General features: G+C 46.5%; 60 protein-coding genes (1 of these 60 running past the window's edge). 8 read left to right on the plus strand and 52 right to left on the minus strand.

The genetic code is table 11. The features are described 5' to 3' along the window. Positions 1-180 precede the first annotated feature (180 nt). The 9 genes from hemE to ACRJJO_RS13890 form a co-directional block, all read right to left on the minus strand. Positions 181-1,248: a uroporphyrinogen decarboxylase gene (hemE, locus tag ACRJJO_RS13850; RefSeq protein WP_431066281.1), complete on the minus strand. Its 1,068-nt coding sequence runs from the start codon at positions 1,246-1,248 to the stop codon at positions 181-183. Positions 1,249-2,201: 953 nt separating this feature from the next. Beyond that, positions 2,202-3,680, minus strand: coding sequence for an SPOR domain-containing protein (locus ACRJJO_RS13855; protein WP_431066282.1), 1,479 nt, complete (start codon positions 3,678-3,680; stop codon positions 2,202-2,204). After that, on the minus strand, positions 3,664-4,749 hold the full coding sequence (gene aroB / locus ACRJJO_RS13860) for a 3-dehydroquinate synthase (protein WP_431066283.1): 1,086 nt from the start codon (positions 4,747-4,749) through the stop codon (positions 3,664-3,666). Before aroB ends, ACRJJO_RS13855 begins: the two co-directional genes overlap by 17 nt. A gap of 241 nt (positions 4,750-4,990) precedes the next feature. Beyond that, on the minus strand, positions 4,991-5,509 hold the full coding sequence (gene aroK, locus ACRJJO_RS13865; protein WP_431066284.1) for a shikimate kinase AroK: 519 nt from the start codon (positions 5,507-5,509) through the stop codon (positions 4,991-4,993). A 78-nt stretch (positions 5,510-5,587) separates the two neighbouring features. Further along, entirely contained in the window at positions 5,588-7,885 is a 2,298-nt protein-coding gene (gene pilQ, locus ACRJJO_RS13870; protein ID WP_431066285.1) for a type IV pilus secretin PilQ, read from the minus strand. A 16-nt stretch (positions 7,886-7,901) separates the two neighbouring features. Next, positions 7,902-8,498: a pilus assembly protein PilP gene (locus ACRJJO_RS13875; protein WP_431066286.1), complete on the minus strand. Its 597-nt coding sequence runs from the start codon at positions 8,496-8,498 to the stop codon at positions 7,902-7,904. Continuing rightward, the gene (locus tag ACRJJO_RS13880) at positions 8,495-9,130 is read right to left on the minus strand and encodes a type 4a pilus biogenesis protein PilO (RefSeq protein ID WP_404357368.1); all 636 of its coding nucleotides are present in this window, start codon (positions 9,128-9,130) and stop codon (positions 8,495-8,497) included. Before ACRJJO_RS13880 ends, ACRJJO_RS13875 begins: the two co-directional genes overlap by 4 nt. Next, complete coding sequence (locus tag ACRJJO_RS13885) at positions 9,130-9,693, minus strand: PilN domain-containing protein (protein WP_431066287.1); 564 nt, start codon at positions 9,691-9,693, stop codon at positions 9,130-9,132. Before ACRJJO_RS13885 ends, ACRJJO_RS13880 begins: the two co-directional genes overlap by 1 nt. Then, entirely contained in the window at positions 9,693-10,754 is a 1,062-nt protein-coding gene (locus tag ACRJJO_RS13890) for a pilus assembly protein PilM (protein WP_431066288.1), read from the minus strand. Before ACRJJO_RS13890 ends, ACRJJO_RS13885 begins: the two co-directional genes overlap by 1 nt. Before the next feature lie 974 nt (positions 10,755-11,728). On the opposite strand from ACRJJO_RS13890, the gene ACRJJO_RS13895 reads away from it, so the two are divergent. The 4 genes from ACRJJO_RS13895 (at position 11,729) to ACRJJO_RS13910 (ending at position 16,406) form a co-directional block, all read left to right on the plus strand. Further along, a complete protein-coding gene (locus ACRJJO_RS13895; protein ID WP_431066289.1) occupies positions 11,729-14,095 on the plus strand; it encodes a penicillin-binding protein 1A in 2,367 nt (788 codons plus the stop codon). A gap of 450 nt (positions 14,096-14,545) precedes the next feature. Next, positions 14,546-15,613: a glycosyltransferase gene (locus tag ACRJJO_RS13900; protein ID WP_431066290.1), complete on the plus strand. Its 1,068-nt coding sequence runs from the start codon at positions 14,546-14,548 to the stop codon at positions 15,611-15,613. Beyond that, a complete protein-coding gene (locus ACRJJO_RS13905) occupies positions 15,610-15,837 on the plus strand; it encodes a hypothetical protein (protein ID WP_431066291.1) in 228 nt (75 codons plus the stop codon). Before ACRJJO_RS13900 ends, ACRJJO_RS13905 begins: the two co-directional genes overlap by 4 nt. Positions 15,838-16,151: 314 nt before the next feature. After that, positions 16,152-16,406 (plus strand): hypothetical protein, encoded by a 255-nt coding sequence (locus tag ACRJJO_RS13910; protein ID WP_431066292.1) that lies wholly within the window; start codon positions 16,152-16,154, stop codon positions 16,404-16,406. 172 nt (positions 16,407-16,578) lie between these two features. Here ACRJJO_RS13910 and ACRJJO_RS13915 read toward each other — a convergent pair whose 3' ends face one another. The 37 genes from ACRJJO_RS13915 to nhaD form a co-directional block, all read right to left on the minus strand. Further along, a complete protein-coding gene (locus ACRJJO_RS13915) occupies positions 16,579-17,334 on the minus strand; it encodes a DUF4351 domain-containing protein (RefSeq protein ID WP_431066293.1) in 756 nt (251 codons plus the stop codon). A 68-nt stretch (positions 17,335-17,402) separates the two neighbouring features. Continuing rightward, the gene (locus ACRJJO_RS13920) at positions 17,403-17,612 is read right to left on the minus strand and encodes a hypothetical protein (protein WP_431066294.1); all 210 of its coding nucleotides are present in this window, start codon (positions 17,610-17,612) and stop codon (positions 17,403-17,405) included. A 77-nt stretch (positions 17,613-17,689) separates the two neighbouring features. Then, on the minus strand, positions 17,690-18,961 hold the full coding sequence (locus ACRJJO_RS13925; RefSeq protein WP_431066295.1) for a CDP-glycerol glycerophosphotransferase family protein: 1,272 nt from the start codon (positions 18,959-18,961) through the stop codon (positions 17,690-17,692). Positions 18,962-18,984: 23 nt separating this feature from the next. Next, positions 18,985-19,380 carry an adenylyltransferase/cytidyltransferase family protein gene (locus ACRJJO_RS13930; RefSeq protein ID WP_431066296.1) on the minus strand — a complete coding sequence of 132 codons (396 nt, stop codon included), beginning with the start codon at positions 19,378-19,380 and terminating at the stop codon, positions 18,985-18,987. Between the two features lie 56 nt (positions 19,381-19,436). After that, entirely contained in the window at positions 19,437-19,916 is a 480-nt protein-coding gene (locus tag ACRJJO_RS13935) for a hypothetical protein (protein WP_431066297.1), read from the minus strand. Next, positions 19,898-20,188: a nucleotidyltransferase domain-containing protein gene (locus ACRJJO_RS13940; RefSeq protein WP_431066298.1), complete on the minus strand. Its 291-nt coding sequence runs from the start codon at positions 20,186-20,188 to the stop codon at positions 19,898-19,900. The genes ACRJJO_RS13935 and ACRJJO_RS13940 overlap by 19 nt, the downstream gene beginning before the upstream one ends. A gap of 197 nt (positions 20,189-20,385) precedes the next feature. Beyond that, positions 20,386-21,432, minus strand: a complete 1,047-nt coding sequence (locus ACRJJO_RS13945; RefSeq protein ID WP_431066299.1) for a glycosyltransferase family 2 protein — start codon at positions 21,430-21,432, stop codon at positions 20,386-20,388. A gap of 3 nt (positions 21,433-21,435) precedes the next feature. After that, positions 21,436-22,359 (minus strand): glycosyltransferase family 2 protein, encoded by a 924-nt coding sequence (locus tag ACRJJO_RS13950; RefSeq protein ID WP_431066300.1) that lies wholly within the window; start codon positions 22,357-22,359, stop codon positions 21,436-21,438. A gap of 67 nt (positions 22,360-22,426) precedes the next feature. Further along, complete coding sequence (locus tag ACRJJO_RS13955) at positions 22,427-23,134, minus strand: class I SAM-dependent methyltransferase (RefSeq protein ID WP_431066301.1); 708 nt, start codon at positions 23,132-23,134, stop codon at positions 22,427-22,429. 280 nt (positions 23,135-23,414) lie between these two features. Then, positions 23,415-23,819, minus strand: coding sequence for an IS630 family transposase (locus ACRJJO_RS13960; protein ID WP_431066302.1), 405 nt, complete (start codon positions 23,817-23,819; stop codon positions 23,415-23,417). 6 nt (positions 23,820-23,825) lie between these two features. Then, complete coding sequence (locus ACRJJO_RS13965; RefSeq protein ID WP_431066303.1) at positions 23,826-24,293, minus strand: helix-turn-helix domain-containing protein; 468 nt, start codon at positions 24,291-24,293, stop codon at positions 23,826-23,828. 72 nt (positions 24,294-24,365) lie between these two features. Continuing rightward, a complete protein-coding gene (locus ACRJJO_RS13970; RefSeq protein ID WP_431066304.1) occupies positions 24,366-24,821 on the minus strand; it encodes a GNAT family N-acetyltransferase in 456 nt (151 codons plus the stop codon). After that, positions 24,818-25,525: a WbqC family protein gene (locus tag ACRJJO_RS13975; RefSeq protein WP_431066305.1), complete on the minus strand. Its 708-nt coding sequence runs from the start codon at positions 25,523-25,525 to the stop codon at positions 24,818-24,820. Before ACRJJO_RS13975 ends, ACRJJO_RS13970 begins: the two co-directional genes overlap by 4 nt. Then, a complete protein-coding gene (locus ACRJJO_RS13980) occupies positions 25,522-26,835 on the minus strand; it encodes a polysaccharide pyruvyl transferase family protein (protein WP_431066306.1) in 1,314 nt (437 codons plus the stop codon). The genes ACRJJO_RS13975 and ACRJJO_RS13980 overlap by 4 nt, the downstream gene beginning before the upstream one ends. A gap of 39 nt (positions 26,836-26,874) precedes the next feature. Continuing rightward, entirely contained in the window at positions 26,875-28,080 is a 1,206-nt protein-coding gene (locus tag ACRJJO_RS13985; protein WP_431066307.1) for a DegT/DnrJ/EryC1/StrS family aminotransferase, read from the minus strand. Next, positions 28,055-29,218: an ABC transporter ATP-binding protein gene (locus ACRJJO_RS13990; RefSeq protein ID WP_431066308.1), complete on the minus strand. Its 1,164-nt coding sequence runs from the start codon at positions 29,216-29,218 to the stop codon at positions 28,055-28,057. Before ACRJJO_RS13990 ends, ACRJJO_RS13985 begins: the two co-directional genes overlap by 26 nt. 114 nt (positions 29,219-29,332) lie before the next feature. Then, on the minus strand, positions 29,333-29,842 hold the full coding sequence (locus ACRJJO_RS13995) for a DUF3368 domain-containing protein (RefSeq protein WP_431066309.1): 510 nt from the start codon (positions 29,840-29,842) through the stop codon (positions 29,333-29,335). After that, positions 29,835-30,083 (minus strand): UPF0175 family protein, encoded by a 249-nt coding sequence (locus tag ACRJJO_RS14000; RefSeq protein ID WP_341327596.1) that lies wholly within the window; start codon positions 30,081-30,083, stop codon positions 29,835-29,837. Before ACRJJO_RS14000 ends, ACRJJO_RS13995 begins: the two co-directional genes overlap by 8 nt. A gap of 45 nt (positions 30,084-30,128) precedes the next feature. Further along, the gene (locus ACRJJO_RS14005) at positions 30,129-30,290 is read right to left on the minus strand and encodes an ATP-binding cassette domain-containing protein (protein WP_431066336.1); all 162 of its coding nucleotides are present in this window, start codon (positions 30,288-30,290) and stop codon (positions 30,129-30,131) included. Between the two features lie 334 nt (positions 30,291-30,624). Beyond that, a complete protein-coding gene (locus ACRJJO_RS14010) occupies positions 30,625-30,909 on the minus strand; it encodes a DUF2442 domain-containing protein (protein ID WP_017840667.1) in 285 nt (94 codons plus the stop codon). A gap of 21 nt (positions 30,910-30,930) precedes the next feature. Then, entirely contained in the window at positions 30,931-31,242 is a 312-nt protein-coding gene (locus ACRJJO_RS14015) for a DUF4160 domain-containing protein (RefSeq protein WP_431066310.1), read from the minus strand. A gap of 175 nt (positions 31,243-31,417) precedes the next feature. Further along, a complete protein-coding gene (locus ACRJJO_RS14020; RefSeq protein WP_431066311.1) occupies positions 31,418-31,675 on the minus strand; it encodes a type II toxin-antitoxin system RelE family toxin in 258 nt (85 codons plus the stop codon). Next, positions 31,659-31,847 (minus strand): hypothetical protein, encoded by a 189-nt coding sequence (locus tag ACRJJO_RS14025; RefSeq protein ID WP_431066312.1) that lies wholly within the window; start codon positions 31,845-31,847, stop codon positions 31,659-31,661. Before ACRJJO_RS14025 ends, ACRJJO_RS14020 begins: the two co-directional genes overlap by 17 nt. 435 nt (positions 31,848-32,282) lie before the next feature. Continuing rightward, positions 32,283-32,636 (minus strand): PIN domain-containing protein, encoded by a 354-nt coding sequence (locus tag ACRJJO_RS14030; protein ID WP_431066313.1) that lies wholly within the window; start codon positions 32,634-32,636, stop codon positions 32,283-32,285. Continuing rightward, complete coding sequence (locus tag ACRJJO_RS14035) at positions 32,633-32,845, minus strand: hypothetical protein (protein WP_431066314.1); 213 nt, start codon at positions 32,843-32,845, stop codon at positions 32,633-32,635. The genes ACRJJO_RS14030 and ACRJJO_RS14035 overlap by 4 nt, the downstream gene beginning before the upstream one ends. Positions 32,846-33,152: 307 nt before the next feature. Continuing rightward, positions 33,153-34,001 (minus strand): ABC transporter permease, encoded by an 849-nt coding sequence (locus ACRJJO_RS14040; protein ID WP_431066315.1) that lies wholly within the window; start codon positions 33,999-34,001, stop codon positions 33,153-33,155. Positions 34,002-34,517: 516 nt separating this feature from the next. Beyond that, positions 34,518-35,222: a class I SAM-dependent methyltransferase gene (locus ACRJJO_RS14045; protein ID WP_431066316.1), complete on the minus strand. Its 705-nt coding sequence runs from the start codon at positions 35,220-35,222 to the stop codon at positions 34,518-34,520. Then, positions 35,219-36,319 carry a glycosyltransferase family 4 protein gene (locus ACRJJO_RS14050; protein WP_431066317.1) on the minus strand — a complete coding sequence of 367 codons (1,101 nt, stop codon included), beginning with the start codon at positions 36,317-36,319 and terminating at the stop codon, positions 35,219-35,221. The genes ACRJJO_RS14045 and ACRJJO_RS14050 overlap by 4 nt, the downstream gene beginning before the upstream one ends. Positions 36,320-36,485: 166 nt before the next feature. Then, positions 36,486-37,391 (minus strand): glycosyltransferase family 2 protein, encoded by a 906-nt coding sequence (locus tag ACRJJO_RS14055; protein WP_431066318.1) that lies wholly within the window; start codon positions 37,389-37,391, stop codon positions 36,486-36,488. Continuing rightward, complete coding sequence (locus ACRJJO_RS14060; protein WP_431066319.1) at positions 37,384-37,638, minus strand: hypothetical protein; 255 nt, start codon at positions 37,636-37,638, stop codon at positions 37,384-37,386. The genes ACRJJO_RS14055 and ACRJJO_RS14060 overlap by 8 nt, the downstream gene beginning before the upstream one ends. Before the next feature lie 594 nt (positions 37,639-38,232). Continuing rightward, positions 38,233-38,718: a hypothetical protein gene (locus ACRJJO_RS14065; RefSeq protein WP_431066320.1), complete on the minus strand. Its 486-nt coding sequence runs from the start codon at positions 38,716-38,718 to the stop codon at positions 38,233-38,235. Further along, entirely contained in the window at positions 38,715-39,017 is a 303-nt protein-coding gene (locus tag ACRJJO_RS14070) for a nucleotidyltransferase domain-containing protein (protein ID WP_404357451.1), read from the minus strand. The genes ACRJJO_RS14065 and ACRJJO_RS14070 overlap by 4 nt, the downstream gene beginning before the upstream one ends. Positions 39,018-39,246: 229 nt before the next feature. Then, positions 39,247-41,187, minus strand: coding sequence for a hypothetical protein (locus ACRJJO_RS14075; RefSeq protein ID WP_431066321.1), 1,941 nt, complete (start codon positions 41,185-41,187; stop codon positions 39,247-39,249). A 55-nt stretch (positions 41,188-41,242) separates the two neighbouring features. After that, on the minus strand, positions 41,243-41,686 hold the full coding sequence (locus ACRJJO_RS14080; RefSeq protein WP_431066322.1) for a pilin: 444 nt from the start codon (positions 41,684-41,686) through the stop codon (positions 41,243-41,245). Between the two features lie 1,151 nt (positions 41,687-42,837). Continuing rightward, positions 42,838-43,038: a 50S ribosomal protein L31 gene (gene rpmE / locus ACRJJO_RS14085; protein WP_084685514.1), complete on the minus strand. Its 201-nt coding sequence runs from the start codon at positions 43,036-43,038 to the stop codon at positions 42,838-42,840. Positions 43,039-43,433: 395 nt separating this feature from the next. Continuing rightward, a complete protein-coding gene (locus ACRJJO_RS14090; RefSeq protein WP_431066323.1) occupies positions 43,434-44,768 on the minus strand; it encodes an AmpG family muropeptide MFS transporter in 1,335 nt (444 codons plus the stop codon). 55 nt (positions 44,769-44,823) lie between these two features. Next, on the minus strand, positions 44,824-46,131 hold the full coding sequence (gene nhaD / locus ACRJJO_RS14095) for a sodium:proton antiporter NhaD (RefSeq protein WP_431066324.1): 1,308 nt from the start codon (positions 46,129-46,131) through the stop codon (positions 44,824-44,826). A 366-nt stretch (positions 46,132-46,497) separates the two neighbouring features. Between nhaD and ACRJJO_RS14100 the strand changes: the two genes are divergently transcribed. Both ACRJJO_RS14100 and ACRJJO_RS14105 read left to right on the plus strand, forming a co-directional pair. After that, positions 46,498-48,150, plus strand: coding sequence for a nitrite/sulfite reductase (locus ACRJJO_RS14100; RefSeq protein WP_431066325.1), 1,653 nt, complete (start codon positions 46,498-46,500; stop codon positions 48,148-48,150). After that, positions 48,137-48,592: a DUF934 domain-containing protein gene (locus ACRJJO_RS14105; RefSeq protein WP_431066326.1), complete on the plus strand. Its 456-nt coding sequence runs from the start codon at positions 48,137-48,139 to the stop codon at positions 48,590-48,592. Before ACRJJO_RS14100 ends, ACRJJO_RS14105 begins: the two co-directional genes overlap by 14 nt. Positions 48,593-48,812: 220 nt before the next feature. Here ACRJJO_RS14105 and sucD read toward each other — a convergent pair whose 3' ends face one another. Continuing rightward, entirely contained in the window at positions 48,813-49,682 is an 870-nt protein-coding gene (gene sucD / locus ACRJJO_RS14110) for a succinate--CoA ligase subunit alpha (protein ID WP_404357465.1), read from the minus strand. Further along, complete coding sequence (gene sucC / locus ACRJJO_RS14115) at positions 49,679-50,845, minus strand: ADP-forming succinate--CoA ligase subunit beta (RefSeq protein WP_431066327.1); 1,167 nt, start codon at positions 50,843-50,845, stop codon at positions 49,679-49,681. Before sucC ends, sucD begins: the two co-directional genes overlap by 4 nt. 336 nt (positions 50,846-51,181) lie before the next feature. Between sucC and ACRJJO_RS14120 the strand changes: the two genes are divergently transcribed. Next, positions 51,182-52,813 (plus strand): sensor histidine kinase, encoded by a 1,632-nt coding sequence (locus tag ACRJJO_RS14120; protein ID WP_431066328.1) that lies wholly within the window; start codon positions 51,182-51,184, stop codon positions 52,811-52,813. Next, positions 52,810-54,147 carry a sigma-54-dependent transcriptional regulator gene (locus ACRJJO_RS14125; RefSeq protein ID WP_431066329.1) on the plus strand — a complete coding sequence of 446 codons (1,338 nt, stop codon included), beginning with the start codon at positions 52,810-52,812 and terminating at the stop codon, positions 54,145-54,147. The genes ACRJJO_RS14120 and ACRJJO_RS14125 overlap by 4 nt, the downstream gene beginning before the upstream one ends. Before the next feature lie 250 nt (positions 54,148-54,397). Here the strand turns inward: ACRJJO_RS14125 and ACRJJO_RS14130 are convergent, their stop codons facing one another. From ACRJJO_RS14130 to pepP, 4 genes are all read right to left on the minus strand, one after another. Beyond that, complete coding sequence (locus ACRJJO_RS14130) at positions 54,398-54,847, minus strand: hypothetical protein (protein WP_431066330.1); 450 nt, start codon at positions 54,845-54,847, stop codon at positions 54,398-54,400. 328 nt (positions 54,848-55,175) lie between these two features. Further along, the gene (locus tag ACRJJO_RS14135) at positions 55,176-56,396 is read right to left on the minus strand and encodes a UbiH/UbiF/VisC/COQ6 family ubiquinone biosynthesis hydroxylase (RefSeq protein ID WP_431066331.1); all 1,221 of its coding nucleotides are present in this window, start codon (positions 56,394-56,396) and stop codon (positions 55,176-55,178) included. 5 nt (positions 56,397-56,401) lie between these two features. Further along, on the minus strand, positions 56,402-57,613 hold the full coding sequence (gene ubiH, locus ACRJJO_RS14140) for a 2-octaprenyl-6-methoxyphenyl hydroxylase (RefSeq protein ID WP_431066332.1): 1,212 nt from the start codon (positions 57,611-57,613) through the stop codon (positions 56,402-56,404). Next, positions 57,613-57,671, minus strand: partial view of a Xaa-Pro aminopeptidase gene (gene pepP / locus ACRJJO_RS14145; RefSeq protein ID WP_431066333.1) — the end only. 1,252 nt of this gene lie beyond the right edge of the window; only the last 59 of its 1,311 coding nucleotides appear in the window; the start codon falls outside the window, past its right edge — the gene reads right to left on this strand; the stop codon is at positions 57,613-57,615. The genes ubiH and pepP overlap by 1 nt, the downstream gene beginning before the upstream one ends.

Below are 57,671 nucleotides of genomic sequence, written 5' to 3' on the forward strand. Positions count from 1 at the left end.
TTTGCTCCTGCAAAATCTGCATTCATGCCATCCTTGGCAATCAGTCGCCGCCGTCGAGCCTACATGGACGTATTCACGGCGTCCTGTCGGGCGAGTGACCGTACCCAGCCATCCCTCGCACTTTCATTTGCCGGGGCGATGACAGCTTCTTCATGATCGTTACTTGATTATAACTTCGGCTCAAAGAGCATGATAAGCCGGGCTGAACTCATGCACCGCGTCGACCATCGCTTTGACATGCTCCGGATTAATATCCGGTAAAATACCGTGACCGAGATTAAAGACATGTCCGGAACCGCGACCGTAACGCTCCAGTACGTTTTGGACCTTCGCGCGAATGACATCCGGATTGGCATACAGGCTTACGGGATCCATATTACCCTGCAAGGCCACCTTGTCGCCGACGCGCGTCCTGGCTAACCCAATATCGGTTTGCCAATCCAAGCCCAAGGCATCGTAACCGCTATCGACCATTGCTTCGAGCCAAAGCCCGCCGCCTTTCGTAAATAATATCGTCGGAACCCTGCGGCCGTCCGCTTCGGTTTGCAATTGCTCTCGCACCAACTTGGCATAGTGTAACGAGAATTCCAGATAATCCTCGGAAGTCAACATCCCACCCCAAGTATCGAACAGCATCACCGCCTGAGCGCCGGCCGCGATTTGCGCGTTCAAATACAAGGCCACCGATTTTGCCAATTTCTCCAGCATACGATGAACAACACTGGGCTGTTCATACATCATCGACTTGATCTTTTGAAAGCTTTTACTGCTTCCGCCCTCGACCATGTAAGTCGCCAAGGTCCAAGGGCTGCCGGAAAAACCGATCAACGGCACGCGGCCTTGCAGCGAAGCTCTAATTAAACGAACTGCATCGATCACATAACGCAATTCCTGCTCGGGATCGGGTATCGGTAATTTATCGACATCGGCAGCCGAGCGAATCGGATTGCTGAATCTAGGGCCTTCGCCTTCGGCAAAACTTAAGCCTAAACCCATTGCATCGGGTATCGTCAGAATATCGGAAAACAAAATAGCCGCGTCGAAAGCATATCGATCCAACGGCTGTAGCGTGACTTCGCAAGCCAGCTCCGGGTTCGTGCATAAATTCATGAAACTGCCGGCTTGCTCGCGGATTTTACGATACTCCGGCAAATAGCGCCCTGCCTGACGCATCATCCAGACCGGCGTTCTTTCGACCGGTTGTTTTAATATGGCTCTGAGGAAAGTATCGTTTTGTAATATCGTCATTATGTTTAATTATCTTGTTTGTAAGTATTCAGTCCCCCTCTTTGAAAAAGAGGGGCTAGGGGAGATTTTTTAAATAAATCCCCCTCAATCCCCCTTTTTCAAAGGGGGAGGCCAACAATTACGCCTGAATTGCGGTAATTTGCCAACGGGGTCTAAATACTTACTCTTGTTTAAGGAATAAGCACGAATCGACTTGAAATTTACTTTCGGCCCTATCCTGAGTTTTTCTGGCCCTCATGCCCCTGCATTACTGCCATTTAACGGAAAGAGTCACTTTAACTCCTTCCCGAGACCTACTCGACCGATTCAACTTGGCTCAACTATAATCGCTGTAAGCGAAGGAACATTAGCTTCTTTGGTATCGCGAAGCTAGAGCTTCACATATCGGTTTCCCAAGCAGGAGCTTGGGAAACAGCAGAATACTTATTTTTTCTGGTTCCCACGGTCCTCCGTGGGAACCCGTACCTTGGCTACCGATGCAAGACCGGTATGCATTCCCTCGCTGGAGCGGAAACGAAGCGGGTCGCTGTTGATCAGTAATTATTCACACCCCCCTACGTTCCCACGCTCCAGCGTGGGAATGCAGCCCGAGACGCTCTAGCGTCTCGTACCGCTGGAGCTGTACTCAGGCATTCCCACGCAGAGCACTCATCGTTATACATAAGTCAATAATTACCCTTTTGTAATCTTAACCAATGAGCCCTCGATACCATTATATTGTCACTTAACACTCTCGGATCGTCCTCATCTAACCCTAGGTGATCCGCGTAGGGTACACTGTGCGTACCATGGTAACCCCGCGATGTTCATGTGCCAACCGAACCGCCAGGGCACGGCTTTGGTACGCGCAGCGTACCCTACAATTTATGTATAACGATGAGCGCAGAGCATGGGAACCAGAATGACTGAGGGACTGAATACTCACGTTGATCAAGTTATTTCATGCGCGTTACTTAGTTTGCGTTTTTGATATCGCTCTGTAAAACCGCGAAACGCCTAACCCAAGCCCCTTTGAATTCCGCCGGCAATTTTCTGGTAGCCCTTTCGGCTTCGGCATGACTGCTAAACGAGCCGTACAGCAAAATAAATTTCTCTTTACCGCCGATGCGAGTTTCAAGATACTTCAAGTCTTGCTGAAGGTGCCGATATTTGTTCAGCACATTGACAATCGACTGTCGGCTCGATAATACCATTAATTGCATAGTGAAATGATCCGAGGATTGCTTGAATAACCAAGACCGATCATCTTCCGAGCGATTGGAATCTATCGTCTCCTGCGGCTTTGTCTCAATCTTTTCATCTGCGACTGCCGGTACTAAAGGCTCGGCTTTAATTATACTCGGACCGGCGATCGGATTCTCAAGCTTGTCGTTTTCGGCAGAGTCAGAAACCACCTCGAGATCATTAATCTCCTTATTTTTCACAGTGGTCTCGATTTTCCGGTCTGGTACCGCCGCTACCGGGGCCGTAACGACGTTTGTCATCTTAGGCTTAGGCTTTTGCTCCGCGACATCGGTAACGATGCTGTCATTTACCGCCTGCTTACCGGCAAACTTTTCAACCGGCAACGGAACCGACAAGGCCTGTTGCTGCGGCCTCGGCAAAGACTCCGTTAAATGATGATCGGATTTAGGAACCAAGGCCTCCCAGCCGACGAAGGCGATACCTGCGATCGCAAAAAGCGCAAACAGCCCAATCGAAAACCGGACGGGAGCACCCAACCGCTCGAAATCGGACAAACGCGGTAATTGAGCAACAATTTTACCCGGAATGCCATGCGTTTCGCGGTAGACATACTCCACCATGTTATCGCTGACCGCATTGAACGAAATCGGCGCGTCCGGCTTCCCGGAAAGATTTTGCAAAAAATCTCGGCATTGTTTTTCCGACAGCGGCAATAGCTCGATAAAATGACAATCCTCGACAGACCGGTCCGAACGACTTTTGATATACAGTTCGTCCTGAGTTAGCGAAAAAATAACTCTTAATGTCGGGTTAGCCAAAGCATATTCCGATAGAGCATCGATCAAACCGGGTATCAATTCGCCGGCATTATCGATCATCAAGATTAACTTGAGTTTTTTCTGCTCAAGCAATGCGATCGCATCATCCAGGGAAAAGCCTTTGCAAGCCGGTTGTTCCGTCTCCAAAAAACTGCGCAAACGCTCTTGAATCGACGAAAAACTTAACTGATGATCGCCGGTCATGAAACAATAATGCCCTTCGACCGGACGTTGCTCGCGCAAGACCGTCAACAATGTCGACTTACCGATACCGGTTGGGCCGTTAACGATCAACGGACGATTAAAATTGATTATCAGATGAATCAATAACTCGAACTTTTGAGCGCGCTCGGCAGTAATTAACGATTTAATCGCCGGTTTTGCCAAGCCATACGGCCTATTCGCAACCTGATTAGCCTTTTCGACCATATCCGTTTAGCGTCGCTACCAATAATGCTTTTTCCACGCCGACCGGCAAGGTTGCCTCGCCGATACTCTTCAATAAAATCAAACGAATATTGCCGTCGACATTTTTTTTATCCACGGCCATCAATTCGATAAAACGGTTAGCATCGAGCGTTGCCGGAGGCTCGACAGGCAACCTGGCCCACTTAAACAATCTAATAATACGTTCGACGTCGGCATCGGTCAGCCAGCCTTTGCGCCTTGACAAATCGGCCGCCTGGCAAGTGCCGATCGCAACCGCCTCGCCGTGCAAATAGCTTCCGTAGCCCATACCGGTTTCAATCGCATGACCGAAGGTGTGGCCCAAATTCAAGGTCGCCCTAACATCGGATTCTTTCTCATCGGCGGCAACGACTTCGGCTTTATTGCGGCACGAGCGCTCGACCGCATACGAGAGCGCTTCGGCATCCCTATCGAGCAAAGACTCGATATTGTTCTCGAGCCATGCAAAAAAATCGGGATCGCGTATCAATCCATATTTTATCACTTCAGCGATACCGGCCGACAATTGCCTGTCTTCCAATGTCGACAAGACCGACATATCGGCAATCACGCATTGCGGTTGATAAAACGCGCCGATCATGTTTTTGCCGAGCGGATGATTAACGCCGGTCTTGCCGCCGACCGAAGAATCGACTTGCGCCAACAACGTGGTCGGGATTTGTATAAATGGAATTCCGCGTTGGTAACAAGCGGCGGCAAAACCGCCCATGTCGCCGATGACGCCGCCGCCCAAGGCAATCAAACTGGCATTTCGACTGAATTTGTGAGCCAACAAAGTATCGAAAATCCGATTCAAATAGTCGAGCGTTTTATATTGTTCGCCATCCGGCAAAATAACGGTTTCGACGACAAAATCCGACAGGTTATCGAGCACTTGCTGCAAATATAAAGGCGCCACCGTTTCGTTTGTCACGACCAAAACTTGTTTGGAACGAATATGCCGATTCAATAAATCGGCTTGTTCCAGCAAACGAGAGCCTATGTATATCGGATAACTACGCTGCCCTAAATCGACTTGTAATGTTTTCATTTATTTTTGTTATACATCTAATGTTCTTCTGCGGGACGGGTTATTCAACCCGTCCCCAGCGTTTCGATATGCTTCGGCCACGGTTGAAACGTTTCGGACGGGGTTACAAACCCCGTCCTGCCAAGTGCATTCCCACGCTGGAGCGGTGGGAACGAGGAAAGCCAACCATTGCCATCCCTGGCGGAATGACGCGTTATGTCCCTAAGCCGCCGCCTTCACCTTTCACCTTTCCTCTTTAACCTCATAAATCCCTATAACGCTGCAATATATTTTTAACCGCGGCCTTACTCTGTAATGTACCGCTATTGACGATATAGTCCGCACATGACAAATATAACGGCTCGCGCTCGATTAGCAACTGTTCCAACTTCGCTCTCGGATTGTCGGTTTGCAATAACGGGCGCTGCGTATCGCGCTTGGTTCTTTCCAAAATTCTATCCACCGAACATTGCAAATAAACCACAAAACCGTTTTCCTTGAGACATTCCCGATTTTCTTCGCGGATAACCGCACCGCCGCCGGTCGCCAACACGACATGAGTCAATTTTGTCAAACCTGCTAACGCTTTTTGTTCACGATCCCGGAATCCTGACTCACCTTCGAATTCGAATATCGTCGGTATATCGACGCCAGTCAAGTCTTCGATAATCTTGTCGCTATCATAAAACGGCATTTTTAACGATTTGGCCAATAGCCTACCGATTGTCGTTTTGCCGGCCCCCATTAGACCGATGAGATAAATGTTCTCCGATTTAGCCATGCGGTTTCTAGTAATGTTTTCGCGCGCATAAAAAAGGGGGCATTATGCCCCCTTTTTGGCTGAAGTAGAAGCAGGGAATTAATTGGCTCCCGACAAATTCTCGTGAACGATTTTTGGAGTAACGAAAATTAATAGCTCTGTTTTATTATCGAGAACCTCGGTGCGCGTAAATAAAAAACCTATGCCCGGCAAATCACCGAAAAATGGAATCTTACCGATGTCTTCTCTCTGATCCCCTTCAAATACGCCGCCTAAAACGACTGTTTCGCCGTCCATAACCTGCACATTTGTTTGAATCTCACGCGTATCAATCCCAATTTGATCGCCGACTGCCCTACCTGGTGCATCTTTGGTAACTCTTAAATCCATAATGACACTACCACTTGGTGTGATTTGCGGCAATACATTCAGCTCTAATACCGCATCAATCAATTGTGTTACCGGTCCAGTATTCGCACTACTTGTTTGATAAGGAATTTGCTCACCCAATTTAATTGAGGCCTGACAACGATCAGTTGTCATGACTCTTGGATTAGAGAGCAATTCTGCCTTCCCTTCATCTTGTAACGCCGATATTTCGAGATTTAAAACATAGTCAGCCGTTCTAGCTAGTGTCATAGCCAATGCCCCATAAGGATTTGTTGCACTGAGGTCAACTAATAAGTCGTTAACTGCCGTCACTCCATTAATGTTACTTTCCGTTCCAGCTCCACCAACAGCAAAAGTCTTATTACTACCAACTTGGGCTGCTTTAGCTACACCAAATCGAACACCCAAGTCTCTTGCAAAATTATTCGATGCAATCACAACTCTCGATTCAATCATTACCTGTCTCACAGGGATATCGAGCTTCGCGATTAATTTTCTGATTTCCTCCAACCGACTGGCAGTCTCTCTGACAATTAGTGTATTAGTACGCCCATCAACCACCACAGTACCCCTCGGGGACATCATCGTAAACCTATCTTCGTCACTCCCTCCTGTACGACCTTGCACACCACCGGCACCTTGCATTCCTCCCATACCTTGCATACCTTGCATACCGCCGGCACCTTGCATACCGCCCATTAGGCCACCCTGAATACCCCCGCTTCCTTGACCGACACCCATACCGCATTGCCCGAAGGATCCTGCATCCATGCCGTACAACAAATTCCGAAAATTTTCCGCCCGAGCATAATTAATTTTGATGTACTCTGTTCGTAGCGGCTCCAATTGCTCGACCACTTTTTCGGTTTCTCGCTGCTTCTCTTTGTATTCCTTGATCTTGCCGACCGGCGCGATCAATGTGACATTGCCGGTTTGGTACTTTTCCAAGCCTTTGGTCATCATGATGAAATCCAGCGCTTCGTCCCAAGGCACGTCGTCGAGTTTCAAGGTTATCCGCCCGGTTACTTCGTCGCCGGCGACAACGTTCTGTCCGGTAAACTCGGACAATAGCGTGATTACGCTACGAATTTCGATATCTTGAAAATTAAGCGACAAGCGATCGCCGGTATAACGATCCTTCTGGCTGTCTTTCAAGTCTTTTTCCGCTTGCGTCAATGGCCGAAATTCGACAGTCAACGTGCCTTCCGACTGGAACTGAGAATATTCGTAAAGCGGGCTCTGTAAATCGACGGTAATTTTGGTTTCTTGACGGCTACTGACCGCATCGAACGAACTGACCGGCGTCGCAAACTCGGATACGTCGTAACGTTTTGAAAGCCGCTCCGGTAGACGGGTATTAACAAAATAAATCTCAACCTTACCGCCGATTTCACGGGTATTCACCATTGTATTCGGTTCGCTCAACGAGACCAGGATACGCCCTTCGCCACGCGGCCCGCGCCTGAAATCCAAACCCTTAATACCTTGCTCGGGTAAAAACTGCGCCATCACATCGCTTCTCGCTTGTTGTGCAGCCGTAGCCACGATCGATGTTTCCGAGCGAACGACCGGTGCCTCAGCCTGCGCCGCCCCAGCTAACGTAACGAATACTTTATTACCCTCTGTGCTTGTTTCATAAGGAACCGAAGAAATCAAATTAATGACGACTCGTAACCTGCCGCCGGATTCGGCGACATACACGCTATCGGCGGAATCTAAATTGATCGGGAATTTTTTCTTGGATAAACCGCTTTTAACACCGCTAAAGTCCAACGCAATTCTGGCGGGGTTGTCGGTATGAAAAACCCGAGGCGCCGGAGCCGGCCCGTTTAGTTCCAATTGCAACTGCAAGCGCCCCCCCGACAATCGAGTAAAATCTAGATTTTGAATTTGTACTTCACTCGCTTGAACGGCAAACTGAAAAACGCACAGGAATATCCCCGCGAAGATTGTTTTCCAAAGAGGCTCGGTCACTCTGCTCATGTTATTGCTGCCTTGAATACTCATTGTTTAATCCCCAACATCATTCGGACAATGCCAATGAAGTTTGCTGTTCTCGCCATGTTCCCGGCTTATCGGGAACGATTTCCATCAATTCGATTTTATCCTCGTTGATACGAATAATCTTACCGTGATTCTTGCCCATGTAGTTACCTTCTCTTACCCGGTGGATAGTCCCGTCACCGGCCTTGATCAATCCCCATAGCACCGTATCTTTAGTGATGGTTCCAGCCATTCTCAAGCTGTCCAGAGAATAGGTCTCCAATTGCTCCTTGCGTCGGGTAGGGTCGGGCCTAATCCCTCTTCCTGGTCCGATATCGACAAGCTCGGCTTCCGCAGCTTTTTCTATGGGCCGGAACGGATCACGTAAACCGCTCGGCTTAAAGATGAACGGTTCAATCACTTTGATTTCAGGCAACGGCTCGATCTGCGTTTTCGGCCGGGCCTTGACTTGGTTGATATATTGCACCAAATCGGACTTATCATCGCTCGAGCAAGCATTCAGTAAGAAAAGGCTCAACAAACTTAAGGCCGCAAATGCACCATGTTTAAAAAACGCGCTGCAAAATCGACTTTGCCGCGACCTTGAGTCGGTTAGCGATAAAATACTCGACTTCATCTTCTACCTCTTCTGTGCTGAGGCTTTGCCGGCGCGGGACCTTGCTCCCCCTCGTTATAGGTCTTGATCGTTGCGTCCATGACCATTTTATCGGACGTCTCGCCTTTAGCTTGTTGAGAAACAGGGCTTATCTTAACGTTATGCACTGTAACGATCCTCGGCAATGAAGCTAAACCGCTAACAAATAAAGCCAATTCTTCGTAACGCCCAATAACTTGTATATTGATCGGAAGCTCCCAATAAAAGTCGCGGCGCACCGGGTCTGTCGGCTTAAACAGTCTGAATTCCAAACCGCTCGCCAAGCCGGTCTGTGAAATATCGACCAATAAATTCGCCACTTCGGAGCGGGTCGGCATTTGTTTGATAATTTCAATCAGCGAATCTTCGATCTGCTCTAACTGCGCCTTGTAGTCGGGCAGATTGATCGCTTTTTTTTGTTTCGCCTCGAAGCTGCTCTTCAAATCCCGCTCTGTCTGTTCCAATCGCTCCAACGCTTCCAATTGGTCAGCGGTATCGTAATAATAACCGCCGACCGCAACGAGCATGCAAACCATCACGATGATCACGGCTTTTACCGGTGTCGGCCAAGTCCCGGCCTCATTAAAATCCCAATTAATTTCAGACAGATTCATCAGTTTTTCTCATCTTCGGAAGCCGTACCCAGTTGCGCGATAAGAATAAAATCGCTGAGCTGATCGACCTTGGTTTTTTGTTGAGACTGAATGATGTTCAACTTAGGACTGTGCAACCACTCGGAAGCCTCTATCGCTCGCATAAACGCAGATACACGGGCATTCGATTCGGTCTTGCCCTTAAACGTCAATTCCATATTAGACTGCGCAAAGCTTGATAGAAACACGCCGTCAGGCGTTCTTCTAGCGACCTCATCGAAAAGACGAACAATCAAAGGTCTACTTTCCTGTAACTTTTGAATAACATCGATCTTAGTCAGTAATTCGTTTTTCTTTTCTTCAATGTTTTTTATTTCGGCAATCTTCTTGTCGACCGCAGCGATTTCATTCCTTAGCATTTGGTTCCGGCTTTCCTGATACGACATTACACCGTCGTAATGCATATGAACCGCAAAAATCAACACCAGGGTCAAGACAATCGACAACAGTGCAACAGTTAAAAACTGCTGTTGCTGTTGTTTTTTAAGCTCGGCTCGCCAAGGGAGCAGGTTAATTCGGGCCATTAATCGAAACTCCTTAGCGCAAGTCCGCAGGCGATCATCATCGCCGGCGCATCGCTACTTAAACTTTGCGGTTTCACTCGATTCGATAAAGCCATATTGATAAACGGATTGGCAATAAAACAGGGAATACTCAAGTTCTGTTCGACCAGCTTATCTACACCGGGTATCGACGAGCAGCCGCCCGCCAAAATAATAGAATCGATCGTTCTGTTGGCGCTCGATGAAACAAAAAATTGGAGCGATCGCGCAATTTGCTGAACCATCGCCTTCTTAAACGGCTCCAATACGTCATTGATATAATTATCGGGTAAACCGCCGTGCCGCTTGGCAAGACCGGCTTCTTCGTAGGACAAACCGTAGCGGCGTTGAATTTCATCGGTCAACTGCCTTCCGCCGAAACCTTGTTCACGCGTATAAATAGTTCTACCGTCCGCAATGACGTTCAATGTCGCCATCGTCGAACCGATATCCGAGATAGCAATAGTCTGGCCTTCGCTAGAACCGGGTAATTGATCGGCGATAAGCGCAAAGGCGTTTTCCATCGCAAACGCTTCGACATCAATGATTTTGGCTTTTAAACCCGCTTTATCCAAGGCTTCGATGCGGTCCTCGACATTTTCACGACGGGAGGCGACCAAGAGCACATCAACCATTTCGGAGTTTTTAGCGTTTTTTCCCTGAATTTCAAAATCCAGGTTGACCTCATCCAGTGCATAAGGCACATATTGATCTGCCTCGACCATGATTTGTTCGTAAACTTCTTCGTCCGAAAAATTAGCGGGCATCGTTATGATTTTGGTCATAACCGCCGAACCAGCAACCGCGACGCAGGCATGCTTAACTTTCGTTCCGGATTGTTTGATGGCTTGTTTGATAGCGTCAGAGATCACATCGACATTCGCGAAATTTTTATCGATAACGGCATCCTGCGGTAATGGCGCGACAGCATAACTTTCGACTCGATAACGAGGACCGTTTTTCGATAATTCCAATAATTTAACGGCTGCCGTGCTAATGTCGATACCGACTACAGGCACATTTTTGCGACTAAACCAGTTCATCGTAGAACCCTTGTAAAACATTGAATTGTTGTTGCATCGGATACACTGTTGCCTATCTAGTTATCGATGATGCATCATTATTAAGAAGCACATAAGTCATTAAAACGATAGCACATCCCTGTGCCAGGTTAGATCACCAATCACGCAGGCACTAATATCAATACGCCCGACCAAACTGCACAGAGATCAGTATAGTAGTGTTTTTAAATTACATAAAAAAATATTCATTCTGCTTTGATTTCGATCGCTTTTTCAAACCGAATCACATTTATCGCATAACCTACGACAAAGAATTTTCAGTATCGAAAATCAAAGATTTAGTCTCCGCCCATGGATATATCTATTGTTTTTCAAACTCAAATGCTATCCGTTATATCCATCGATATGGATGGCCACCATATCCATGGCAGGACGGGGTTTTTAACCCCGCTCTAAACGCTTCCTGATTAGCAAGATGCTTCAGTTTGCCGAAGCCAAGTGTCCGAGCAGGGGCTAGTCGTAGTCGCAAAAACTAAAATATGCTGTTACCCAAGCTCCAGCTTGGGTAACCTGCTCAGGAAGCTGGAGCTTCCGGGGTGTCTTTCCCAAGCTGGAGCTTGGGAAAGAGCGTTATGTGGGTTGGCCGTTTTTAGCTTGATGCGTATGGTTGCACAACCCGCCCCGCACACACCCACTAGCTCAACAAAGCGACAGCTTTTCTGCGGCAGCAACAAAATAACATGATTTTCGAGCATTCATTAAAGTTTGTGTTGCTCAAAAGTCAAATCAAGTATATTTTTAGCAACAGTCAACGTCAGATTTCTTTTTATTCAACCCGTTAAGAATCAATCGAATTTGACGATATAATCAAAACCAAGGTAAATGTTCAGCCCCTTTTTGAAAAAAAAGAAAACACATCGGAAACTTTTTTAAATACAAGGAGCCAGGCAATTACATCGGTACAATTACAGTAGTGGTACAAACCGGAATACTTCGTGATAATTAAATTAGTGATCACCTTTTTTAAATGGCTCAGTGTGCTTTTTCTAATCGGCCTCATATCAGCGGCGATCTACGGCTACCTGTTATTGGAGCGCCTCTCCGAAGAGCTGCCCGATGTTAACCAATTAAAGGATGTTCATTATCAAACGCCGCTGCAAATTTATAGCAAAGACAACCTTTTAATCGCTGAATTCGGCGAAAAAAAGCGCAGCCCCATCACGATCGACCAGGCTCCAAAAGAGCTGATTCATGCATTTTTAGCGGCCGAAGACAAACATTTTTACGAACATCAAGGCGTCGATTTTGTAGGCTTATTACGTGCGGCGTTAAAACTCGCCACCACCGGTAAAAAGGAACAAGGCGGCAGCACGATCACAATGCAAGTCACACGAAATTTTTTACTGAGTCGTGAAAAAACCTACACTCGTAAACTAAAAGAAATACTTCTATCGCTCAAGATAGAAGAGACTTTCTCAAAAGACACAATTCTCGAACTATATCTTAATAAAATCTATCTAGGCCAACGCTCCTACGGCGTTGCCGCCGCCGCCCAAACCTACTACGGTAAATCCTTAAACGAGCTCACGCTGGCGGAATCCGCAATGATAGCCGGCCTACCGAAAGCACCTTCGGCCTATAACCCTATCGTCAACCCTGCGCGAGCCATGGAAAGGCGCGACTATGTGTTATACCGAATGCAACAAATCGGCTATATCGACCAACAAACGTACCAAGCCGCTCTCGTCGAAGCCAATACGGCAAGAGTGATTCATCGCGGCATCGAACTATCGGCACCTTTTATCGCCGAAATGGCCCGGCAAAAAATTCTTGAACTTTATGGACCGCAAGCATACGGGTCGGGAATGAAGGTCTACACGACGATTACCCGCCCCCTGCAAAATGCAGCCACCCGGGCTTTAAGAAACGCCTTGCATAGCTATGACGAACGCCACGGCTACCGTTTTAAATTGCCCAATGCCCCCGATCAAAAAACCGACATCAACAAGCTGCCGATAATCGGCGACAGCTATCCAGCGTTGATCAAACGAATCGATAACGACAAGGCTACCGTCCAATTACGCGGAGGAAAAACCGTTGAAGTGCCATGGAGCAACATGAAATGGGCGCGCAAGTTTATTTCACGAAACGCACGAGGGGCGGCACCGCAATCAATCCTTGATCTATTCAAAACCGGTGACGCCATTTTTGTTAGACAACTCAACGATAAAACCTGGGCTTTAGCGCAAATACCGGAAGCCGAGGGCGCCTTTGTCGCCATCGACACGATCGACGGAGCGATATTGGCATTGGCCGGCGGTTACGACTTCAATCACAACAAATTCAATCGAGTGACTCAGTCGAACCGGCAACCGGGATCGGGCTTTAAACCGATTATCTATACAACAGCCTTGGAAAACGGTTATACGACCGCATCGCTAATCAACGATGCACCGATCGTATTGGAAGGTTCAAGACCCGGTCATGAATGGCGTCCGGAGAATTACAATAGAAGATTTTCCGGCCCGACCAGCCTAAGAGTCGCTCTTCGAAAATCCAAAAACCTGATTTCGGTACGCTTGCTGCTTAATTTAGGTATCAAGCCTGTCGTTAAGACCGCCATGCGTTTCGGATTTCAAAAGGATCAATTGCCCAATAGCTATACGCTTGCGCTGGGCAGCGGCCAAGCCACTCCACTGCAGATGGCGCGAGCTTATGCAGTCTTCGCGAACGGCGGTTTTTTGATCGAGCCTTATTTGATCGACCGGATTGAATCCGGCGACGGCAAATTACTGTACCAGGCCAACCCTCAAGTCGCCTGTCTGGACTGCACCAGCGAATCGCCGGCATTCATCAATCAAGCACCGCGCATCATCACGCCACAAATTAGTTTTTTAATGAATTCCCTGCTACGCGATGTCGTGCAAAGAGGCACCGCCGTCAAAGCGAAGCGACTCGGACGCGCCGATCTTGCCGGAAAAACCGGCACGACCAATGATCACCGCGACGCATGGTTCAACGGCTATAGCGCTACCGTATCCGCTACGGCATGGGTGGGATTCGACAATTTCAACAGCCTGGGCTACAAAGAAACCGGAGGTGCCGCCGCCTTGCCGATGTGGATGGAATTTATGCAAACCGCTTTACGCGACAAGCCGGAAATTCCTTTGACGCCGCCGGAAGGGGTTGCAAAGATGTATATCGACGCCAAAAGCGGCATGATGATGTCGGCAGAAATACCAGGCGGTATTTGGGAGTTTTTTGACACCACGCAGCAAGCACACATGCATACGAATTTCGAATTCACGGACCCCGGCGAAGCCCATTTCAGCGAAAGACATCCTATAGAAACGCTGTTTTAATCTATAAAAACATACAAATAAAATCCTTAGCCCCAAAAACCAGTAAATCACTACTATCAACCAAGTTTTGATTATTCTTCGCGCGGCCACATTTTCGGTTTTTTGACGCGCTCTTTTTTCCGATAGCGGCGTTACCTACATGGATGTAGACAAGGAGCGTGAGTAGGATAGGAAACTGTGCAAAAACAGCAACATAGCTTAGCTTAACGCCTGTTTTCGCGCCTTGCTTTCGACTGCCAGCTCCTGACATAGTTTACCGCTTACATCCATGTAAGCCTCGAACTAAATAGCATTGTCATAAAAGCCGCAAACATGACCGCGCGAAGTATAACGATGAGCGCTCTGACTTGAGAATGCCAAAATCGGCAAGCCAGAGCTTGCCAGATCAGGGTTCCCAAACTAGAGTTTAGAAACTAGCAGAACATCGCTTGTTTTTAACCTACTTACTCGATGAACATCTACTGCCTTTTCAAACGCTATTACACCAATAAAGATCTGATCGAAGATCGGTTTGGCCGTCTTTACCACCTTCCGTTTCAACTGGCTCGGCAAGGAAATCACGTCGTCGTTGATGCCATCGACTACAAAAATAACACCGGCACAAATATCAACGAAGCTACGGTTTCATTTTCCTCAATACCAGCAACGGTTACCCGACTATCGAAACTAATTCCTACACTCTTTGTCAACATACGCCGCGTAAAACCCGATATTGTTATCGCGAGTGGTGACAGTCACATTGGCTACCTAGGCCTGAAAATGGCAAAACGTTTAGGCGTGCCCTTTGTATTCGATGTTTATGATTATTACCCGGCTTTTTCCGGCAACCGGCTACCGGGAATGAAAGCCATGTTTCGTTCCGCCGTTAAAAACGCTGAATTGGTTCTTTGTGCTAGTGCGCCGCTTCAACAATACATCAAGGCACAGAATTCAAACGCCTTGATTATAGAAAATGGCGTCGATCGAAACTTGTTTACCCCTGGCGAGATGAGGCAAGCAAGAAAAAGAATCGGACTCGAAGAAGAATTCTTGCTCATAGGTTATTTTGGTTCCATCACATCAGCTCGAGGACCGCTGCTTATCGAAGCTTGTCGGAAGCTAAGCCAAAACATGCCATCGCTACGCTTGATCTTGGCCGGTAAAATCACCCACCCTATTGCCGATGAGCCTTGGCTGATTTATTTAGGAGAACAGCCGCAAGCAACCATTCCCGATTTAATTAGGGCTTGTAATGTAGTCGTCGTACCCTACGCAAATAATACCTTCAACAGCATGGCGGGCGCCTGTAAGATCGCGGAGTATCTGGCTTGCGAAAAGCCCGTGGTTGCGACGCGTATTTCTAACCATGAACAACTTTTCAAAGATACACCGGAATCGTTATGCGATCTCAACCCAGACGGCATGGCACATGCATTGTTTAATCAACTAAACAAGCCGGTTGTTGCGCCTTTTCCTCGATCGATGGAATGGGAAACGATCGGCAGGCTATTAAATGAAGCCTTAGGCAAAATTCAATGACGCGGTTACATATCATAATCACCGACTTCAATGGCTATGCTCAAACCCGAAGCTGCCTAAAAGCCTTGAGCGCGAGTCGATACCGTGATTTTACCATTACCGTGGTCGATCATGGATCTACCGAAGCAACCTTTACCGGATTGACTAAAGAATTCCCAGAGGTCAAGTGCTTAAAGGGCTCGCCGGAACTTTGGTGGACCGGAGCCAACAACCTAGGCATTTAACACGCCTTAGAACCCGGTGCACACGCAATCATGTTATTGAATAACGACTGTTGCGTCCGCCCTGACACAATAAGTATTTTGCATGACTTGATACAAAGGCACCCTGACGCAATTATTGCCCCCGTGCAAGTAGACTGGGAAACCCACGAAGTCGTTGCCATCAGCCCACGCACTTGCTTTCTGCTGGGCTTTCCGAACATAGTCGGTTCGTGTCGGCTAACGCCCGAGATACGAGCTCAGGAATACTCGCTGTCAGTTTAATTAGCGGAGGCCGGGGAGTTATTATCCCTACCCAAACCTTTAAGCAAATAGGATTGCTAGATCAAGAAAGTTTGCCGCACTATGGTACAGATCATGATTTTTACCTACGTGCGCGACAACAAGGCGTTGTACTGTTTATTGCGACTCATGCTACCGCTGCAATCGACAACAAACGCACATCATTAGCGCATGATGCGGGAACGCTTAATGGCGCGAAGTTTTTGCAGTCATCGCTCGTTCCCAAGCTCTTTGCTTGGGAACACAGTTCGAGAAGCTCCAACTTCTCGAAACCGGAAAGCAAGATCTGACGTGAAAGGTTTCCCAACGGAGTTTGGGAAACTCTGAACATAGGCGCCAAACTAAGAAAATACCGCCTCATTTCGCCAGAAATTAGCGAAATCCTAGGAGCATGATGACTTGTGCAACATGAACCGCATCGCTCGCGATCAATACAGCTCGTTCCTCTCCTTATCCCACGAGCTAGGACTTAAATAACTGCTCCAACGTATCGACAAACAAGATACGCTCCACCCATTGATCCAACTGAGTCTTATCGGCCTGATTGATTTTTTCTTCCGCCCAAGCTGGAAGTTCGCCGAATTTCAGTTGTAACTGTTTAGTCAATGTCTGTGTTTCGCCCTCTTGCCGCCCTTCTTTTCGGCCTTCTTCTCTTAATATCTGTGCCAATCCCATACGATCCTCCGCTTCAGGTAAATAGTCATTACGATAGGTTTCGAGTTCCGCGTCGGACAAATCCGCGTAATAATCGACAAAATCTACGTATTTTAGTTGCTTATTCGGGTCTCGTTCCAGTTGCGCCAAGCCCAATTGCGCATCGTGGTAGATGTCCAATTTTTGACCTTTGGCATAGCGCATATTCAGTAAGTTCAAACGAGCGACGATATTATCGCTGTCGCGGTAAGCATCCGCCGAAAGGTTCTTCAGCTCACAAGCGATATAGCGAAAACTTAGATAATTATGCCGCTCGCCGCCTAAATACAATTCGTAAGGATGACGCCCTCGATCCAGAAAAATCACAATGGGAACCACCCGGTCGGTTTGCGCCAATTCGGATAAATCCAGACAATAATGCGCCAATCGATAAATCGAAAACCGCCGGACTTCGGTTTCTTCTTCCAGTAGAAACAAAATCACTTCGCGCCGTCCATAGAGCCATTCGACCAGCAACGGAGTGTCCAGTTCGTGGGCTTCCCACTTAAGGCGGGATAAAAGCACTAAGAATTAACCGTTCGCCCTGAGCCTGTCGAAGGGTGGATGGTTAATCCGCCCATGGTTCGACAAGCTCACCACGAACGGATTAACCTTAAACTGTACCGCGTTAAGATAGTAGCCAGTTCGTGAAAGCAGTCGCCGAGCCGTTCCTTTAGTTGTTCCTGACGAAACTGGATAATGCGCGCTTGAAGCAAATCATCGGGCGCTTCCTCGGCGGCAAAAAACTGCAAGGCTTGCACGGGGTAATCCAGAATTAAGTTTTTAAAGTTTTGATCGTGCATTGTTTTGATCCCGATACCAAGCTCCAGCGTTCGTTGTTAAAAATAATTGTAGGGTCTGAAAAACACACCCTACGGGGTTAATTTTTTTTGGAATCAAGCGCATGATACAAACGCCAACCCGCCCGATTATCGACAAAATCATGCGTAAACGCTCTCACTTCAGCGCGTCTTCGCGCAAAACCGTCTTCGCCGGCATGATCAACAATAAGTCTTAATTGTTGCTCAAGCTCCTTATAGCAAGCGCATTTAGCGCCCGGAGTCATCTCGTCATAATCGAAGTACATCTTCCGATCTTGCGCCAAATAATGCGCTAAATCCGGCGCGAAAAACACAATAGGCTTATCCAGCAACAAATAGTCGAAAAAAATCGACGAATAGTCGGTGATTAAAAAATCGCAAAGCGGCATTAACGGGTAAACATCACCCAAAGGCGCGTATTCCAATAGATTCGGATAATGATCGACAGCATATCGCCCCTGCATAAAAGGATGCAGCTTCAACACGAAAAGACAATTATGGCGGACAGCAAACGCCGACAAACGCGCCAAATCCATATCACCGGCAAAAGGATTGGCTAAATCCCGGCGAAAAGTCGGCACATATAAACCGATTCGGGTGCCTTGTGATTTAGCCTTGCGTACCGTAGCCAAAGTAGATAAATCGACATTGACATCCAATAAGGCTGCCGTGACTTTGTCCGGCTCCGGCCAACCTAATAACACATCGTTCCGGGGATAACCGCAAGCAATAAACTCCATTGTCTTGAAACACCGGCTAAAAGCGCGATCGGTAAAACCTTGAGATGTCGAAACGACGACATCGTATTTCGGGTAGCGACCCAGCAGCTTTTTTTGCATTTGCAACAAAAAACCGGCCCAGGCCGGCATGATCGCTAAACGCTCACGATAAAGATCCAACTCGATCCGTTTTAACGGTGCGCCATGCCAGACTTGCACCCGCCTTGCGCCGCTCGACAAAGGATAAACGCCATAATCAAACCAGTCCGACATGTCGGCAGCCAACGTAGTACAGCGTAAAACAAGATATAAAGACCGCCAAGACGGATGCATGACGGCTTTCCCGCCAGCCTCGACAATCGCCTGTTGAATCGAACGATAAGCGGTCAAAAAAACAATACGCTCGTTTGGTTTAGCAAATTGCGTAGCGGCAATAAAAAAATATTTGGAATTATCGGCAAATACAGGCCCTTGGCGACCGATGACAAGAGTCAAGTTCGGGTCGCGTTTGAATAAACACGTCAATGGATAAGCGAATAACCATGCCAAAATAGCCGTTAACAATTGTCGTAATGCAAGGAAGACTTCCCGAATCACTAGCTTGTTTGGCAATGAATTTATCACAGGAACTGCCCTCAGGATTTGGGAATCCGAATCTTCTCGATAATCGCCGTCGTCGACACCGAAGGTGTTCTAGGCAAATAAACGACCCTGCAAATGTCGGAAAACTCATCGAACTTACCGGCCCAATCATCACCCATCACCAAAATATCGGCTTGGTGAATTTCAATATAATGCCGCTTGAGTTCCATCGATTCTTCCAAAAACACTTCATCGACGCAACGTAAGGCACGAATGATTTGCACGCGTTCTTGTTGATCGTAAACCGGATAACGGTTTTTTTTGGCAAAATTCATCGTATCGGTTGAAACGCCAACCGATAAACAATCGCCCAATTCACGGGCGCGCTCCAAAATGCGCAGATGGCCGACATGAAAAACGTCGAAAGTACCGAAGGTAATCACGCGCATAAACTAATCGATAATGGGTAGTGCCGGATAAGCTGAGTGTATCGCATCGAGCCCTCTTATAAGCCTGACTTTACCCGCAGCTCGGCGAGTATATTCGATAACAAGTGCCTATGCTGATTGATCGCATTAAGAATTTCACAGGCTTGTTGATGATGGGATTCATATTCATGGGCAATATTATTTCTGACTTCGCGTAATAAAAACCACTGATCCACATCGACGATATTCAGCTTTTCTAGTTGATTAAGCAGATCTAAAAAAGGCTTATCAACATTTTCGCCCTGAAAAAGAAAAAAGGCCTTAAACACCTTGGCTCCGATCGTATCCTGAGCTTTGGAAAAGCGATAAATCATTTGATCGGCAAAAGCCAGATGCCCTCTCTCTAATAAAATTTTTTGAAATTGCTGCGAATCGATGGGAAAAGAATAATGACGGCTGAGTTCTTCGATCGCTTCATCGACTCTCTTGATATGAGTGGAAGCCTCGTTGAGCAAGACGTTTAATTTATGGCCGTAATCTAAAGAGAAATGCTCCATTTTTTAGCCTCCTGTTCAACTAAGCGGGTCTCGTCTTCGTTAAAAATCACATCGATTTTCTGCTCGCCCAAAACACGCTTTACCTGCGCTAAAAAACGCAATTTTTTTTGAAACAAATCCTGCTGATTGGAAACAACGATATATAAATCGATATCGCCGCCCTTTTGAGTGTCATCAATCCGGCTGCCGAATAAATTAACCTTTACATCTTTACCGAAAACTTCTTTAGCTTTAGATTTGATGACGTCACGATAGAATTTGGATATTCGCATAAATAATGTAAAAATTTTGATTCTTCTGGATTTCCCGTGGTAATTTGAAAAATTAGCTGCAAAGCAAATTCTTAATGAATAATTCGTTTAATATCAGTTGCTTAAAGAAAATCTTCTTTTCTTATTCGGTGTCGATCCGCTATTACCACGGCAAGTACGGAAGAGCCAAAATTTTAATAAATAATATTTCGCACACATCATGAATTAAAAGATAATTTTAAAAGTATGGATGTGCGCGCAATAAAATATTTAATTGCCAATGAAAAAAATGATTTCATAGATGCTGAATGTACATCTGGAAATTTTTCTTTAAAAGATGCCCATGCTGCCATGGCATTATTGTTAGGAGTTTTTTCTAAGCTAAGTTTTGCTCGTCGTGCAGATATTTCAAATTGAGTTTGAAAAAAAAGAGAACTAGGCCAGCTAGAAAATTGCAACCTCATAAATGAATAATTGTCATCATATAGCCATTTTCTGTGCAATAAAAGCTTGTCTAAATATTTACTTTCATATTCTTTCTCAGATAGATTTGAAGCGCTAGTCGAATTTCCATGTACCCTGAAAAGCACCAACTCCTCATTCACAAACCCAAAGCCATGTTCTGTTCCAACACGAAGCCAAAACTCGAGATCACAGAGTTGACGAAAATTACTATCGAATAGGCCATATTTAGAAAATATATTTTTTTCAATTAAAAAAGAAGTTGGTTCTCCAAATAAATTCATGCTCGGATGCTTTATTAAACTTTTTATCACCATATCGGGGGTAATAAAACGGGTATCCAGAAATAAATCCCAATATGATTTTTTTTGTCTATACCACTCCATGTTAGATGGAGTATCGTCTTCAAAAAAAAATCTTCTTTTAGAAAAAATTAAGCGGTAGTCTGACGACATTGACTCTGCACACTTTAGTTGTTTTTCAATACAACTAGAATGAATAATATCGTCTTGAAATACAAACTTAATCCATACGCCATTCGCATATTTAATACATTCATTCCAATTACCAACCAACCCTTTCTTTACTTTATTTCGATATACTTTGATTCTGGGGTCATGTATTGCATACGACAAAAGCAATTCATAACTTCCATCCGATGAATTATCATCTATAGCAATTATTTCAATATGAGCAAAGCTTTGATTCAATATACTATCCAAAGCCTCATTCAAATATTTTATTCCATTAAAAACAGGAATACATACTGAAACACTAGGGTTTTGTGAAATTTTGTATCCCATAAATTATGATATGTATTTATGATTTTTTTTAAATTCTGGAAATGACTTATTTATATAAATACGCCAAAACCTGAGGAGCGGCCCAAATACAGAATGATTAGATAATCGTTTTTTTATAGACGCGCCTGCAGCAATAGAATAGATTATTTCATTTTTTCTAATTTCTGCTGCTTTTTTTAACTCATTCGAACCATGCTCCATTATGCTATAAAGAAAGTCTAGATTACCTAGGACTTTATCCTCCCATGAAGTAACGCTCCACATACCTTCTCTATGCACCCTATATACTCCCATTTTTTTATTAATCATAAGGGCATAGCCGTTCTGACATGCCATGATCCATCGAGGCCAATCATTCATTATAATTTTATTAAACCACTCCGGTGTTTCTTGAACTGTAGTTTTTCTTGCCAATACAGAGCATGTTGGAATTATGTTATCCCGAATAATATCTTCTGCTCGGCAAATAGCGACTTCTACTTCTGGAAATTCTGAAATACTATTGTTTTTCATAATCAACTTATCGACCTTATGGAAACATAAGCTAGCACTTAAATCTTGTTCCAATAAATTAACCTGCTTTTGAATTTTTCTACTATTATTCCAATAATCATCACCTTCACAAAATGCTATATATTTTCCTCTAGCATTAGCTATAGCAATCGGTGTTGGCCGTATATTTTTTGAGAACTGATTCTCTTTTTGTAAGATTAATTTAAATATCTTAGGGTATCTATTAGAGTACTCAATAATAATATCCGCCGTTCGGTCGGTCGAGGCATCATCATGGATCAGAATTTCAAAAGGAAAGTCAGTTTCTTGAATTAAGAAGCCTTCAAGCGCATCTTCGATATAAAGCTCATGGTTATAAGTGATGCAACAAATACTAACAACCGGTGTATCCGGGGCACCTTGCCATGTAGCCATGATCTCTTCTTGGCTTCGAAGATTTCTCATTGATTATCTTTCCTTTCAGATTTATGACTGTTAATTTTTAAAGCGATGCTTTTATAGCGATGATATAAAAAGAGGCAAAGTCTCTAATTTGCAAATCAATCGTGCTATCAAACGTTGATAAAGACACATTTTCCGGCTGAAAACCACATGCTATAAGCATGTTTTTGACTTTTTCAAAATCCAGCAAAATCTTGTGTTGACCGTATTCGTGAATTCCTCTGTTTAGATAATCCATATAGCAAACGAGATTTTCGTTGATACCCTTTATACTATTCATATTGAGAGGAAAACGTTGCTTTACTATTTCAAGTCGTTCCATGTCTTTATTGAGATAGGCTATCATTGCTTTTTGAAAATCGGGTATTGCCATTCGCAATATTCCATCTTGGCACAGCATTCTTTTACACTCACGAAAGTGAGTCATTAGTTCATCATGCTCAAGATGTTCTACGAAGTGTGAGCTGTAAATATATTTTATCGAGCCATCTTCAAAAGGCAGTTTATTTCTTGCATCCAGGAAAACATCGGCAGGCGGTGCTAGATCAATATTTAAGAAATCTGTTTTATAGTCTTTTCCGCATCCAAAATGTAATCTTTCATAATTTTTAATTTTTTTATTGAAATGAAAGTTATACAGATGAATAAAAGATAACCGCAGATTAAATATAAAGTCTGATAAACTGAAATATGCCGCCTTTAGGCTTTGATAAATGTTACTATTTCTTACCAAGTATTTTATATTCATGGATTTTCTATAATATGCAAGCTGATTTTTTGAAATCAGAATAATCCCTAATTAATAAATTTATCAATTACTTGACAGCAATTTTATATTAATTTATCACCCAATACAAAAGTCTATCTTAAACTGAGAAACTAATTTAAGTACTCATCCAAAATTAACATGGTATTTTGATTCTGTACCGTAGTGCCGAAAAATCTCCTGAAGGGCATTTCGGAGACTCTGAAAATTGGTATAAGCGACCCAGGGTAGCCACTCGTATTTGATTTTCTTCCATAGAATTTCAAATGAGATTCAATCCGGGTGAATACGGCGGTAAGAACCACACCCAGACATGCCCCAACAACCAAGTCGCCTGATTTTCTCGCTCCGCTTTTCGATGAGTAGGTGCATTATCCATGATGACGACCGTCAATTTATCCATCGAGCGAGACTGAATAAAAGCCGCCATCGCCTCCGCAACCACCGATGAGGTGACAGTGGTTTCGACCGTATGGAAATAGCTTTCACCTTGTCGACTCACCAAACCGATGACATTAACACGACCTGTCGTATTGGCCGGCAGTTCAAGCGTTTTTCCCTGGGGTTGCCACGCGTAAGGGATGCAGCCATCAACACTAAAACTACTTTCATCCATATAAAATACATCGATCTCACCAGACGCCTCCTTGGCTTGCAAGGCATTCAATACCCTTTACCCTTCTTCGAAGGCGGCGGGGTCTTGTTTTGCTTTGAGACTACGCCGACAGCGTTTCCAAACCCAATGGCGTTCCTTTAGCCGACGCTTAATGGTTGTAAACGTAAACGTCACCGTCAGTCCCGTGCGCTCGTGAAATCGTGACGGTAACAAGCGAACTCGCTGAGGTGCTTGCTCCAAATCTTTTTCAAGCGCCACCATTTCCTCTTCTGTGATACGACGAGGTCGCCCTGGACGTTCGTGATCACGCAACCCCATCAAGCCCTCTCGTTCCCAAGCCGTTAGCCAACCTGAGACGGTGTCTCGATCCACCGCGAAAATGTCCGCCAGTTGATTGACACGATAACCTTTCCCGCACAAGTAAACAGCATGCGCTCGCTGCCTAAATCGGCATTCCGGGGCATAACGAGCGGCGTCTAGCAATGTCTTTTGCTCTTCTTTCGTTAGTGCCTTTATCCGCTTCATGATTGCCGCTTCCAATTGATACCAATGCTGCTATTTTGCCAGGTTATTTATGAATCAGTACTTATAATTCCACTAAATATCAATATTCACTGAGCAAACCATGGTAGCTAAAAAATTAGAACAGTTTTTCTCATGAAAACCATTTTTTTTATAAAATTTAATAAGCTTTTCAGATCGCAAATCTGCTTCCAGCTCGACCTTTTTGTAGTTGTTTTTCTTTGCATAAATTTTGACAATTTTTAACAAATATTCACCTAGGCCATTACCTTGGAATCCATCAATAACTGAAATTGATGTAATGAATAATTTATTTTCATTACAATTTATGTAAAAAGCAATGTGCCCAATATCTTCACCATTCTTAGTTAAGAAAATATTTTTAGCTTTTTTAGAGAGCCTTTTTGAATACTCAATTAGGTCAACTCTTAATGATAGTGGCTCATAGAATAATTTATCCACACTTTCTAAAAATAGCTTAATTCGATTAAAATTATTGCTCCAATCTTCTTTTATGTCTATTACCTTCACCTGTCACTAAATTTTGTTATTAAAGACGTTATTTCAAATTTGCTACAATTCATAATTATGTCGATAATTGAAAGGCATGGAACGAAACTTTCGCTTATTTGTTGATATGAAAAATAATGAGTCTGAATAAATTTTAATGTGATATTACTTTTATTAAAATCATTTTTGTCATATAAGGCTATCCCACCAATGGGATTAACATAGCAGTTAGCTCCTAAATTATTACAAATTGCTTTTACCTTATCGGATGATCGTAAACGATGATCGATTGAAATTTCAGATGAAATAACTAACCTGGTTTCAATTCCGATATAGCTTTTAATCACTTGTATTGAGTTAAAAATAAATTTGAATAAATTATTTTCTTCATAAAAGAGACATTTTTCAAGTATTTCAATACCTTCTTTATAATATGGGGCTATTTTGTATGCTGCTTCAAATCTGCGTATCAATTTTTTTGCTTCAACATAAAAATCGTCTTTAAGATACCGTTCCCTAACATCTAAATAGTCAGAATCTTTCTTTAAAGGTAACGTAAATGTTTCCACCTTACCGTTTAGTAGAAACCTATTTCGGTTTATCCAGCCTCTCTTAGTAAACTGAATATTATCATATACGACAAACTGATCCACGGCATTCATCAACTGCCAGTATCCAATATATGGCAGAAAATAAGGTTGCATAATCGCAATAGTCTTACTCAAATCAAAACCACCTCTCTGAGAAGATCAAAAGTCTTGGATGCCATTCGTTTAACTTGAGGTATACGGGCTTGCAGTTTCTCCCTGACTTGTTTTCTGGACTCCCAACACAGGTTTATTTTTTCTTTCAAATCATTTAGTGAGCGCGGATCGGCGACAAATTCTTTTACATCTGCGACTTCTGCAAATCCAATCAACTTATGCGCTTTAGGTTCATGACCATAATCAATAACCACAGTAGGAACACACTGAGATAGTCCCGCTACGGCTGCATGTACCCGTCCACTAACAAGCATATCAAATTGTCCGATGATGGCCTTGGTCTGCCATGTGTCAAAAATATCATTTATTGTGAAAAAGTCTTGACTTTTACCTCGCAGTTGAAGCACTTCTTCAAGTTGCTTGACTATGTAGTAATCTCTACCGTGCTTCAGCTTGAATGGGGCTGGAGGAATCTCAAACCCGTTAGAATGTGACATCAAACATACTCTAACTCCTAATTTTTCAGTAAGGTACTCTATCGATTGTGCAAAAACGGTAAACTCGTCATTAACACGCTCTTTCTTATCGAACGGTCCTTGTTCGAAATTCCATCCACATAAAATAAAACCCACAATAGGCTTGCTTCTTACTGATTTCAATAAATCTAATCTTGTTAGCAAATCTAATATTTCATTTCCTAATGCAGGCTCAAAAAGAAACGCAGGACATGCTAGCGAATACGTTTTACTCACATCAAAACCTTGATCGCGTAAAAGTCTTGAACTAATGGGCTCACGATTCGCAACCAAAGCAAAATCCTTATATACCTGTTTAGCGAGATTAAGGTTTTTTTCATTTGAAAATGGTCCAGGCGATCCTGCAAGCAGGACTACAGGTTTTCCCAAAAACTGTGCCACCCGATCTTTTAAAAGTCCAACTTCAAATCTATCTGTGCCAAGGAAATCAGCATTATCTCCCCAGATATCTCCACTGAAATCAATGACCAAATTCGATTCTAAAACCGCTTCGATGTATGTGGTTGTCTCTAGTAAGTTTCCATTTTCTCGGTAAACGGTGGCAATCTCCAGTTCTCTCAAAGCTCGCGTTAGATCATTTCCACTCCAATCATAATAGAGATTCATCGGTAACACCGTGATGTTTTCCGTTTCACAGAAACGCTGTGACATCTGCATTGTGGTTTTAATTTGCGCGCTAGGGAAAACCTTATGCAACTCCCTCATAAATGGTTCGATAATATAGTAATTACCCATATTCCCGAATTCCATACGGCCCCAATGCAGTGAGCACTGCCCTATTACTAATATTTTCATTGATTCCTTTATTTATTATTGATAATGGGGGATGAGGATTTAATTACAAAGCATTCTGACTATATTTGAAATCGTTGCCACTAACTGACAGTTAATATCTATACCCGTCGGCAACACAATCACCCTATCCGCCACAAGCTGAGTATTCTGCAACAACAACCCCGCATGCGGAAACAACTCTTTAAACGGCTTCATATTATGACAGCCCGGCCAAAAATACCGCCGCGCCAGTACATTTTCGACATGTAACGCCTTAACAATTTCATCGCGGCTAACTGGACATTCTTCACCCACTTCCATAACAACATACTGATAATTTTTACGTTCCCTTTCATCGAATGCAAACAGGCGCACCGGTAGATCAGCAAGCTCCTGTTGATAAGCTAAATAATTCCGGCGATTAGCTTCTAACACAATGCCCAGATTATCAAGATTCACCAAGCCCATCGCGGCGCAAATTTCGGTCATTTTGCCGTTGGTTCCCGGATGAATGACATTATCCATACCGGCAAATCCGAAGTTGCGCATCAACCGCATTTTTTCCGCCAATTCATCATCATTGGTCAATACCGCGCCGCCTTCAAAGGTATTGAAAAACTTGGTTGCGTGAAAACTCAATACTTCGCAGTGCCCAAAGTTGCCGATCATTTGTCCTTGATAAGAACACCCAAAGGCGTGGGCGGCGTCAAACAGCAATTGCAATCCGTATTCATCGGCTACGGCTTGCAAGTCATTCACTGGCGCTGCATGCCCCCAAAGATGCACACCGATAATACCGGTGGTTTTCGGGGTGATCATTTTGCGAACCGCTTCGGTATCGAGACAATGCGTTACCGGGTCGATGTCGGCGAATACCGGCGTGATTTCCTGCCAGTGTAAGGCGTGGGCAGTTGCGATGAAGGTATAGGATGGTAAGATCACTTCACCGGTGAGTTCTAGCGCTCGTATTGCAATTTCCAGCGCTATCGTGCCGTTACACATCGCGACGCAGTGTTTGACCTGGTGATAATTGGCAATGCGCTGTTCGAGTTCTTGTACTAACGGGCCGTTGTTACTCAACCAGCGATTTTCAAAGATCTGATCGACATAGCGCATGAATGCGGCTTTATCGCCCATGTTGGGACAACCGACATGTAACGGTTGCTGAAAGGCTGGCGTTCCGCCATTGATGACTAAATCGGATTGAGATTTCTTAAGTTGTATTTTATCCACGAGGTCGCTACACGGCAGTTTGGTATTGGTCACTATTGTTACTATCTTTTGACATTGAGGGTGGCGTTTTCTGTTTCCACTGCGGTGTAATTTGAACGGGCGTCCATCCATGCTCACCATCAATCACTTGAAAATAAATGGCGGATTGATGGCGAAATAATACTTGCCCACCTTTATATGTTGATAAAGCGACTGTTATGGAATAAACGCCCTGCGAAAAATTAATAGATGGAATAACAACTTCCAGACTAATTTTTCCCTCATGATTTTCTATATCAATATGGCTGTGTGAACTGTAAATTTCGGCAAAGCCGCGTTGTTCTTTATCATGGAAGACGAAGTATAAGTGTGGGTTATTGATCGATTGTTCTACGTCCATGTCCAAAATGATTTTTAATTCCGATCCGTATGTGATTGCCAAAACCTCATTTACAGAACTCTGCTTTTGACTGGATTCGAGTTTGATAGAACACAGTTTAGCTTGGCACGATCCAATAAAATTGCCGGTTTCATTTTTCAAACTCGCGTAATAAGCGTTAACTCCCTGCATAACATCAGTACTCAAAAATATCTCTTTCCCTTGTTTTATGAAAAGAATCTGATTACAAATTCTGGATACTTGAGACATGTTATGAGAGATAAATATCAATGCCGTATTCTTTAGCAATCGATCAATACGATTGAAGCATTTGAGAACAAAGCTGATATCACCAACCGCCAATACTTCATCGATCAATAAAACATCCGGTTCCATCTGCGCCGCAATCGCAAACCCCAACCGCACATACATTCCGCTCGAATAATGCTTAACCGGCATATCAATAAATTCTTCCAGTTCCGCAAATGCGACAATTTCATCGAATTTCTTATCGATCTCGCGCTTGCTCATGCCTAGAATAGCGCCGTTAACATAGACATTCTCTCGACCGGTTAACATAGGGTGAAATCCCGCGCCGACTTCGATCAACGCGCCGACTTTGCCTTTGATCGTTATTTTGCCTTTGTCGGGCATGAAGATGCCGTTGAGCATTTTCAATAATGTACTTTTGCCGGCGCCGTTGCGGCCGATAATACCTAAGCATTCGCCTCGTTTGACTTCAAAGGATACATCGTCCACCGCCCAAAATTCGTCTTTGCGTAAGTGTTCGGATGTATCGGGCAAATGCAGCAAGTCGCGGCTGATGTCTTCGATGCCGTACAGCATAGACCGTTTCAGCGAGCGGCAGAATTTTTTGCTGACGTGTTCGACTTTGATGAGTACGTCGTCGGAGTTTGGCATAGTTGATCAGATTAGCTTATTGCTGTTATTTGTTTGTAGTGCATAATCGATTACACGTCGGCTCAACCATATACCATGGGACTGTATTTTACTTATAGCTTCGGGTATGGATATCGGAAAACCCGATGCGGATGCTTTGAGTAAAATCCCAATAGATCCTGTTAGAGTCAGGCCGCACAAGCGAGCGACTCTTCTTCCTGCCGTTTCGTTGATTACGACGAGATCGATAGATTCTTGCAAGGCGGTTTGAATAACTGATGCTTCGCCGCGGTCAAGTGTATTATTCAGATAAGGCGTTATCACAGTTGGGGTAGTTTTAATCTCTAGCCATGTCGAACGTTCGAAAACGTCGACGCCGAAACAGGTTTGTCCTCCAGATCTGATTTCGGTAGCTACTTCGTAAGGAACAACCACGCGCGAATAGAGATGCCGGAGCATCTCGAGACTGCCGGTCGCGGCCGTCAAAGCAATCAGTGGTGTCGTATTGGTGACTATCGTTTTGGCATTTTCATGCATTGTTTATATCGCTTTGTAGTTCATCGGTATCGAGATCAATTATGGCGACGTTGTAGCGGTGCAGTTCCGCCAAAAAAGGTACACGCTCCATGTCCGCGAGTGCAGCCGCCATGCCCGATGATAGTCGTTTCATTTCGAATAATTTTACGGCCATGGCAATTTTGGCTTCACGGGCAAATTGTTCGGGTGAACATTGAATCGCATCAGGCAGATTGGGTGGCACATTGACGTGGATTTGCATGGCTTTTCTCCGTTCTTAGATTTAACGTTTTTAGTTGCTATTAATTTAAATATCGCCGTTGACAACGATACTCTCTCGACCGACTAACATGACATGAAATCTAGCACCGACCTTGCCTTTGATGCTGATTTTACCTTTGTCCGGCAGGATGATGCCGTTGAGCATTTTTAATAGCATACTTTTTCCTGCGCCGTTGCGGCCTATTATCCCTAAGCGTTCGCCGCGTTTGACTTCGAACGAGGCATCATTGTCCGCCCGGAATTCGTCTTAGCGTAAGTGTTCGGATTTTTCGGGCAAGTGTAGCAAGTCGCGGCTGATGTCTTCGATGCCGTAAAGCATAGACCGTTTCAGCGAGCGGCAGATTTTTTGCTGACGTTTTCGACTTTGATTAATACGTCGTCTGAATTTGACATTACAAAGCAGGTTTAAGAAATAAAAAAGTTGGTGCTTCGGAAACGACTTTTGCTTACTCGCATGTTTTGTTTATCTTGACCTCGGATTAGGTCAACGATCGAAAATGGAGGTCGCATAGTGTAAAGCATCATGCCGCAGCCGTTGTGGTTGGAGGATAGTGCTCGATCGTATTCCGATAAAGGTCGATAACTGGAAAACACAGATCATAATCTCCCCAAATTAATTCACCGTATTCCACTCTAAAATCTGCAAAATGGCTCGGTTCCAAATAGGCGCGAATGTCGGGGTGATGCGAGCGGGCAAGAAATGATTTGAAATCGATTTCTTGACTGGTGTTATCGTCAAAAATGAGCCGAATACGATATTCTCCGGTTTGCGTTGCGGAGATTATATTAATGGGGGTGTCTTTCATTTGAGTCTCCGAGTGATACGTTCAGAGGTATATTCTGGTTCCCACGGTCCTCCGTGGGAACCCATACCTTGGCTGCCGAGGCAAGATCGGTATGCATTCCCACGCTGGAGCGTTGGGAACGAGGAAATGCTCCTGAAAAAATCGCATTTCATTAGGTTCAAGTGGTGCGCGTCCAGTAACAGCGGTATAGCTGATTTCGTGAACAAGGCCATTGATCAATACGATTTCCGCTCTTGATTCGCGTCCCTGACATTTGCCGTGAACATGGATAGGTTCATGCTCGTTTGCATAAAACATCACGATTAATCCGAAATACTCGTATAGTTTTGGCATGGTTTAGTTGAAATGTTTATTTTAGCCATATTGCTCATTCCGGGAATGGCGCCGAGAGGGTTGGTGCATAGAATGCACCCTACCTGGCTAAGAAAAAAATGGATTGAGTATGCGCAAACGGCCATTAATCAATTGCCCGTTTTGCATGCCTTCAGCAAGCAGGATTCGGACTAAGCTATCGGTAAACATTTTTCCGGTGACCTATTTTTATTACTTCGACTGTCAGCACGGCATTTAACACGGTGTAAATGATGCGGTAGTCGCCAGTCCTGATTCGGTAAGTATGGTCTGAGCCGACCAGCTTTTTGCAGCCTGTCGGGTAGGGATCGTCGGCAAGTGCGCGGATTTTCTTGATAGCGGCATTGGCTACGGATTTTGAGAGTCGGGCCAATTCTTTTTGCGCGTTTGGCTTTATTTTAAGCGCGTAACTCATGCTCTATCTCTTTCACCGCCTCTTCAAAAGGTATGGCTTCTTCGTCCTTTCGCTCTGCCACTGCGGCTAAATCTTCTAAATCCTCCAATAGCTCTTCATAATCCTCCAATGACAATATGACGCTGATTTTGTTGCCGTTGGTGTCAGTAATGAATTGTGGTTGCATGGTCATAGTCTCCTCTTGTTGCAATGGATTATAGCAAAGATGCGGTGAATAGCGTGGACCACATCAATCACGAACGATGCGGTTCGTGCGTGCCTTACCGCATCTTACAAGCTCTCGTATAGTTTTGGCATGGTTTAGTTGAAATGTTTATCAATGAGACTTAAGAAACAAATGGATTGAGGATGCGCAAACGGCCATTAATCAATTACCCGTCTTGCATGTCTTCAGAGTAACGTTCATGAAGGCCTGGCCATCGCCCCGGCAAATGAAAGTTCTCTGGTGGCGGAGGGTAGGGTCACTCGCCCGATAGGTCGCCGTAAATACGTCCATGTAGGCTCGACGGCGGCTGTCCTGCCGCCGACGCCTATCGGTCGAGCAACCGCACCCTCTTCGGAACCGGCATTCTGTTGAATATCGAAAAATTAGATAAAGAACCCAAATCTACGAACTTTCACAGTAAAGAATAGCGCACTCGTTTTCCATTGCCGTAGCGATTATCAACGCATCGGAATAGGAAAAACAGTGCGCATCACATAGCTTAAGCGCTTCTAGCTGAGTCGCAAGGGAGAAATTTGCTATGGTAGTTGTCCGTGCCAATTCCAATAGCGTCTTGATAATCGTTTGTTCAGGTTGTCGAAATTTTCGAAGACATACGTTGGAAAATTCGTTGACAACTTGTGTTGAAATGATCGAATGGTCATTGAATAGCAACTCGTTGGCTCGATTCGATTTTTCTATTTCCGTGTTGGAATAGGCGTATATCACTACATTCGTATCTAAAAAATGTCTGTTCATCGCGTATTGGCTTCATCCCGATTAAATTTGAAGCCACGGGTATCTAATGACATGGCTGATACGCGTCTTGTGGGTTGTTTTGCCGGCTGTTGATTATTTTCATCTAGTGTTAATAACACTTTGATGTGTTTTGAGCGAAATTCTTGATATTCTTCCGGTATCTCAATGAATTGCCCTTGGGTGTCGGTTTCAAATTCGACGCTGTGCATATCAATTCTCCTAAAAAATGGCTTTGATGACGAATGCGCTATTGCTTGACGGGATGTCGATAAATTCTTCCAGCCTAGTAACGCTTATGATTCACCGACATCAACAATTTGCTCTTGCTTGTGTGATCTAGCGCTTGTAAGTAAATGAAAACATGTTCTATTCTTGTTCGCTTTTAGATTGTTGGTGCATAGAATGCATCCTACCCGGCTAATGTCTTCGATACTATAAAGCATAGACCGTTTTAGCGAGCGGCAGAATTTTTTGCTGACGCTTTCGGTCTTGATCAATACTTCGTCCGACATGATTTTAAGCCCGTTCCGCAATTCTCGGCATGGTGATATGAAAAGTTCTCCAGCCTAGAAAAAATACGCCAATACTGAAAGCTATCATGTAAACCAGCAGCTCCGGTTGCATTAAGCGCTGTCCCGATAACAGGTTTTGCGTCGCAATCAAAAGCGGGCTAAACGGGTTGGCGATATTCACGATAGTGAAAGGTTCTCGGACTGGGGGCGGATAGAGAATGGGCGCCAAAAACATGCCGAAGGTCAGTACCATGCTCAGCATGTTGCCCATGTCGCGTAAAACCAGGTTGATGATCGCCATGATAAAGCCCGCCCCCAAGGCCATCAGTAATACCGCTATCAATATCAAGGGAATAAAGACGCTGTGCCAGGAAGGTACAAAACCATACCAGATGAATACCACCGTTACCGGAATCAAACGTATCATGAAATCCAGCGACGCTTGACCTATGGCCGCAAAGACCAGCGCTTCCTTGGGAAAGTTGATTTTCGTGACCAAAGACCCGGCATTCACCAAACTGTTGGTGCAACCGATCAGGCAACCGGCGAATAGTTGCCAGACGGAAATGCTCCATAAAGCATGAACGACGTAAGGCATGTCGGTCGGCCCCATGTCGAATACCCGGTGTCTTGATAAAAAAGTAAAAATGGCGACTGTGACGATTTGCGGAAGAACCGCCCAAACGTAACCCAGCATCGATTGACGATAGCGGACCGAAAAGTCTCTAATGATCAATCGCCAGATCAATTCTCGACTGGCAATCAAGTCTGTGAACATCTCCTGCCAGATCCGGGTTTTATGCCCGTTTCGGCGAGCCCTATAGATTTTGGTGTTATTGCTTTGTATTTTCATGCTAAATGATTTAAAGGATGTATAGCTCGTAGGGTACGATTTATTTCTGACCGCATCCTAAGTGCTTTTGCCGGCGCCGTTGCGGCCGATGATGCCGCCAGCGGAACGGGTTATGTAACCCATACGCATAAAGCTACTCCCTTTATACTCAAAAAATAGTCACGCTCTTTCCCAAGTTCCCGCTTGGGAAACACACCCCGGAAGCTCCAGCTTCCTGAACAGGCTACCCAAGCTGGAGCTGGAGCTTGGGTAACAGCCTAATTGGCGCTATTTAGGACAAACGCAAGGGCGTGGTAAACTCGGCCCCGTCGGCAAACAGAGATTTCCCATCAAAGACTTATGCGCTCCCCCTTAGAAAGACACTTCCGGGGCTGTCTAACCGATTGTTTAGTTTGATGAGTGGTTGACCGAATATTTACGTTTTTCTTCATTTGGCTTATTGACTACGACAAGCTACTGAGTGACTCCGATTTTTTTTGAGATAAAAGTTTCTGAAGCTTGGAAACAAGGAATAATCTAGCGAATACGACACAAGTGATAGACTTGGTATTGCCATGATAGAGGCCAAATAGTTAGAGCCAGGGCCTGAACTAAGCGCAGAGGTACCATGTAAAAAGGAGGGCGTACTATCCAGCTTCGAGACAGCACATGCAAATCTTTCCATCGATCTATAATCTCCAGGCCGGCCTCTTCGAGCATTTTTTGCCACTCATCAAGAGACCTAATTGTTTCCCGAACTGTTTGTTGTTGAGTACCGCGATAAATACCAAAGCGATACGTAGGAAAACCTGCGTTGGGTACCAGAATCACTAATTTGGCATTGGGTTTTGCAACCCTCGCCATCTCCCGCAATGCCGCTGGCTGGTCTAGAAAATGCTCAAGCGACCCGAGACAGGTAACGATATCAAATGAGTGACTATCAAAAGGAAGTTGTTCAGCAATACCCAAGAAAAAAACACCCTCAGGTAAGCGACGCTGGCACGCATCTATAGCTCTTTCTGATATGTCGATACCACTTATATCCGCACCATGTTGTGCTACCGCTGCAAGCCAACTCCCAGCACCACAAGCGACATCCAGCAATCTGTCCCCTGGAGCCACCTGTAACCGCTTTATCAGTTGTAAGGCATGGCAGGAAGGGTGAGACCCAGCTGATTCGATTTCGTGATAATAAATTTCGTCATAAAACTTTGCGATTTGTCGGTGTTCATCTTGGCTCATAATGAATTAGTCTTGTTGTTTTGCTTTGGTGCAGCTAAATTAGCAATAGATGCAAAATATTGATTAGCTATTTGTTCCCAAGAAAAATGCTGATGGCAAAATCGTTTTGCTTTATTGCCCACACGCTGTAACTCGGAGGGATCTTTCAAAAGTTCGCTTATCTTTTGGATATAAGCAGCGGCATTTTCCGGCTCCAACAACCAACCGTTTTGATTTTCGGTAATTGAGTCTCGCAGGCCTTCCAGATTAGAACCGAGAACGGCCAGACCATGGGCGTTGGCTTCCAATACTGCAATACCGAAGCCTTCCATATCGCCAGCAACTTTAATATTTGGCTGAATAAACATATCTGCGTTGGCAAACAACAAGGTCTTGAGTTCCTCTGTTGTAAATCCACAGCAGAAAACACTGTTTTCAAGACCATGTTCTTGAATACTTTTGTCGATGATAGCCTTTTCCGGTCCATCCCCAGCAACAATGTAAATGCATTGATCCTGTATTTTGGTCATTACGTTCCGAATGAACCAATTAACGCCCTTACGCTTTACTAGCCGGCCGAGAGTAAACAAAATGACTTTGTTTTCCGTATCTACGCCCAACAATAGGTCGAGTTTTTGTCTATCCCTGAATGGCTGCATTTCCACTTGGTGAACACCGTTTGGAATCACAGTTAATTTAGATGCCGGCAAACCTTTTAGAATAGCCGCCTCGGAAGTTGCTTGACTGACAGCAATGAGCCGATCCATATTAGGCAGGAAAAACCTAATCCAAAAAAACTGGTACACAGGATTACCATAGGTAATATCCAAACCGTGAATAATACAAATTACCGGTGTGTTCGGTCGGAACAATTTGATGAACCAACCCAAGACGCCGAGAAGACCGTCTCCAAGTAAAATTACATCGCTTTCTTGGAAGCAAAATAGTACCTTGAACATGGCTAAAGGCAAAAAAAAGGGTAAGGCTTTTTTACCCTTACGATTTAAAATCGACTGAACAGGAATTATAGCGCGTAATGCCGCTAACAATGCTTGGTTATGTTTTTCCAGCCCCCCCACTACAGGGGGGTAAGCTCTAGATATAAAAAGAAGTTTCACTTGTAAGTTGAATTCGCGTGGTTATTTAAAGCTTTTTTCCGCTGTTTTCCAAACTCCGGTTGGAAAATCTTGACTGTATGCTCTTACTTTCCGGCTTCGTGAAACTGAGCTTTTCTAACTGTATTCCAAGGCAATGAGCGTAGGAACGAAAAGGTACTGGCGTGCTTCAATCTTTTTCCGCATGGCGATAATGCAACGAAGAAACCTGCTCGGACAGAATTCCAATCAAAAAAATGAACAACGAGGCCAAAAACAATACCGCGCTCATATTGGTAAACCGACCGCTGGTTATGAATGTGTAAGCGTAATAGGACGCTCCCGTCATAAACACCAAGAAACTTAACGGCAGAAATAAACGCATCGGCGAAAACAGCGCACCGATTTTCATGATAATGACAAAAAACCGAATGCCGTCCCGCAATAATTTGATATGACTTCTGCCCTCGCGTTTACCGGCATGAATCGGCACATAGGCCACCGGAAAACCGGATCGGAAAAAAGCCATCGTGCTGGTGGTCGGATAGGAAAAGCCGTTCGGAAGCAAATAGAGAAACCGGCGAAACTTATCAGCTTTGACCGCACGAAACCCCGAGGTCAAATCTTCAATTCGATACCCAGTCATGATCGACGCCAACTTGTTATAAAACGCGTTCGCGAAACGCCGCAACCAGGACGCATGCGTTTTTGCATGTCGCGCACCGACCGCCATGTCGTAACCGGCATCGAGCTTAGCCAGTAGGGCGGGGATATCTCCCGGATCATGCTGACCGTCAGCATCCATAAATACCAAGATATCGCCGCCGGCGTTTCTGGCTCCGGTTTTAATCGATGCGCCATTGCCTTGGCTGTAAGGATGGCTAATTACCTTGGCGCCGGCTTTGGCCGCTAATTTAGCAGTATTATCGGTAGACCCGTCGTTGACAACGATAATCTCGGCATCGGGCAATAAGTGCTTCAATCGCCGTAATACCACTGCAATATTTTGCGCTTCGTTCTTGGCGGGTAAAACGACGCTGATAGAAGTAACCCGCGCCCCTCTTCCTTCATGGGAATGTATACCCGACTTATCCATACCGAGTCACCGTCAATAGTCCTGCTTGTTCAACATAATCTCTGGTACCGGAATGCCGCCGGTGTTCCGGTTGGTCGACAAAGCCTCTTTTTACCGAATTCATATGAAAATATTTAATTTTTTGCCGCATCTTATCATCGTTGTGAAGCCATTCCGGGTGAACGCCTTCTTTTGCTCCTTCCCAAGCTCTAGAGACTGTGAAAGTATTCAATATTGCGAAATAATCATGAAGAGCATGAAGTAACATGAAGATCTAGATTGTTGATTGTATAGTCTTTTTCTTCATTGCATTCATGTTCTTCATGGTGAATAAATTTTTTTATGATGTATTCACCAATACTTTCACAGCCTCTCTAGCTTGGGAAGGAAAAACCGGAAGCTCTGGCTTCCCGAGACCTGCATGCCCGACCGATTGAACTTAGCTTAGCTGTAACCGCTGCAAGAGAAGGATCATTAGCTTCTTTTTCACTTGTATCGCGAAGCTAGAGCTTCACACATAGGTTTCCCAAGCAGGAGAGCTTGGGAAACAGCAGAACGGTTGACTGTGATCAATAAGATCCAGGTGATTTTCCAAAATCACATAAAAATAGACGGTCAAACCTTCGTTGATCAAAAAACGTAAAGATTCGAATACGATATCCACTGTCGCAGGCGAGTAAACACCGGAATCCAATGGAGCATGGTTAGCAGCGTAGCCCCCAAGATCACATTGGCAAAAAGCTGATTCCCCGCTTTGCCGCATTATTGGGCGAACAGCCAAAACGGATCGTGAAAACAAGGGAAAATGTCAAATGCAAGGCCTGACCGCGATTATTTAATGCAGAAAGCAATGATCATATTTTTAAGATTCCTCACTCAATAATTCCGCAACTTGTTTATTTAAATAACCTGCAAAGTCTTTTATGAGACTTAAATTGTTATGTGCAGCGACCAATGCGGAATAAAAAATATCCGGATCGTCAATGTATTCGTGAATCATTCTGTTTCTTAGCTGGCGTAATGCGATCCATTGCTCCGCAGACGTTAACCAGCCATATTTTTCAGCTTTGTCCAGGTTAACCAGTAAAGCCTTGGGGAATTCACCCAGTGCTGTGAGCAGTGCGGGTAACAACTTATCACCTAGAGTGTCCTGAAGACGACAAAAACGACTCGAAAATGCTTCTATTTTGAGCGCATATTCAGGTGTATGCGCCAGGTTTTCTATGCTGGCCCTATTAAATGAAGAAGAAAAAACTTGTTGATCGGCATAATCCAGATGCTCAATTTCTTTTTCAACCACGCGCACTAAAAAAGCTAATCTCGCTTGTATTTCGGCTGCAATTTTCATAATAAAACGCCTTGTTCGCGGGCTATGCGGTGAATCTGTTGTTGATTCAAATTTGGCGCGTCTAATAGCAGATCGATTTTTCTTTCGTTACCTAATCGGTAGATTATTTTAGCTTCTGCTTTGATCATCTTTTCTACCGGCTGGTTTGTCGGGGACGAAAGGGTCACAAGCAAATCAATATCACCTCCTTTGGCGGCATCATCCACTCTGGAACCAAATAATCGAACCACTGCTTCAGTGCCGAAAACTTCAGTGATCGTTTCTTTGATAACCTTAATTTCGTTTTTTGTTAAACGCATAGGCTTTTGTGCTCAGTTAACGTTCATTGTTCGCATCTATGGTGAACTCCAGCGGGACGGGTTATTTAAACCGCCCCCCACCCCAATATTTCAATTTACCTCAAACATCTCGGATTGCTTAGTCCACGGTCGAAACATTTACAATTGGGTTGCTCTCTATCCTGCCAAAGCTGGAGCTTGGAAAAAGATACAATACTTTCACAGTCTCAGAAGAGTAGAAACGAGTGAATTATTCGGTTTTTACTGAATCTAGCTCTTCAAGCAAAATTTGCTTAATACGTTCGGCTTCGTAACGATAATCCGGCTTAATATCCAGAGGCAGAATGTTTGTGCCGGGTTGTGTTTGTATCAACGATTCTAATTTCTGTAAATGTTCTAAAGCTTCCTGATAGTACCTGTACGAACCCAAAATTCCGACCTGCACCAAACCATGCTCTATGTTTTTTTCCATATCCAAAACCCGGTTGAATGCATCGACGGCTAGCTTCGGCTTTTTGATCTCCGCATAAACTCTGCCCTTGAGATGATACATTTGAAATCGCAGACGCGAGTTGCGTTGAACGGATGGGTTGTCATTAATTAAAGTATCCAGCAACTGTAATGCTTGCAATGCGTTTACACCCTTACACTCAGGACTGGACATAATTTGAATGGTAGATTGCAGCATATTGAATAATTGCGGAACGTAATCTAATTTACCGGTCTGATTCCGTATCTCGGAAAACTCACTCTCAGTCACTTCGTCGAAACGGCACTTTAAGATCAACCAATGCCACTGCAAATCCAGATTATCGGGAATTTTATGTCTGGCTTGGGTCAGTAATGTCAAAGCGGCTAAGGGTTGATCCGCCTGCTCCATTTGCAATGCCGCAGTGCGTTGCGCACGGGAAGAATGCGGATTACGCTCCGCCCAAAAAAACGTCAACTCCAGCGGGTTACCCCATAATTGACTGCGTTGATAAGTAAATGCGGCGCAAATGGCTAAAAACAAATAACTACCGATTCGGAGCATACGCCTATTCACCCGAATCAATAAACTACCGAGCGGTAAAAACAAAAAAATAGCCGGTAAATAATTACGGTGCTCGAAATAAAGCTCCAATCCGATTGTAGTGGACTCCAAAACATGCCCAGCCAAAAAAAACAGCCATGATAAGCTCAACAACGGCCAACGCCTTCGCATGACAATCGCGCCGAATAACATCAGCGATAATGCAATAACGCTGTACAAAGTCGTTGGCGGTGCCAACAACCCGGTGGACAATTCGATATTCTCGTTCAAAAGCCCCGGATAAAACATACGCGGTATATACAAATGATATAAATACCCGATTACAATCCGGCTTTCGGTAAGCACCCTTTGCGGTAAATTAAACGTGCGGTTATAAAAAGGATGATCAAGCGTATAGGGATTAAAAACGTAAATTAGATAACCGAAAATAGCGAGACTCGGTAATAAAATAAATGTAATTTGCCAGAGCTTGTTCAGCGACACTACTCCGCTTGAGGGATGACGAAAAACGCACAGCTCGACCATCGCGATCAGCAATGGCAACAATATACCGTTCTCCTTGCTCAACAGCGCCAGTAAAGTACCCAAGACCACCGCGCTGGTCATATATGCGTAGGCTCGATGTGGGTCTTCCGCCAACAAACGCCGACCCTTGACATAAAGCCATAAACCTAATATCGAAAAAAAAGCCGACAACATTGCCATACGCTGAACGACATATAGAACGGTCGAGACCATGTACGGATGCAGCAACCATAATGCGGCGACCAGCAAAGCGGCATTATTTAGGCGGCTAGAGGGAAGATAGAAGCACAGCAATAACTGCCGGCATAACAAGTACAAAAAAATGCCGGAAAGTCCGTGCAACAATACATTAGTCCGTTTAAACGGAAAAGGATCGGCCGGCCAATCGGTTCCGTCCAACAAAAAGCTAAGAAGGCTTATCGGTCGCCCGGTCGGGCCCGCAATGCCCGAAGAAATATACTTGAGAAAGGTGTCTAGATTTCTGACGCCGTTGTAATCTCCGAGCTTGTTGAGATTGGCGTAATCGTCGAAAAGAAAGCTGCCAAATAGTCCGGGATAAAAGCACAGAAAAAAAACAATAACTATTGAAAAAACAAATAAGCTATTTTTGTTTGAAGAAGTATTGACTCTCATTTGGAGAAAAGCCCTGCTTTGTTACGCACAGGGCTTTTTATCATGGAGCAGTATATTATCTGCAAGAACTAGGTCGGAATTTCGCAGGGATTGTTCCTCCTGTACATGTCCAACTAATCGTGCCAGCTGAAGTTACCGGACTCAGAAGCAAGGTTGTACCTCCAAGACCCGAGGACACGCCTGTATTCTGCATTGTCGCGGTAATAACGCCGGTATTGGCTATTGCAACAGAAGCCACATACTTACCGTTAATGTCGCCAGAAGCTGCAATACCGGCGGCAGCATTATCGGCTGGCATTGCACCGTTATTACTCCAAAATTCAGCTACCGCCGTTTTCGCCCCGCCGGTCAACGTCATCGCTTCCGAAACTTGAGAGCGCCCGATGTAATCTTGATAGGCGGGAACTGCCACCGCCGCTAAAATACCGATGATCGCGACCACGATCATCAGTTCGATCAAGGTAAAACCTTGTTGTGTTTGTGTTCTAAATTTTTGCATGATAACCACCTCTGTGTTGGTAGAAAAGTTCGAATTGAATTCAGTTAAGATAAAGCATGCGCCATGCCAACTTTTTGGACGAGAACTGGGCTCTTTGTATATCAATGCATTAGGCATATTTCTTTTCGGCGAGCGGCGCGATTCAGCCGATCAGACCGGAAATTCTACTCGGTACGACTTTCTAAAAACGGCGGTTTGTGACAAATTTTGTCAGTTCTTTCGCTCTATTGCCGGCCGGATTTTGTAAACCGGCCGTAATATTTATACCCTTGGCGAGACGAGGTTTATAACCCATACCCATCAAGCTAAGGATGTCGCTAAAATTAACTAACTGATTTGCCTAAGTTCATGTAGGGGTAAATTCATTCACCTGGGCGATTAAAATCGCCCAGGTGAATGAATTTAGGGCACGTCGAGGGCTTCTACATAAGCTGTGGGTGTCGAGCATCAGTCGCTTTCCCTCACCTAGCGTTAAGTGAGGGGCGACGAAAGCGTCGTTCCCATAGAGGATGGTGGATACACTGTGGGAGCGATCCCCAGATCGTCTCTCACCTAACGTTAGGTGAGGGAAGGCCGAGAATACCAAGTTACATTAAATGGCATCGAGTTCAAAAAGACTAAAATATGCTGTTACCCAAGCTCCAGCTTGGGTAACCTGTTCAGGAAGCTCTAGCTTCCCGATAATCAAAGCCGGGGTTAATTGAAAATGTGCGGAGGCTGTGTCGGTCACAGGAAGCTTTTGCCCTGAGCCCTTCGGCTGCGCTCAGGCGAGCCTTGTCGAAGGGGGAGCTTCCGGAGTATCTTTCCCAAGCAGGAGCTCTCATCGTTATACATAAACCTAACCTCAAACTACCGTTCGCTCTGAGCCTGTCGATGATGAAGGATAGTTTGAGGCTTCACCAAACCGGTGAAAGTATTGTAGACCTTCATGCTTCGACTTGGCTCAGCACGAACAGCCTACAACACATGTCAACTGCTCTTTTTAGATTTATGCTTAACTTTGGGTATGGTCGAAACACCCCGGACGTGCTTATAAAGCCCGTCCGAGGGATTATTAGCAAGCGCTACGAACGAACGCCCACTTAAGGAATCGGAAAGAGTTGCGCCTCTGTAATCCGGCGCATAAGGAACTTTCGGTATCGGTTATTGGATTATTTGCCGTATTTTCTACGGAATTTGTCGACTCTTCCAGCGGTGTCGACTACCCTTTGTTTACCGGTATAAAAAGGGTGGCATGCGGAGCATACCTCAACTTGAAGATCCTTACCCAATACGGACCCGGTTTCGAAGGTATTGCCGCAACCACAAGTGACTGTGATTTGTTTGTATTCTGGATGAATGTCTGGTTTCATGTTTGCTTCCAAATTACCCGTTAATGGGCCACATACTTATTAATGAACTGCGTATGATACTGTTTATATAAGTGAATCGCAATATCAATTTTTTGCTCTGTTACACAAGATCCAGCTTGGGTAACCCGTTCAGGAAGCTCTAGCTTCCCGACAATCAAGGAAGATTGAACGAGCGAGTCGGGGTTGATTGAGAATGTGCGGAAGCTGTGTCGGTCTCTGGAAGCTCTTGCCCTGAGCCCTTCGGCTGCGCTCAGGCGAGCCTTGTCGAAGGGGGAGCTTCCGGGGCGTCTTTCCCAAGCAGGAGCTTGGGAAAGAGCGTGATGTTTTGATTTGCGCTAAACATTTCGGTTTGCTTCGGTTACGGGCGAAACATTTAGGAAACCATCGTCAACCAGCTAACTTCGCGCATAGCGCCTCATCAACACCAGTACCAATACGATTGCCGGCAATCCGACCGATGCGGAATAGATGAAAAACCATTCATAACCGTAATGTTCGACCACTATCCCCGAGAAGCCGCCTAAAAGTTTCGCCGGCAAGGTCATCAGCGAACTGAACAAGGCGTATTGGGTAGCGGTATAAGCCGTACTGGTCATGCTCGATAAATAGGCTATGAACACCGAGGTCGCAATACCTCCGCTGAGATTATCGGCACTGACGGCGCCGGCGAGCAAAACTAAGCTGGGCTCCGAGACGGCGAGCAGCACGAAAAGTAAATTGGTCGCGGCGGCCATCACCGCGCCGAGCAACAAAGGCTTCATGATGCCATAGCGGGCCACCAATACGCCGCCAAGCGAGGCGCCGGCGATGGTCATGAAAAACCCGAAAATTTTGCTAACGTCGGCAATTTCTTTTTTACTGAATCCGATATCCAAATAAAACGGGTTCGCCATCACGCCCATCGTGATGTCGCTCATTTTATAAGTCGCGATCAGCACCAGTATCATCAAGCCGAATTTACCGTTTCGAGTGAAAAACTCGACGAACGGACTTAGCACCGCATCGGAAAACCAGGCGCCCAATCGAGCCAGCCAATTTCGGCGCTCCGCAACACCTAGAGCGGATTCCACTCTTCGCGCCAATTTCCGCGCTTCTTGATCTTCGTTAGGGAGCGGTTCGTCAATGATCAGCGTGGCCACGACACCGACCAGCATGCAGGCTGCCATCATTTGATAGGCAATTGCCCAATCGAAATACTCGGCAAGATAAAACGCACCGGCCCCTGCTACCAGCAATGCAATCCGATAGCCAAGCACATACATCGCCGCCATCGCGCCTTGATATTCGACGACGACCGCTTCGATTCGATAAGCATCGATGACGATATCTTGGGTTGAGGAACAAAACGCCACCCAAACGGCGAATATCGCGATCCATTGCAATTGCGATTCGACATCGGCGCTCGCCATGCCGATCAGACCAGCCGCAATACCCAATTGAGCCAGTAACATCCAACTACGCCGCTTGCCGAAACACTTGGTCAACCACGGCAGCGGCAGCGTATCGACCACCGGCGCCCAAAATACCTTGATGGAGTATGTCACGCCAACCCAGCTGAAAAAACCGATGACGGACAATTCGACGCCGACATCGCGAAGCCATGCCGACAGCGTCGAAAAAACCAATAGAAAGGGAAGACCGGCCGAAAAGCCGAGAAAAACCATACCCAGAACGCGAGGCCGGGTATAGACGAGAAAGGCTTCGCGCCATCCGCTCTTGACAGCCGTCATGCCACCGACCGGCAATCAAGCCACGAAGCGCCGACGCGAAGCCGAAGCGCCATGATTAGCCGTTCACCAAATAGTGAGCGAAAATACTGGCCGCATAACCGGCGGCGATCGCCGGCGTCCATTTCAAGTGACTGAAGAAGGTGTATTTATGATTGGATTGCCCCATCAACGCTACACCCGCCGCCGAACCGATCGACAGCATCGACCCGCCCACACCGGCGGTCAGCGTAACCAGCAACCATTGGTATAAATCCATATCCAAGCCCATGTTCAATACCGCGAACATCACCGGAATGTTATCGACGATCGCCGACATCACACCGACCAGTATGTTGGCCGAGGTAAATCCGAGTCCATCGTACATCGCCGCCGACATCAGTTCGAGATAGCCGATATAACCTAAACCGCCTACCGCAAACACCACGCCGAAGAAAAAGAACAGAGTATCCCATTCGGCATCGCGCACTTTATTGAAGATATCGAATTCATAATCTTCGTTGCTACGATAGAGCGTAGTGATATGAAAACCGTACAACATCAAGATCGAAAGACCGAACATCATGCCCATGAACGGCGGCAAATGCAGGAATTGTTTGAAACTAACCGCAGATACAATGGTCAACGCAAAAAGCACGCAAACCGTTACCGCGCCCGGTTTCAATTCGATCGCCGCTTCGTGAACCGCTTCTGGCTGCTCGTCGGGCACCGCGAAATGCATGAAGGCGGCCGGCACTAAATAGTTGACGGTTGATGGAATAAACAGCGCGAAAAAGTCGAAAAACTCGGCATAACCCGCCTGCCATACCATTAGCGTGGTGATATCGCCGAACGGACAAAACGCGCCGCCGGCATTCGCAGCAATCACCAGGTTAATTAAACCGATCGTAATGAATTTGTCGTTTTTCTTGCCAACCGCCAATACGACTGCACCGACCAACAATGCCGAAGTCAGGTTATCGGCAACCGACGACAAGAAGAATGTGATGATGCCGGTAATCCAAAACAGCTTACGATAACTGAATTGCTTTCTGACCAACCAGGAACGCAAGGCTTCGAAAACATTACGCTCGGCCATCGCGTTGATATACGTCATTGCAACCAGCAAGAACAGCATCAAGGCCGCGTATTCTTTTAGGTTATGCTCGAAGGCTTCGTGCAATTCTTCAGTTGAAACGCCTTTCGAGGACGCCAGAACCGCCGCATGTGCCCAAATAATTCCCGCCGCAAAGATGACCGGCTTGGATTTTTTCAACCCGGTAAACTCTTCGGCCATCACGAAACCGTAAGCGATGACGAAAATTAATACAGTATAGATACCTCGCTCGGTACCGGTTAGATCCAGGTTTTCAAACCCGCCTGCCATCGCCAGCTCCGGCAGACACAAAGCCAGTATTACAAATATAAGCCGCAACAAAAGAACCCCCTGATTAGTAAATTATTGGAAAAAAGACCGTTAAAATTTTTCAAGCGGGATATTATAACCGCATAATAAACTTTGTCATTTTATCCGTGTCGGTATAATATTGCCGGTTCACTTATTCGCCCCCTTACGGCGCTTTTCCAACGTAAGTATTCAGCCCCCCTCTTTGAAAAAGAGGGGCTAGGGGAGATTTTTTAAATAAATCCCCCTCAATCCCCCTTTTTCAAAGGGGAGGCCAACAATACGCCTGGATTGCGGTAATTTGCCAACGGGGTCTGAATACTTACTTTCCAACAGCTCATCCTCACTATGTACCAATACACTCAAGACGATCAAACGCTCATTGATGAACGTGTCGCCCAATTCAGAGGCCAAACCGAACGCTTCCTGAAAGGAGAACTCGACGGCGATCAATTCCGCGCGCTTCGCTTAATGAATGGCTTGTACATTCAAACTCACGCGCCGATGCTGCGCGTAGCCGGCCCTTACGGCCTGCTGTCGTCCAGGCAATTGCGCAAATTGGCCGAAATCGCACGTAAATACGACAAGGGCTATTGTCATTTTACGACGCGCCAAAATATTCAATACAATTGGCCCAAGCTCGAGGAAGTCCCGGACATTCTCGCGGAACTGGCTGAGGTTCAAATGCATGCGATTCAAACCAGCGGCAACTGCATGCGCAATACGACGACCGACCCTTTGTCCGGCGTCTGTAAGGATGAGATCGAAGACCCGCGCCCCTACTGCGAAATCATTCGCCAATGGACTACGCTGCACCCCGAATTCGCGTTTTTGCCTCGCAAGTTCAAGATCGCTGTCAGCGGCGCCCTGCACGACCGGGCCGCGACGCAATTTCATGATATCGGCCTGCATTTGGTTAAAAACGATGCCGGCGAAGTCGGCTTTAAAGTTTTCGTCGGAGGCGGCCTAGGCCGCACGCCGGTCATCGGACAAGTCATTCGTCCGTTTCTGGAAAAAAAGCATCTATTGTCTTATCTGGAAGCCATCGTCCGCATTTACAATCTGTTCGGACGCCGCGACAATAAGTACAAAGCCAGAATCAAAATTTTGGTAAAAGAAGAAGGCCTCGAAAAGATCACCGAACTGGTCGAGCAAGAATGGCAGTTGAACAAAGATAGCCTCGAGCTGAGCGACGAACGTATTGAATCCATCAAGGCGCAGTTCGCGCCGCCGGCTTACGAAACCGATGCCGGCCTTGACGGCAGTTTCAATGATCGGCTCCAAGACAATCCGGCTTTTGCAACTTGGGTCCAACAGAATACGGCCGATCATCGCGTGCCCGGTTATCGTGCGGCCTTCATTTCTCTGAAAGCACCCGACGCCCCTCCCGGCGACATTACCGATACGCAATTGGACTTGGTCGCCGATTTGGCCGACCGCTTCAGTTTCGGCGAAGTCCGCAGCACTCATAGGCAAAATTTGGTTTTGACCGATGTCAAGCAGACGGATTTGTTCACCTTATGGCAGGAGCTCGACGCCGCCAAGCTGGCCACGCCGAATATCGGCTCCGCGACCGACATCATCTGCTGCCCGGGCCTCGATTTTTGCTCGCTGGCCAACGCTGGTTCCATCGGCATTACCCGCGAAATCAATCAGGCCCTGGACGATCTCGATTACCTGCACGATCTCGGCGATATCAAGATCAACATCTCAGGCTGCATGAACGGCTGCGCGCATCAAAGCGTCGGCCATATCGGGATTCTCGGCGTCGATAAAAAAGGCGAGGAATGGTATCAAATCACGCTGGGCGGTTCGTCCGAAAACGAAGCCGCGATCGGCGATAGGTTAGGGCCCGCGGTTGCCAAGGATCAAATCACGCGGGCCGTGCAAGACATTCTCGATGTTTACATCAAACAAAGACAAGAAGACGAGTCTTTCTTACATACCGTTAAACGCGTCGGCATTACGCCATTCAAAGAGCAAGTTTATGCAAATCATTAAAGATAAAAAAATCACCGAAGACAATTGGCAATTTGTCGCCGATGATCAAGACATCCCTCAAACCGGCGATATTACCGTTTCCGTATCTCGTTGGCTGAACGATAAAGACTCCCTTACTCGGCGCGGCGGACAAACCGGTCTCAGAATTCGATCGACCGATACGCTTGAAGACATTGCCGGCGATTTAGCCGGAATGCCTTTGGTCGAATTGGACATCGCGATGTTCGGCGACGGGCGCTCGTTCAGCCAAGCTTGGTTGCTGCGCAACCGCTATCATTACCGCGGCGAAATTCGCGCTGTCGGCAATTACTTGATCGATCAGATATTTTATCTGCACAGAACCGGCGTCGACGCCTTTCAATTGGATGAAAGCAGAAAGCCGGAAGACGCGCTGGCCGCATTGAACGATTTTTCGGTAGCTTATCAGCCGTCGGTCAATTAGCCGCCCTCTGCGGGGCGGGTTTTTACCCGCCCCATACGTTTCTATTTGCCCTAAACATTTCGGTTTGCTTCGGCCACCGGCGAAAGGTCTAGCACGTTGCCCGTATGCAGCGTAGCGGAATATGGGAATGGCGTGGCTTCGAACGTCCCGGATTGCGCTACGCTCCATCCGGGCTACGCTGCTTGGATAGCCGCCGTAGGGTGCGCATCGCGCACCTTTTTTAGCCGCAGACTTTTTTCATGACTTCGCCGATCTCGGTGGGCGAGCTGACCATTTCGACGCCGGCCGCTTTCATCGCGGCGATTTTGCTTGCCGCCGTCCCTTTGCCGCCGGTCACGATCGCACCGGCATGACCCATGCGTTTTCCGGGCGGCGCGGTTTGTCCGGCGATATAGCCGACCACAGGCTTTGTGACATGCGCCTTGATGTATTCGGCCGCTTCCTCTTCCTCGCTACCGCCGATTTCACCAACCATGACGATGCCGTGCGTTTGCTCATCGGCCTGAAAGCGGCTGATCACATCGATAAAATTCATGCCGTGAATCGGATCGCCGCCGATGCCGACGCAGGTGCTTTGCCCCAAGCCTTCGCGCGTCGTTTGATGCACTGCCTCGTAAGTCAATGTCCCTGATCGCGACACGATACCGATCTTGCCGGGCTGATGAATGAAACCCGGCATAATGCCGATTTTGCATTCGCCCGGCGTGATGATGCCGGGACAATTCGGGCCGATCAATACCGTATCGGAACCAGCCATCGCTGCCTTGACACGCAGCATGTGCAATACCGGAATGCCTTCGGTAATACAGACGATCACTTTGATGCCGGCATCGAAGGCTTCCAATATCGCATCGGCCGCATAGAACGGCGGCACATAAATCACCGTAGCTTCAGCCTGCGTTCTTTGCACGGCCTGTTCGACCGTATCGAACACCGGCAAATCGCAATGAGTCTCGCCGCCGCGCCCGGGCGTTACGCCGCCGACCAACTGTGTGCCGTATTCGAGCGTTTGCAAGGAATGGAAAGTGCCTTGTTTACCGGTAAAGCCCTGACAGATGACTTTCGTTGCTTTGTTTACCAAAATGCTCATACACCCTCCGCCAATGCAACCACTTGTTCGGCAGCCTTTGCTAAGTCATCCGCCGCCACTAAATTCAATCCCGACTCCCGCAATAATGTACGCCCCGCTTCGGCATTCGTGCCTTCGAGCCGAACCACAACCGGGATTTCGACGCCAACCTCTTTGACAGCGGCCAAAATGCCTTCGGCGATCACGTCGCACTTGACGATGCCGCCGAAAATGTTGACCAGCACGGCCTTGACGTTCGGGTCGGCCAGGATCAATTTAAACGCTTCGGCGACTTTTTCGGTATTCGTGCCGCCGCCGACATCAAGGAAATTAGCAGGACTCCCGCCTTTCAATTTCACCAAGTCCATCGTCGCCATCGCAAGGCCGGCGCCGTTGACCATGCAGCCAATGCTGCCGTCCAAGGTGATGTAATTAAGCCCGAACTGCTGCGCCTTATGTTCCTTTTCGTCCTCCTGCCCCGGATCGCGCATCGCGGTAATGTCCGGATGCACGGCGACCGCGTTGTCGTCGAAATTGATCTTTGCATCGACCGCGATCAATTCGCCCGAGCCCGTCGTCACAAGCGGGTTGATTTCGATCTGACCGGCGTCTTTTTCGAGCAACAGCTTATAGATACCGGCCATGATTTTTTCGAGACTCTTGAATTGCGTAGACTCAAGTCCGAACGCAAATGCGACTTTGCGGCATTGATAAGGCTGAAGCCCGGCAGCCGGGTCGACTTGAAACGAAATGATGCGGTCAGGCGTTTTTTCCGCAACTTCTTCGATATCCATGCCGCCGGCCGCCGATGCGATAAAAATTACGCGTTCGCTTCCCCTGTCAACCAATGCGCTCAAATAAAACTCGCGATCGATTTGTCCCGCCTTTTCGACATAGAGCGTCTCGACCGGCAAGCCTTCGGCTCCGGTTTGCTGCGTCACTAAGCGCGTGCCCAACAATTTACGGCTGAATTCGGTAATCTCGTCTAAACTTTTGGCGATATGGACGCCGCCTGCCTTGCCCCGCCCGCCCGCATGAACTTGTGCTTTGACGACCCAGGCATTGCCGCCGAGTTCGCGCGCGACTTGTTCGGCATGCCCCGCCGTTTCAGCCGGACTGCCTTCCGGCACTGGAATGCCATAGAGTTTGAACAACTGTTTGGCCTGATATTCATGGATGTTCATCGTTATTTTCCGGTGGTTATAAAATTACCTGATATCTTGCTTACATTTCGGTCCAATTCGAAAATATAGCTTTCCAAATTAGACCGGTAAACAGACTCCCGTATTTTTCTTGCTTTCGACTCGAACCTGTTTACTGTGAAAGTTTGTAAATTTGGACTCTTTATCTAATTTTTCGACATGAAAAACAATGTCGATTCTGAAGAGGGTGCTATATCTCGACCGACAGGCGAGTGACCGTACCCTAATCATCCCTAGCACTTTCATTTGCCAGGGTAATGACAGCTTCTTTATGATCGTTACATTAGGTTTATTTTAACCAAGCCGCAATAAAACACCATGCTTAATGAACTCAAACCGGAAAACAAACCCGATATTATCTATCCTTGTCCTTTTTCGATGGGATACGGCATCCCGCGCCAACAAGCCTGGCTGCTATTAAAAGTTTTCCTGACTTACCGGCTGATTCTGGCTTGCTTATTCGTGATGTTATTCTTCAGCCGACTCGGTCCCGGCACGGGAGTCCGTCACGACGAATACTTGTTTATCGTCAGTGGCAGCAGCCATTTGGCGCTGACGATAATTTCCGGTTTTTGTTTGTTGCGGCGATGGATTAGCTATACCGTTCAGGCTCAAACGCTCATTTTCACCGACATTATCATCATTACGCTGATCATGCACGCTTGCGGCGGCATCAATAGCGGCGTCGGTATCTTACTCGCCGCATCGATCGCCGCAAGCGGACTTTTAATCGGCGGGCGATGCGCGTTGCTATTCGCCGCCATTGCCAGTTTGGCCATTCTTACCGAGCAGATTTACGCGTTCCAAACCCATAGCTTCAGAGATACCGCCTATACCTATGCCGCTATGCTCGGCGCCTCATTCTTTACGATCGCAATGCTAGCCTATGCGCTCGCGCAACGCACCGAGCAGTCCACCGCGCAGCAAAAAACCATCAACCAGCTCGAGGAGCTCAGCAAATACATCATTCAACATTTACAATCGGGCATTATCATTTCCGATCGCGACCATCAAATACGGATGAGTAACGAAGCCGCCGCAAGGCTTACCCAATGCTCAACAATGCCTGATCGTCTACATGCTATTTCTCCCTATTTAGCGGAAGCTTTCTCGTACTGGCTGAACGACCCCAGCCAGGATTTCGCCGTAATTCCCTTAACGGACGGCAGCGAGATGCAAACCCGGTTTACGGCGCTCCCGACCCGGCACGAAGCGCTCAACATGATAATTTTAGAAGATATCGCGTTTTACAATCAGCGTTTACAACAAAGTAAACTCGCCTCTCTAGGGCAATTAACCGCCAGCATCGCTCATGAAATTCGCAACCCGCTCGGCGCCATCAGCCATGCAGGACAACTGCTTTCGGAAAACGTCGAATTATCGGACGAAGACCGGCGCCTAACCGAAATTATTAGAAATCATTCGACCCGCGTGAACAAGATCATCGAGGATATTTTACAATTGTCCCGGCGTAGCGCTTCGTTGCGTAAAAAAGTCAACTTGATTCAATGGCTAGACGACTACATTGAGCAGTTCTGTGCTGAAAATGGTTTCACTCGCGATCTTTTCACCATGACGAGCGAATCGGAGCAAGCGCAAGCATTGGTGGACAAAGGCCATTTAAAACAAATTCTCGACAATCTGTGCCAAAATGCCTTGAAATACGGCAGCCCCGAAAAAAAACCCATCTCATTGGCGATCCGTCAACATGAGCAAATGCTCTGTATCGAAGTGATAGACTCCGGCCCCGGCATCGACCCAAGCCAACGCAAGCATCTGTTCGAACCTTTTTTTACAACTTCGGCGCAAGGTACCGGTCTGGGGCTTTATATTTCAAAGGAATTAGCCGAACTGAATCAAGCCAAGTTAAGCTATCATATTACCGACCAGAGCCAAAGTTGCTTCCGGCTCTGTTTACCGAACGCCGAACAAACTTTGATTGACATATGAAACACCCCTTGACTTTAGTCGTCGACGACGAGCCGGACATCAGAGAGCTTTTAAGCATTACGCTAAAACGCATGAATATCAATACCTTGTGCGCGGAAAATGTCGGCTCCGCTCGGCAGTTGTTGCAACAACATCCGTTCGATCTTTGCCTGACCGATATGAAATTACCTGACGGCAACGGACTCGAGTTGGTCGAATACCTCCAAAGCACGGGCAGCACGATTCCGATTGCCGTAATTACCGCACACGGCAACATGGATACTGCGATCAAGGCAATGAAAGCCGGCGCCTTCGACTTTATCTCGAAACCGGTCGATTTACCGGTCCTTCGGCAAATCGTCACGAAAGCCTTACAATTAGGTCCCGATGCCGACACCAAGGAAAGACGCACACGACATATCTTATTGGGAGAATCGGAGCCGATGCGCCAAGTCCGGTCTAAAATCGACAAATTGGCACGTAGCCAGGCGCCTGTCTATATCAGCGGCGAATCGGGGTCGGGTAAGGAATTGGTGGCGCGCTTGATTCATCAACAAAGCCCGCGTGGCGACAAGCCTTTTGTGGCGGTAAACTGCGGCGCAATTCCGCCCGAACTCATGGAAAGCGAGTTTTTCGGACATAAAAAAGGCAGTTTCAGCGGCGCAATTGCCGATAAAAAAGGTTTATTTCAAGCGGCCGAGGGCGGCACGCTGTTTCTCGATGAAGTGGCCGATTTGCCTCCCTCGCTGCAAGTCAAATTGCTCCGCGCGATTCAGGAAAAAAAAGTTCGCTCGGTCGGCGAGCAACACGAAACGCCGGTCGATGTTCGCATCCTGAGCGCCACGCATAAAGATTTGAATCAATTGGTTCAGGAAGGGGTTTTTCGGCAAGATTTATACTACCGGATCAATGTCATCGATCTCAATATTCCGCCGCTTCGCGAACGAGGCGATGATATCGCGCAACTGGCCGAACATATTCTAGCCTCGTTAAATAGCAACAACGCTTATCAAGTCCAGCTCTCGCAATCGGCGTTGACTGCATTGAAACATTATCATTTTCCGGGCAATGTTAGGGAGCTCGAGAATATTCTGGAGCGCGCCGTTGCGCTCAGCGACGGCAAAACGATTGATGCGGACGATTTAAATCTACCGATTAATCCGGACACCGTCCCTGATGCGCCCATGTTCGATCCATCTAAAGCGTCGTTGGAAGATTATTTGGAAGATATCGAGCGAACCGCCATTACTATCGCACTCGAAAATAACCGATGGAATAAAACCGCAGCGGCAAAAGAGCTGGGGTTATCGTTCCGATCATTGCGCTACCGATTAAAAAAACTGGGCTTGGACTAGGCCTGTCGAAAAAATGCCCTTTTAGCCAATTCCAGAGTTCTCGCTTTTTAATCTCAACATGCCTTGGAAAGTGTTGCCGATCATAGGTTATAAAGCGCCAGGCGTAGAGTGCGCATCGCGCACCTATGTCGGGACCTCTCGTCGGTTAGGCACCATGAAAAGGTGCGCGATGCGCACCCTACAATGCCATCCATTGAACGGCTCACAACCCCAGCCCTAAAGCGCCCGACCGAGGTGACACGGCAGCCTATTAAGCCCGGTATTTATCCATTTGCAGCAAGCTGTCCAAAGCCGTTTTGATTTTAGCATTGGCTTCATCGTCCAATTCACTGTTTTTATAGACTTTATCGAGCAAACCTTCTTTGACCATGGCCTCTTTTATCCAACGCTTGGCAAAGCGGTAATTGGTCGGAATGCTGGCCGTTTCGCCGGTCGCCGGATCGCGCAAACCGATCTTGCTTGCGGACGATTCATTTTTTTCAGGCGCCTTTGCAACAGGCTCGGGCGCTTTTTTAGCAGTTCGCGGCGCCGGTTTATTATCGACAACTTTCACTTCAGCGGGTTTAGCGGTTTCGGCTTTCGCCGGATGCGAATCCGCTTTTGACTTAATGGCTTTCATATCGGCCATTTGATCGCCAACCACCGCATAAACTACATAAGCCACAAAAATCGTCGTTAAAATAAACAATATTTCCGCCATATTCCCTTCCTCCAGTTAATTAATTGAGTTGCCCGGTTAATTCGCCATTCGGCATGATCATTAGGCTGTTTGTTATTATCTTTTTCATCGTTTAAAAAAGCCGTGGACTTATTCGTTATTTTTCTTAACCTTGTCACCGACCACCATATAGACGACATACGCGACGAATATCGTCGTTAAAATATAAAACCCCGTTGCCATCGATTACTCCATTTTAATTTGTTATTCTATTTTCGCCGAAAAACAGGCCTTTTTTAATAAAAAACCAAGTGTTTGGCGATAACAGCGAATATACCAGAAGCCGCGCAACCGGGTAAACCGTAAATCCTCACCAACAGACCTGCCCTTTGGCCAAGCTCGGCAAGTCATCTCTTAATCCCATGGCATGACGGTTCAAATAATCTTTCAACGCCGCAGTATGATTGATACGGTTCATGCCGAACGAACGTAGTTTGGCGAACATTGGATTGTCGACCGCATAGGTTTTATTGATTAAATCCATACTCGCCATCATCATTAAGTTATCGCCTTTACGCCAGCGTTCATAATGCCTTAAATACTGAACACCGGATAACGGCCGACCCGACCGTTTAGTGTCTATGACGGCTTCGGCCAAGGCCGCGGCATCCAACAAGCCGGCATTGGCGCCTTGTCCGGCCAAAGGATGCATCGCATGCGCCGCATCGCCCACCAATGCAAAATGACTGTCGGTATAGCGGTCGGCAAATTGAAATTTCAGCGGAAAGGCCGCGCGCGGGCCGATCTTGAGCATGTTACCAAGGATACCGCCCGATGCTTGCTGTAATAGGCTCAAAAACTCGTCATCAGGCAATGTTAAATACTGTTGCGCAGTCTCGGTCGATAAGGTCCAGACGATCGAACACTGGCCATCGAAAAGGGGTAAAAAAGCCAACGGTCCTTCTTCGAGAAATCGTTGCCATGCCGTCGCTTGATGCTCGAACTCGGTTTGCACGGTCGCGACCAAGCCGTCTTGTCGATAAGGCCAACCCGTCACGCCGATACCGGCCATAGACCGCAAGGCCGATTCGCGCCCATCGGCGGCAACCACCAAAGGCGCTTCAAAACTTTGCCCATCCGTCAATCTTAAGCGTCTGCCGTTGTCGATCGATTCCATGCGCTCGATTTCGGCAGGCGTGATGCATTGAACGGTCGGCAAGCCATCCAAGATGTCCCAAAGCGCCGCGACCGTAATTCGGTTTTCGACGATATGCCCCAATTCGGAGAACACCGTATCGGCGCAATCGAAATGCAAATAACCATCGGAGCGGCCATCCCAGACACGCATGTCTTTGTAGGGCGCGGCGCCTTTTTGCACGATTCCGCGCCAAGCACCGATACCGTCCAGAATGGCCTGAGAGGCTTTGGTCAGCGCCGATACGCGGATATCCCGCAGGCTTTCGTCCCATTGCCGCTCCGGACTGCGCCTGTCCAATAACAAGGTTTCGACCCCGCCATGCCCTAGCGCACAAGCCAAGGCCGCCCCGACCATGCCGCCTCCGACCACTATCACTTCCGCTTGCATCGTCATCCGCCTTATCTCCTGTTGCCGACGCGCGGTAATCTGCCGGCCAAGCCCATGGCATGGCGAGTCAATAACGATTTACCTCCAGGCAGCGTATCGAGCAATGCCAAACCGAGATTTCTTGCCGCCGCCAATGCGATCCAATCATTCGAAAAAATCCTGACTACGTTATCGGTAAAGCTGATTATTTTATTCAGATCTTTGCGCCTGGACTGAGCATAGCTCCTTAAGAACATTGGATCGCCGATATCGCGTTCGCGCTTGGCTTGTTCGATCAGCATCTCAGCTAACTGCACGACATCGCGAAGCCCTAGGTTGAAGCCTTGTCCTGCAACCGGGTGCAATTGATGCACCGCATTTCCGATAATGACGGCGCGCCCTTTCACCATCGTTTCGGCCTGTACCAAGGTCAGCGGGAAGGCCCGGCGCGGAGCCGCCAAACTCAATTCTCCCAGGCGATAGCCGAAACAATCTTGCAATCGTTCGATGAATTCTTCGTCGGAAACCGACATCAAGCTTTCGGCGTCCCGGTGAGTATTGGTCCACACCACGGCGCATTGACTTCCTTCGATCGGCAATAAGGCCAAGGGCCCGGAAACGGTAAAGCGTTCGAAAGCGGTATTGCGATGCGGCAATGAGCAATTTACGGTCGTCACCAACGCCGTTTGCCCGTATTCGGTCGTTTGCTGCCCGATATCGAGCAATTTCCGCACCGAGGAATTACCTCCGTCGGCGCCGATCAGTAGCTTGGCAGTCAAGGTCAATGATTCGTCACTGTATTCGAGACTCGCGCCAACATCGCTATCGGTACTAGCCAAACCCGCCAATCGAGCAGGACTGAGTTTGACAACCCCGGTCCGTTCGACCAAGTCCGCGACATGGTTTTCGATATCGCGGGCCTTGATTACATAACCCAGTGCCTTGACGCCTTCCTTTTTCGACGACAAGCGGGTTTTTCCGAAATGCCCGCGATCGGACACATGAATATCCTCGATCAGCGCGGCCTTATCGGAAACACCCTGCCACGCGCCAAGCGCATCGAGCATCGTCACGGTCCCGGCCGCCAATGCCAAGGCGCGATCGCCGGCCCATGAGTTTTGTAATTGCTCGCGGCTCTGCGCTTCGACCATGGCGATTTCGAGTCCCGAGCCTTGCAATGCCAAGGCCAGACAATTACCGGCCAATCCGCCGCCGATAATCAATGCATCGTATTGAGTCCGCATCAGGCCGCCTGCATCAACGCTTCAATGGCTTCAACGCTTTTCGGCACATTTATCGTCA

The sequence above is a fragment of the Methylotuvimicrobium sp. genome (assembly GCF_050611805.1).
Taxonomy (GTDB): Bacteria; Pseudomonadota; Gammaproteobacteria; order Methylococcales; family Methylomonadaceae; genus Methylotuvimicrobium.

Bases quoted from the DNA above. Each gene is read 5' to 3' on its own strand.
- hemE (WP_431066281.1), bottom strand. From the start codon at position 1,248: ATGACGATATTACAAAACGATACTTTCCTCAGAGCCATATTAAAACAA.
- ACRJJO_RS13855 (WP_431066282.1), bottom strand. From the start codon at position 3,680: ATGGTCGAAAAGGCTAATCAGGTTGCGAATAGGCCGTATGGCTTGGCA.
- aroB (WP_431066283.1), bottom strand. From the start codon at position 4,749: ATGAAAACATTACAAGTCGATTTAGGGCAGCGTAGTTATCCGATATAC.
- aroK (WP_431066284.1), bottom strand. From the start codon at position 5,509: ATGGCTAAATCGGAGAACATTTATCTCATCGGTCTAATGGGGGCCGGC.
- pilQ (WP_431066285.1), bottom strand. From the start codon at position 7,885: ATGAGTATTCAAGGCAGCAATAACATGAGCAGAGTGACCGAGCCTCTT.
- ACRJJO_RS13875 (WP_431066286.1), bottom strand. From the start codon at position 8,498: ATGAAGTCGAGTATTTTATCGCTAACCGACTCAAGGTCGCGGCAAAGT.
- ACRJJO_RS13880 (WP_404357368.1), bottom strand. From the start codon at position 9,130: ATGAATCTGTCTGAAATTAATTGGGATTTTAATGAGGCCGGGACTTGG.
- ACRJJO_RS13885 (WP_431066287.1), bottom strand. From the start codon at position 9,693: ATGGCCCGAATTAACCTGCTCCCTTGGCGAGCCGAGCTTAAAAAACAA.
- ACRJJO_RS13890 (WP_431066288.1), bottom strand. From the start codon at position 10,754: ATGAACTGGTTTAGTCGCAAAAATGTGCCTGTAGTCGGTATCGACATT.
- ACRJJO_RS13900 (WP_431066290.1), top strand. From the start codon at position 14,546: ATGAACATCTACTGCCTTTTCAAACGCTATTACACCAATAAAGATCTG.
- ACRJJO_RS13905 (WP_431066291.1), top strand. From the start codon at position 15,610: ATGACGCGGTTACATATCATAATCACCGACTTCAATGGCTATGCTCAA.
- ACRJJO_RS13920 (WP_431066294.1), bottom strand. From the start codon at position 17,612: ATGCACGATCAAAACTTTAAAAACTTAATTCTGGATTACCCCGTGCAA.
- ACRJJO_RS13930 (WP_431066296.1), bottom strand. From the start codon at position 19,380: ATGCGCGTGATTACCTTCGGTACTTTCGACGTTTTTCATGTCGGCCAT.
- ACRJJO_RS13935 (WP_431066297.1), bottom strand. From the start codon at position 19,916: ATGGAGCATTTCTCTTTAGATTACGGCCATAAATTAAACGTCTTGCTC.
- ACRJJO_RS13940 (WP_431066298.1), bottom strand. From the start codon at position 20,188: ATGCGAATATCCAAATTCTATCGTGACGTCATCAAATCTAAAGCTAAA.
- ACRJJO_RS13945 (WP_431066299.1), bottom strand. From the start codon at position 21,432: ATGGGATACAAAATTTCACAAAACCCTAGTGTTTCAGTATGTATTCCT.
- ACRJJO_RS13950 (WP_431066300.1), bottom strand. From the start codon at position 22,359: ATGGCTACATGGCAAGGTGCCCCGGATACACCGGTTGTTAGTATTTGT.
- ACRJJO_RS13955 (WP_431066301.1), bottom strand. From the start codon at position 23,134: ATGAATATAAAATACTTGGTAAGAAATAGTAACATTTATCAAAGCCTA.
- ACRJJO_RS13965 (WP_431066303.1), bottom strand. From the start codon at position 24,293: ATGAAGCGGATAAAGGCACTAACGAAAGAAGAGCAAAAGACATTGCTA.
- ACRJJO_RS13980 (WP_431066306.1), bottom strand. From the start codon at position 26,835: ATGAAAATATTAGTAATAGGGCAGTGCTCACTGCATTGGGGCCGTATG.
- ACRJJO_RS13995 (WP_431066309.1), bottom strand. From the start codon at position 29,842: ATGCATGAAAATGCCAAAACGATAGTCACCAATACGACACCACTGATT.
- ACRJJO_RS14000 (WP_341327596.1), bottom strand. From the start codon at position 30,083: ATGCAAATCCACGTCAATGTGCCACCCAATCTGCCTGATGCGATTCAA.
- ACRJJO_RS14010 (WP_017840667.1), bottom strand. From the start codon at position 30,909: ATGAAAGACACCCCCATTAATATAATCTCCGCAACGCAAACCGGAGAA.
- ACRJJO_RS14015 (WP_431066310.1), bottom strand. From the start codon at position 31,242: ATGCCAAAACTATACGAGTATTTCGGATTAATCGTGATGTTTTATGCA.
- ACRJJO_RS14020 (WP_431066311.1), bottom strand. From the start codon at position 31,675: ATGAGTTACGCGCTTAAAATAAAGCCAAACGCGCAAAAAGAATTGGCC.
- ACRJJO_RS14025 (WP_431066312.1), bottom strand. From the start codon at position 31,847: ATGACCATGCAACCACAATTCATTACTGACACCAACGGCAACAAAATC.
- ACRJJO_RS14030 (WP_431066313.1), bottom strand. From the start codon at position 32,636: ATGAACAGACATTTTTTAGATACGAATGTAGTGATATACGCCTATTCC.
- ACRJJO_RS14035 (WP_431066314.1), bottom strand. From the start codon at position 32,845: ATGCACAGCGTCGAATTTGAAACCGACACCCAAGGGCAATTCATTGAG.
- ACRJJO_RS14040 (WP_431066315.1), bottom strand. From the start codon at position 34,001: ATGAAAATACAAAGCAATAACACCAAAATCTATAGGGCTCGCCGAAAC.
- ACRJJO_RS14045 (WP_431066316.1), bottom strand. From the start codon at position 35,222: ATGAGCCAAGATGAACACCGACAAATCGCAAAGTTTTATGACGAAATT.
- ACRJJO_RS14055 (WP_431066318.1), bottom strand. From the start codon at position 37,391: ATGGATAAGTCGGGTATACATTCCCATGAAGGAAGAGGGGCGCGGGTT.
- ACRJJO_RS14060 (WP_431066319.1), bottom strand. From the start codon at position 37,638: ATGTTACTTCATGCTCTTCATGATTATTTCGCAATATTGAATACTTTC.
- ACRJJO_RS14065 (WP_431066320.1), bottom strand. From the start codon at position 38,718: ATGAAAATTGCAGCCGAAATACAAGCGAGATTAGCTTTTTTAGTGCGC.
- ACRJJO_RS14070 (WP_404357451.1), bottom strand. From the start codon at position 39,017: ATGCGTTTAACAAAAAACGAAATTAAGGTTATCAAAGAAACGATCACT.
- ACRJJO_RS14075 (WP_431066321.1), bottom strand. From the start codon at position 41,187: ATGAGAGTCAATACTTCTTCAAACAAAAATAGCTTATTTGTTTTTTCA.
- ACRJJO_RS14080 (WP_431066322.1), bottom strand. From the start codon at position 41,686: ATGCAAAAATTTAGAACACAAACACAACAAGGTTTTACCTTGATCGAA.
- rpmE (WP_084685514.1), bottom strand. From the start codon at position 43,038: ATGAAACCAGACATTCATCCAGAATACAAACAAATCACAGTCACTTGT.
- ACRJJO_RS14090 (WP_431066323.1), bottom strand. From the start codon at position 44,768: ATGACGGCTGTCAAGAGCGGATGGCGCGAAGCCTTTCTCGTCTATACC.
- nhaD (WP_431066324.1), bottom strand. From the start codon at position 46,131: ATGGCAGGCGGGTTTGAAAACCTGGATCTAACCGGTACCGAGCGAGGT.
- ACRJJO_RS14100 (WP_431066325.1), top strand. From the start codon at position 46,498: ATGTACCAATACACTCAAGACGATCAAACGCTCATTGATGAACGTGTC.
- ACRJJO_RS14105 (WP_431066326.1), top strand. From the start codon at position 48,137: ATGCAAATCATTAAAGATAAAAAAATCACCGAAGACAATTGGCAATTT.
- sucD (WP_404357465.1), bottom strand. From the start codon at position 49,682: ATGAGCATTTTGGTAAACAAAGCAACGAAAGTCATCTGTCAGGGCTTT.
- sucC (WP_431066327.1), bottom strand. From the start codon at position 50,845: ATGAACATCCATGAATATCAGGCCAAACAGTTGTTCAAACTCTATGGC.
- ACRJJO_RS14120 (WP_431066328.1), top strand. From the start codon at position 51,182: ATGCTTAATGAACTCAAACCGGAAAACAAACCCGATATTATCTATCCT.
- ACRJJO_RS14125 (WP_431066329.1), top strand. From the start codon at position 52,810: ATGAAACACCCCTTGACTTTAGTCGTCGACGACGAGCCGGACATCAGA.
- ACRJJO_RS14130 (WP_431066330.1), bottom strand. From the start codon at position 54,847: ATGGCGGAAATATTGTTTATTTTAACGACGATTTTTGTGGCTTATGTA.
- ACRJJO_RS14135 (WP_431066331.1), bottom strand. From the start codon at position 56,396: ATGACGATGCAAGCGGAAGTGATAGTGGTCGGAGGCGGCATGGTCGGG.
- ubiH (WP_431066332.1), bottom strand. From the start codon at position 57,613: ATGCGGACTCAATACGATGCATTGATTATCGGCGGCGGATTGGCCGGT.